The sequence below is a fragment of the Streptomyces sp. NPDC002896 genome, assembly GCF_040295225.1.
Taxonomy (GTDB): Bacteria; Actinomycetota; Actinomycetes; order Streptomycetales; family Streptomycetaceae; genus Streptomyces.
Map to the genome: position 1 here is coordinate 1 of NZ_JBEOVA010000007.1, position 57671 is coordinate 57671.

Sequence of the window (57671 nt, forward strand, 5' to 3'; positions counted from 1 at the left end):
GGGGGGCCCGCTCGGGGGGGGGGGGGGGGGGGTGGGGGGCGGGGCGGGGGGGGGGGGGGGGGGGGGGGGGGGGGGCGGCCGGGGGGGGGGGGGGGCCGCCCCCCCCCCCCCCCCCCCGGCCCCGTTCCGGGGGCTCGGCCCCCGGACCCCCGAAATCGCCCTTCGGGCTCGTCCTCGAACTCTGGGAGGTGCCCCCAGACGGGCTCAAAGGGCCAGCAGGACCACCAGCAAAACCAGCCCCACCACCGCAGGCCCAGCAACCTCGTATGCCCACCGCACCTCCGGCCCGCCCTGCGCCCCCTCGGCCGAGGCCCGCGCCTCGGCGAGCTCGCGCAGCTCGTCCATCGCCTGGTCCCCGGAAGCACGCACCGACCCGGCCGGCACGGGGGACGTGTGCCCCCGCGGATCGTCCGCCGCAGCCCGCGTCTGACGCCGCGCCGCCTTCTTGCGGGCGCGCAGCGAGACCGGGATCGCCCACAGCTGGTACTTGGCGCCGGACTGGTCGAAGACCTCGTTGGAGTAGCCGGAGCGCAGGCCGGAGACCGCCGCCCAGGGCAGCGTGACCGTACGGAACGGGTTGCGGATGCGGAGGCGGTCCTCGTTCGCGTACACCGCGGGCCGCACCGTGAACGCGACGACCAGCGGCACCGCGAGGAGCAGGCCCGCGATGGCCAGCCAGCGCACCCGGGCCTCGCCGTTGACCAGCGCGTCGATGCCCAGCCACGCGCCCAGGGCGAGCAGCATCACACCACCCGCGATCCCGGCGGGCGACCGGTAGACGCGATCCTTGGACTGGGGCTGCGCCGCGGGAGACGGAGGCTCGGGGGTCGTCATGCTGCCGATTCTGCACGACGGGGTGTGCACCGCTGTCCTGCGGTGGCCCTGACGCGGACAGCCGTACGGGGGTGTACAGCCGCTACGCGCGTAGATATGCTCCCCTCGTGACCATGCCCATCACTGCACCAACCTCCGCTGCCGACAGCGCGGGCGGACCCACCGGACCCGCCGGTCCGGCCGCCGGTCCCGCCCACGCGCTCGCTGACGTGACCGCGTCCGACAGCGCCCTGCGCCACTTCCTGCACGGGCTGCCCGGCGTCGACACGGTCGGCCTCGAGGCGCGCGCCGCGTCGCTCGGCACCCGTTCGATCAAGACCACGGCGAAGGCGTACGCCATCGACCTGGCCATCTCCATGATCGACCTGACGACCCTGGAAGGCGCGGACACCCCGGGCAAGGTCCGGGCGCTCGGCGCCAAGGCCGTCCACCCCGATCCGACCGACCGTACGACTCCGCAGGTCGCGGCCGTCTGCGTCTATCCGGACATGGTGGCGACGGCGAAGGAGGCGGTGGCCGGGACCGGGGTCAAGGTCGCCTCGGTCGCCACCGCGTTCCCCGCGGGCCGCGCCCCGCTCGAGGTGAAGCTGGCCGACGTGCGCTCGGCGGTCGCGGCCGGTGCCGACGAGATCGACATGGTCATCGACCGCGGTGCCTTCCTCTCGGGCCGGTACCTGAAGGTGTACGACGAGATCGTCGCCGTGAAGGAGGCCTGCGGGACGGACGCCCGTCTGAAGGTCATCTTCGAGACCGGCGAGCTGGCGACGTACGACAACATCCGGCGCGCGAGCTGGATCGGCATGCTCGCGGGCGCTGACTTCATCAAGACGTCCACCGGCAAGGTCGCGGTCAACGCAACGCCCGCCAACACGCTGCTGATGCTGGAAGCGGTACGCGACTTCCGTGCCGCCACCGGGGTACAGGTCGGAGTGAAGCCCGCGGGCGGCATCCGGACCTCCAAGGACGCGATCAAGTTCCTGGTGCTGGTCAACGAGACGGCCGGCGAGGACTGGCTGGACAACCACTGGTTCCGCTTCGGCGCCTCCTCGCTGCTGAACGATCTGCTGATGCAGCGCCAGAAGCTGGCGACCGGCCGCTACTCCGGCCCTGACTACGTGACGGTGGACTGATCACCATGACCATGGAAAAGCGGTCATCCGCATTCGAGTACGCCCCCGCGCCCGAGTCCCGCTCGGTCGTCGACATCGCCGCGTCGTACGGCCTGTTCATCGACGGCGAGTTCACCGAGGCCGCCGACGGCAAGGTTTTCAAGACGGTCTCGCCGTCCACAGAGGAGGTCCTCTCCGAGGTCGCGCAGGCGGGCGAGGCGGACGTCGACCGTGCCGTGAAGGCCGCCCGCAAGGCCTTCGAGAAGTGGTCGGCGCTGCCCGGCGCCGAGCGCGCCAAGTACCTGTTCCGCATCGCCCGGATCATCCAGGAGCGCTCGCGCGAGCTGGCCGTCCTGGAGACCCTGGACAACGGCAAGCCGATCAAGGAGACGCGCGACGCGGACCTCCCGCTGGTCGCCGCGCACTTCTTCTACTACGCGGGCTGGGCGGACAAGCTCGACCACGCCGGCTACGGCGCCGACCCGCGGCCGCTGGGTGTCGCAGGCCAGGTCATCCCCTGGAACTTCCCGCTCCTGATGCTCGCGTGGAAGATCGCCCCGGCACTGGCGACCGGCAACACGGTCGTGCTCAAGCCCGCGGAGACGACCCCGCTTTCCGCGCTCTTCTTCGCGGACATCTGCCGCCAGGCGGGCCTGCCGAAGGGCGTCGTCAACATCCTTCCGGGATACGGCGACACGGGCGCGGCGCTCGTCGCGCACCCCGACGTCAACAAGGTCGCATTCACCGGCTCCACGGCCGTCGGCAAGGAGATCGCCCGCACGGTCGCCGGCACCCGCAAGAAGCTCACGCTCGAACTCGGCGGCAAAGGCGCCAACATCGTCTTCGACGACGCCCCGATCGACCAGGCCGTCGAGGGAATCGTCACCGGCATCTTCTTCAACCAGGGCCAGGTCTGCTGCGCGGGCAGCCGTCTGCTGGTCCAGGAGTCGATCCAGGACGAGCTGCTCGAATCCCTCAAGCGCCGCCTGTCGACGCTCCGCCTCGGCGACCCGCTCGACAAGAACACCGACATCGGCGCGATCAACTCCGCGGAGCAGCTGGCCCGGATCACCGCGCTCGCCGAGCAGGGCGAGGCGGAGGGCGCCGAGCGCTGGTCCCCGGCCTGCGACCTGCCCTCCTCCGGCTACTGGTTCGCCCCGACGCTGTTCACGGGCGTCTCGCAGGCGCACACCATCGCCCGCGACGAGATCTTCGGCCCGGTCCTTTCGGTACTGACCTTCCGTACGCCCGAAGAGGCCGTGGCCAAGGCCAACAACACCCCGTACGGGCTCTCCGCGGGCATCTGGACCGAGAAGGGCTCCCGCATCCTCGCGGTCGCGGACCGGCTGCGCGCGGGCGTCGTCTGGGCCAACACGTTCAACAAGTTCGACCCGACCTCGCCGTTCGGCGGCTACAAGGAGTCGGGCTTCGGCCGCGAGGGCGGCCGCCATGGTCTGGAGGCGTACCTCGATGTCTGAGAAGTCCGATGAGCAGCGTCTCAGTGTCTTCAAGACCTACAAGCTGTACGTGGGCGGGAAGTTCCCGCGTTCCGAGAGCGGCCGGGTGTACGAGGTGACCGACTCAAAGGGCAACTGGCTCGCCAACGCACCCCTGTCGTCCCGCAAGGACGCGCGGGACGCGGTCGTCGCGGCCCGGAAGGCGTTCGGCGGCTGGGCGGGCAACACGGCGTACCTGCGCGGCCAGATCCTCTACCGGGTCGCGGAGATGCTGGAGGGCCGCCGCGAGCAGTTCGTCCGCGAGGTCGCCGATGCCGAGGGCCTGTCCAAGTCGAAGGCGGCGGCGCAGGTCGACGCGGCGATCGACCGCTGGGTCTGGTACGCGGGCTGGACGGACAAGATCAGCCAGGTCGTGGGCGGCGGAAACCCGGTGGCGGGCCCCTTCTTCAACCTCTCCACGCCCGAACCGACGGGCGTGGTGGCCGTGCTGGCGCCCCAGGATTCGTCCTTCCTCGGCCTCGTGTCCGTGATCGCCCCGGTGATCGCGACCGGCAACACCGCCGTGGTGGTCGCGAGCGAGAAGTCCCCGCTCCCGGCGCTCTCCCTCGGCGAGGTCCTGGCCACGTCCGACCTGCCGGGTGGCGTGGTCAACATCCTCTCCGGCCGCACCGCCGAGATCGCGACCCCGCTCGCCGCGCACCAGGACGTCAATGCGATCGACCTGACGGGCGCCGACGAAGTCCTCGCGAAGGAACTGGAGATCGCGGCCGCGGACAACCTGAAGCGCGTGCTTCGTCCACAGCCTGTGGACAACCCCGTGGACTGGCCGGCCGCCCCGGGCACACACCGCCTGACGGCCTTCCTGGAGACGAAGACGGTCTGGCACCCGACGGGTTCGCTGGGCGCGTCCGGCTCTTCGTACTGAGGCACGTACGCAACTGCACCCGCACCGCCCCGTACGCCTACACTGACGCACCGCGCGCAAACGGGCCCCGCCTCCCCTCCGTCCCCGGGGAGGCGGGGCTCTCCGCTGTGCGGGCCGTCAGCCCGGCAGCAGACCCGCCGCCTTGCCCGCCACCGGGAGGGTCCGCAGAGAACCGCCGTCGGTCAGCGGGCCCGTCACCTGTCTCGTCGACACGGGCTTGAAGTCCGCGATCTGCGTACCGACCGAGTTGCTCAGCGGGTCCACGCCCGTGCCGGCGAGCGGGTCGAGCTTGGCGTTCTTGACCGCGCCCATCGCCTGGTGCAGCGCCACGTTCGTCCCCTGCGCCGCCGCCTGGGGGTCGAGTTTGCCGAGGGCGCTCAGGCCGCCCGGCAGGGGGGCGGCGGCGGCCGTGGCCGCGCCTCCCGCACCGAGTCCGACACCTGCGACAGTCAGCGCGAGCCCGGCGCGCAGCAGACCGCGCTGAGCGGACCTGCGCTGAGGAACTGCGTGTCGTGCCATGAGATAAACCGCCTCCTTTGAGTAATCGATTCGCCACGAAGCGTAGTTGAGACGCGGCGTGGGTACCAAAGACGACCCGCGGGGTCGGCGCGGGCCGCGGGATGCCGCACACTGGTCTCTCGTGAGTTCCCATGCCCCTGCCACGCGCGTCGTGCTGCTCGCCGGCCCCTCCGGCTCCGGAAAGTCGTCGTTCGCCGCCCGCACCGGGCTGCCCGTGCTGAGCCTCGACGACTTCTACAAGGAGGGCGACGACCCGACTCTGCCGCTCGTACCGGGCAGTTCGGACATCGACTGGGACTCGCCCCAGTCCTGGGACACGGAGGCCGCCCTCACCGTGATCGAGGAGCTGTGCCGCACGGGCCGTACACGAGTGCCGCGGTACGACATCTCGACGAGCGCGCGGACAGGCGAGGACACGCTCGACATCGGGCACACCCCGCTGTTCATCGCTGAGGGCATCTTCGCCGCGGACATCGTGGGACGCTGCCGGGAACTCGGCTTGCTCGCCGACGCGTTGTGTCTGCGCGGTCGGCCATCGACGACGTTCCGGCGGCGTCTGCTGCGGGATCTGAAGGAGGGCCGCAAGTCCGTCTCGTTCCTGATCCGCCGCGGCTGGCGCCTCATGCGCGCCGAACGCACCATCGTGGCCCGCCAGACGGCGCTGGGCGCCCACCCGTGCGGCAAGAACGAGGCCGGTCTCCGGCTGGCGGCGGCCGGGCAGACCCTCGAGGCCATCCCGGCCGCCGAGGCCGTCGAGGTACGGGCCGAGGTCTGATCACCTGGCTGTCCTTCGCCCTCGGTAGGGTGCGCGGATGATGTCAGCACAAGGTGGTCAATTCGCGGGCGTGGTGCGGGACTTCGAGGCCGCGGTGCACGCCCGTGACCCGGAGGCGACGGGCCGCGCCTTCATGGGGATGCAGCAGACGTTCGGCGCGGCCGCGCCCCACGAGATCATGGAAGCGGGTCCGCGGCTCGCGGGCGTCCTGGCCCAGGTGCCGCCCGGACCGAGGTCAGTGGTCGCGGTGATCACGGGCGCCTGCGTGGAGCGCGGCGCCGACCCGCTGAACAGCGCACCGGGCCTCTTCGAGGGGCTGCGCGCCTCCCTCGAGGACGCCCTGGAGTTCTGCGCGCTGTGGGCGGAGAGCGGCGGCGGCGACTTCCCCGAACCGGGCGACGACTATCCGCCGGAGGCGGTCGTCGCCCGTACCGACGTCCAGCTCGCCGAGGCCTGGTGGGGCATGCCGCAGTGGGAGATGGCCGCGCTCGCGCACCTCAACCACCGCCCGGTGCGGCAGCGGATCGGCGACACGCGCCGCGAGGCGCTGGCCCTGCTCCGCCGGATATCCGCGGCCTCCGGCGAACCCTTCAAATGCCTCTCGTACGCGCTGCGCGTCCTGGACGACGAACCGCTGGTGGCACTGCACCGCGAGAGCGGCACGGGATATCTGCTGCGCATGTCGGGCATCGGTGACAACTTCCAGCTGCACACGCTCCTCGCCGACGCCCTGGTCGGCCGCGGATACGTGCAGGGGTACGCGCCCACGCCGCACGAGGTGGCCGTGTGCCGGGACGCACCCGGACAGGTGCCGACGACCGGCTCCTTCAACCTCGTCGCTCCCGACGGCAGCTGGATCTGGAACGAGGGAGACCCCTCGGACATCCCCGTGGTCGACGGCGTCCGGCTGCTCGTCCTGGACCCGTCGCCCTACCAGCGTGGCTGGCCGGCCGGCCGGTTCTTCCCCTCGATGCCGGGGGATCTCGTACTGGAGCGGGCGCTCTCTGCAGAGGAAGCCGCCGGGTGGTTCACCCGAGTGTCCCCGATGGCCCTGCGGCCCGTCTGAGTCGACTGGCGGGAAGCCACCAGACGCACAGCAAGCCGCACAGAAGACGGGACCGGAAAGGCCCCCCGGCCCTCCGGTCCCGCTATCCGCTCCCCCGTTGATCCCCCGTGTTCCCCCGTACCCCTGTGCTCCCCCCAGACCTCAGGCGACAAGCTCGCCGAAGGACTCCTCCTCGTCACGGCCGAAGCTCAGGACGTCGTCCTCGCGCAGCCGGCGCAGGGAGCGCCAGATGCTCGACTTCACCGTGCCGACACTGATGTCGAGAATCTCCGCGATCTCCGGGTCCGTACGACCCTCGTAGTAGCGGAGGACCAGCATGGTGCGCTGGAGTTCGGGCAGCCGGGCCAGCGCCTGCCACAGCACGGCGCGCAGCTCGGTGCCGCGCATCGCGTCCGTGTCACCGGCCGTCTCCGGCAGCTCCTCGGTCGGGTACTCGTTCAGCTTGCGGCGGCGCCAGGCGCTGATGTGCAGGTTGGTCATGGTGCGGCGGAGGTAGCCCCCCACCGCGGCCTTGTCGCTGATCCGGTCCCAGGCCCTGTACGTCGAGAAGAGGGCGCTCTGCAGCAGATCCTCCGCCTCGAACCGGTCACCGGTCAGGTGGTATGCGGTCGCGTACAGGGAGGCGCGGCGCTCCTGGACGTAGGCGGTGAACTCCGCCTCCGACCTGGCACGACGCTCCCCCGAGGCCTCCCCGTACGCGGCTCCCCCGTGAGCTCCCCCGTTGTTGCTTCCCCCCGCATGCGCGTCAACCACCGTCATGTACACGGTGTGCTGACGCCCGGTGCCGCGAGCGCACCCCCGCCCGCTCACGGCACCGGACTTCTCGTGCTGACCTGTGCCCCGCACGTCGTGGAGACGCGTGACAACTGCGCTTGTCGTTGTGCTGTGCAGCGTGCTCATCTCGCGCCCCCCGTCGGTGGAGTGGGTCTCGGTCCTTGCTGTGACGAAAACTCTGCCGGGGCGACTTCATGGCGGTGTCCGCCGACTGTCACAGACCTGTCACAGGGGTCCGGCACATGGGCGTGCCGGGGCGCTGTCAAAGATCCTTCACAGGAGTTCGAAGTACGCGCGTGTGGGCCGGAGCGGCACAACTGTCGAAACCCCACCGTGCGATGAGTCAGAATGACGCCGTGCCTTCCCTGTTGCTGATCGAGGACGACGACGCCATCCGTACGGCCCTGGAGCTGTCCCTGACGCGCCAGGGGCACCGTGTGGCCACCGCTGCCACCGGCGAGGACGGTCTCAAGCTGCTGCGCGAACAGCGTCCGGACCTGATCGTGCTGGACGTGATGCTGCCCGGCATCGACGGGTTCGAGGTGTGCCGGCGCATCCGGCGCACCGACCAGCTGCCGATCATCCTGCTGACCGCGCGCAGCGACGACATCGACGTGGTGGTCGGGCTGGAGTCCGGTGCCGACGACTATGTCGTCAAGCCCGTGCAGGGCCGCGTGCTGGACGCGCGGATCCGTGCCGTGCTGCGCCGCGGCGAGCGGGAGGCGAACGACTCGGCGACGTTCGGGAACGTGATCATCGACCGTGCGGCGATGACCGTCACCAAGAACGGCGAGGATCTCCAGCTGACCCCGACCGAGCTGCGTCTGCTGCTGGAGCTGAGCCGCAGGCCCGGCCAGGCGCTGTCGCGCCAGCAGCTGCTGCGCCTCGTCTGGGAGCACGACTATCTCGGCGACTCCCGGCTCGTCGACGCCTGTGTGCAGCGGCTGCGCGCCAAGGTCGAGGACGTGCCGTCCTCGCCGACGCTGATCCGTACGGTGCGGGGCGTGGGCTACCGGCTGGACACGCCCTCGTGAGAGACGGCTGTGACATCCGGCTTCACCACTCCCGGCTCGTGTCCCACCCCAGACTCTTCGGCCGCTCTTGTTTCACTGGCCACCTGTGCCCCACGAACACGGCAACAGGGGGTCTCACCCGCCGTGTTCCGGCAGAGAATGGAAGGGTGACCAGGGAGGCAGGGACGGCGGTACCCAGGCTCCCCCAGTGCCTTAAGGGTCTGGGAGGTGCCCCCAGGCGCGCGGGCGCGGAAGCGAGCGGTCGGGCACGGTGACGAAACCGCACGACAAGCTGCGCGGCTGGGCCGCGGCGCGCAAGGCGATCCTCTCGACGCTGCGCTTCACGAGCCTGCGGCTGCGGCTGGTCCTCGTGTTCGCGCTCGTCGCGCTGACCGCCGCCGTGTCGGCGAGCGGCATAGCGTACTGGCTCAACCGCGAGGCGGTGCTCACCCGCGCGCAGGACGCCGCGCTGAACGACTTCCAGCAGGGGATGCAGAACCGCGCGGGCGCGCTGCCGGCCCGTCCGACACAGGAGGAACTGCAGCACGCCGCCGGTCAGATGGCCGCCAGCGGCCAGCACTTCAGCGTGCTGCTGATCGCCGAGGACGAGGGCGGCGACACCATCGCCGGCAACTCCGACCTGGGCACCTTCACGCTGTCCGACGTACCGAAGTCGCTGCGCGACGCCGTGAACGAGAAGCAGCCGCTCACCGAGGGCAACAAGTACGAGTACCACCTGTACTGGCAGCGGATCGTCGACGACGGCACGCCGTACCTCGTGGGCGGCGCCACGATGATCGGCGGGGGGCCGACCGGATACATGCTCAAGTCCCTGGAGCCTGAGGCCAAGGACCTCAACTCGCTGGCCTGGTCGCTGGGGATCGCCACCGGGCTTGCGCTGATCGGCTCCGCGCTGCTCGCACAGGCCGCGGCGACGACCGTCCTCAAGCCCGTGCACCGGCTCGGGGTCGCTGCTCGCCGGCTCGGCGAGGGCAAGCTGGACACCCGGCTGCGGGTGTCCGGAACGGACGAGCTCGCCGATCTTTCGCGTACGTTCAACCAGACCGCGGAGGCGCTGGAGCAGCGCGTCGCGGAGATGACCGCGCGCGACGATGCGTCGCGGCGGTTCGTCGCCGACATGTCGCACGAGCTGCGTACGCCGCTGACCGCGATCACCGCTGTGACCGAGGTGCTCGAGGAGGAGCTGGACGCCGAGACCGGCAGCGTCGACCCGATGATCGAGCCCGCGGTACGGCTGGTCGTCAGCGAGACGCGGCGGCTGGGCGACCTGGTGGAGAACCTGATGGAGGTCACCCGCTTCGACGCGGGGACGGCCCGGCTGGTCCTCGACAACGTGGACCTCGCCGACCAGATCACCGCCTGCATCGACGCGCGCGCCTGGCTCGACGCCGTCGAACTCGACGCCGAGCGCGGCATCATGGCCCGGCTCGATCCGCGGCGGCTTGACGTGATCCTCGCGAACCTCATCGGGAACGCGCTCAAGCACGGCGGTTCTCCTGTGCGGGTGGCCGTGCGGACCGAGGGCCCCGACGGCCAGGTGGTGGCCATCGAGGTACGCGACCACGGGCCCGGCATCCCCGAGGACGTGCTGCCGCACGTCTTCGACCGCTTCTACAAGGCGAGCGCCTCGCGGCCGCGGTCCGAGGGCAGCGGTCTCGGCCTTTCCATCGCGCTGGAGAACGCCCATATCCACGGGGGCGAGATCACCGCGGCGAACTCGCCCGACGGCGGGGCCGTGTTCACTTTCCGGGTGCCTCGGGACGCTTCGGGGGTGGCGGAGCGGGAGCGGGGCGACGGCTCGTCGGTTGAGAGGCGGCCGGGGGCGACGGGGGCCGACGGATCGGGTGGCTCCCAGGAGTCCGACGGAGGTGAGCGGTGAACGTGCGGCGTATGCGGGGTGCAGTGGCCGTTCCGCTGCTCGGCGTGGTGCTGGCCTCGGTGCTCTCCGGGTGCGGGATCCGGCCGACCGAGGTGCCGACCGACTTCGGGGCCGCGCCGTCGCGGGTGCCCTGCGCCCTGGGCGGGGCCGACATCGGCACGCAGTCGGCGCGCGGCGTCCCCGTGCAGGTCTTCCTGGTGTGCGCGTCGCAGCTGGTGACGGTCGACCGGAACGTGCAGCTCGCCGGGAAGGACGCGGCGACGGACCGCGTGCGGGTGGCGCAGGCGCTGCTCGACAAGCTGGCGGAGGCGCCGTCGGCGCCGGAGAAGCAGGCGGGGTACACGACGGCCGTGCGCGGCGGCATGACGGTGTCCGGGCCGCGGGAGGGCGATCCGGAAGACACGTTGCGGCTCAGCACGCCGCCGGAGGATCTGTCGGCGTATGCGCTGGCGCAGATCGTCTGCACGTACGCGGATTCCGCTGCGGCGGACGAGGACGGGGCGGTGGTGCTGGGGGGTGCCGACGACCAGCCTGCGCGGCGCTACGAGTGCACCCCGGACGTACGCGCCCGCCCGGGCGCGGTACCGCCGCCTTCTGAGCCGGCCTCCGGCTCCTGAGGCCCGTCTTCGGCTGCGCGTGCGTGGGTGGCTGGTGCGCCACCTCCCGGTGGGTGGGTCGGGGCACCCGCCGTCGTGGGTTGTACCCACCCTCCCCCAGCTACCGCTGGGAGGTGCCCCCAGCCCCGCGGAACGCCTGCCCACAGCGGTAGGGCTCTGCCCGCGGACGCTGGGTGGGGGCGCGCATACGTGGGCGAGAGCCCCCCGCCGGAGGCCCCCGTACCGCCGAATGGGGTGAGCTGAGGCATACCCCGGAACCACGGCGCGAGCCCCGGCGTCATTGGGGGCGTGCGTCAAGGATCGGGCGACGGCAACGTCGCGTTCCGCGTTCGTGCGGCAGGAGGCGTCCTCCTCGTCGCACACCTTCTCCTCGTCGGATGGCTCACGCTGCGCCCCCTGAACGTCCCCTGGGTGAGCGCGGCGAATCTGCATCCCTTCGCCGGCATCCGCGCCGACCTGGCACTGGGCCCATTGCAGGCGGCCCGCCGCATCGGCGAGGGCCTGCTGCTGCTCGCCCCGCTGGGCGTACTCCTGCCGCTGGTCGGCGGAAAACTGTCCGTGTCGCCGCTGGGCTCCCTGGCCCGTACGGTCGCGGCCGGCGCCCTCCTGTCGCTGGGCATCGAGCTGCTGCAGACCGGCGTACCGGGCCAGATCGTGGACGTCGACTCGCTGCTGCTGAACACCGTGGGCGTGGCCCTCGCGCATGTCGCCGTCGTGCCCGCCGCCCGGGCCCGGCTCCGCCGTAGGACCGAGCGCGCACCAGCACCCCGGGAGGACGCCTCTCAGGGAGCGACCCCGACGATTACCAGGGTCGGCCTCGCACCGCAGAGCGACGCTCTGCCCGCTTCGCGTCCTTAGCGTGGAAGGCAGATGAGGCAACCGCCTCCACGGTTCGCGAAGGAGCCCACGATGACCCGCCTTGCCCGCCCCACCAACGGACGGATGATCGGCGGAGTGTGCGCAGCGCTGGCACGGCGCTTCGGCACCTCCGCGACCACGATGCGAGTGATCTTCGTACTCTCGTGCCTGCTGCCCGGCCCCCAGTTCCTGCTCTACATCGCGCTGTGGATCCTGTTCCCCAGCGAGAAGAGCGTCCGCCAGGCCTGGTAGCGGAGACAGCACGACGGGGTGCGCCGACCATGTCGGTGCACCCCGTCGTCGTTTACGGTCAGCCGAGGCCCAGGGAGTTGTGCAGCGGCAGCTCCTGCGTGTGGAAGCCCTGCGTCGGCAGGCCGCCCAGGAGTCCGCTCACCCGGGTGTCGTCGAGCGGGGCCGGCAGGGGGGACGCCGCCACCTGGCCGGTGGCGGTCCTGACCGTGTACTGCGCCTCGTCGAGGGAGTCGGTGCTGACCTTGGCGGGCAGCGTCCGCGCGGCCTCGCCGAGGTCCGAGGCGACTCCGGGGGCGGCGTTGGCCGCACCGGCGCCCGCGGCAGCGAAGGCGGCACCGAGCGCGGCGACGCCGAGGGTCTTGGCGGCAGACTGCTTCATCTTCACGTCCTCGTGACGGGGGCTTTGGATCTCAGAAACGTAACGACCGATTCGTGCCACCCGCAAACACCGAGTTTGCTCGGGAATTCGTCACGCCCAGGACGTCGGCGGGTTCGCGATCACGGCCTCCTTTTCACAGAAGTGCTGGTCGACGCCGTCTGCTTGAACAGCCATTCGGACTTCAGCTCGGCGTATCCCGGCTTGATCACGTCATTGATCATCGCCAGTCGTTCGTCGAAAGGAATGAATGCTGATTTCATCGCATTGACGGTGAACCACTGGATGTCGTCGAGCGTGTATCCGAAAGCCTCGGTCAGCAGCTCGAATTCACGGCTCATGCTGGTGCCGCTCATGAGGCGGTTGTCGGTGTTGACGGTGGCCCGGAAGTGCAGCCGGCGCAGCAGGCCGATGGGGTGCTCGGTGTACGAGGACGCGGCGCCCGTCTGGAGGTTGGAGGTGGGGCACATCTCCAGCGGGATGCGCTTGTCCCGTACGTACGCGGCCAGTCGGCCGAGTTGCACGGAGCCGTCCTCGGCGACCTTGATGTCGTCGATGATGCGCACGCCGTGGCCGAGCCGGTCGGCGCCGCACCACTGCAGGGCCTGCCAGATCGAGGGCAGGCCGAAGGCCTCTCCGGCGTGGATCGTGAAGTGGTTGTTCTCGCGCTTGAGGTACTCGAAGGCGTCGAGGTGCCGGGTGGGCGGGTAGCCGGCCTCGGCGCCCGCGATGTCGAAGCCGACGACGCCCTGGTCCCGGTAGTGGTTGGCGAGTTCGGCGATCTCCAGGGCGCGGGCGGCGTGCCGCATCGCGGTGAGGAGGGCGCCGACGCGGATGCGGTGGCCGTTCTCGCGGGCAATGCGCTCGCCCTCGCGGAAGCCCTCGTTGACCGCCTCGACGACCTCTTCGAGGGTGAGGCCCTTCTCGAGGTGCTGCTCCGGGGCGTACCGGACCTCGGCGTAGACGACGCCGTCCTCGGCCAGGTCCTCGGCGCACTCGGCGGCGACGCGCTTCAGCGCCTCCTTGGTCTGCATGACGGCGCAGGTGTGCGCGAAGGTCTCCAGATAGCGCTCCAGCGAACCGGAGTCGGCCGCCTCCCGGAACCAGATGCCGAGCTTGTCGGGGTCGGTCTCGGGGAGGTGGTCGTAGCCCTGGGCGCGGGCGAGTTCGACGATGGTGCCGGGGCGCAGGCCACCGTCGAGGTGGTCGTGGAGCAGCGCCTTCGGGGCGCGGCGGATCTGGTCCGGAGTCGGCGTTTCGCGGATCTGGCTCGTCATTTCCGCACTCTAACTCCTACGCGCGTAGAACTCTCGCTCTCGGCATTCGTCGATACGTAACGGTGACCCTGAGGACAGGTGGAATACACCAGTGCTTCTGACACTGTTCTGTCATGGCACAGCAAGCGACGTCGACTCAGACGCCCAGGCTGGGAAAGGCGATCGGCCCGGAGCCGGCCGCCGTGGGCGGTGTGGTGCTGCTGCTGCCCGGGGGTGACGAGGTCTCCGTGCGCCGTCCGTCCCCGCTCGCCGCGTCGTCGGTACGCGCCCTCGGGCGGCGTCTCGCGCGCGACGGGCGTGAGCAGGGACTTGCGGCGCATGTGGTCCACTACCGGTGCCGCGGCTGGAACGGCAGCGAGGCGCATCTCGCGCGCGACGCCTCATGGGCTGCGGACGAGGCCGTACGGCGCTACGGCGACGTGCCGGTCTGCCTCGTCGGCGTGGACATGGGCGGCCGCGCCGCCCTGCACGCGGGCGGCCATCCGGCGGTCGACTCCGTGCTGGCGGTCGCGCCCTGGCTGCCCGAGGACGACATGGCCGCGGCTCCCGAGCCGGTGAAGCAGCTGGCGGGGCGGCGCGTAATGATCGTGCACGGCACCAACGACGAGCGTACGGACCCTGAGTTGTCATTCCGGCTGGCGGCCCGGGTGAAGAAGACCAATCCCGGTATCTGCCGGTTCGAGGTGCACTCCGACGGGCACGGGCTGCATCAGTACTGGGCCGAAGTCCTCGCTCTCGCCTCGGACTTCGTGCTCGGTACGTTGTTCGGGCGCGACTTCGCGCGCCCGGTCGCGGACGCGCTGGCGGCTCCGCCGCCGCTGGGGTTGCGGATGCCGTTGGCGGCGGGGTTCGGGGGGACGGGGCGGCGCCGCTAGCGCCACCTGCCGGTGGCGGGTTCGCCAGGTGCGCGTCCGCGGGTCCGCTCCGGTTCGCCACCTGCCGGTGGCTGGGTCCGGGCCGCGCCGGGATGTACGTCCTCGGTCTGGCGCCGAGCCGTACATCGTCGGGCGAGCCCGGAATTCGCGCCAGCCGCTGCGGGCGCACATCCCGCCGCGTCCCCTTCGGCCGGATGGCGCCTGCGGACCGGCGGGGGTCACCGTTGTGGGCAGGCGTTCCGCAGGGCGATGGGGGGTACCTCCCATGCCCTTAAGGCAATGGGGGAGGGTGGGCACAACCCACGACGTACGGTGCGTCGAAACCGTGGTCCCGCCGGGCTACGGGACGGCTCAGTCCGGCAGAAGGTGCCCCCGGCGCAACAGCAAAAAGCGTTTGAAGGCTGCTACCGGCGGCGTGTCGGGGATGCCCGCGCGCCAGGCCACCCCGATCTCGCGGGCCGCCCGCGGCGCGGTGACCGTAAGCTCCGCGACTCCCGGCCGCGCCACGGCCGGCGGCGGCAGCAGCGCCACGCCGAGCCCGGCGGCGACGAGCCCGCGCAGGGTTTCGGCCTCCTCGCCCTCGAAGGCGACACGGGGACGGAAGCCCGCCTGCCGGCACAGGTCGTCGGTGATACGCCGCAGCCCGTAGCCGGGTTCGAGGGTCACGAAAGTCTCGTCTGCCGCCTCGGCGAGACGGACGCGCTTGCGGGACGCGAGGCGGTGGTCGTCGGGCACGACCAGCCGCAACCGCTGCTCGTCGAGGCGGCGCGCGACCAGGTCGGGCGCGTCGGGGACCGGTGAGGTCAGACAGAGGTCCAACTCTCCCGACCGCAGGCGTTCGAGCATCGCCTCGCCGTAGTTCTGGACGAGGCTGAACCGCACGCGCGGATGGTCGACACGGAAGGCGCGGATGAGCTCGGGCACGGTTTCGGAGCCCAGCGTGTGCAGGAAGCCGAAGGCGACCTTGCCGGACGCGGGGTCGACGTCCGCCCGTACCTCCTCGGCGGCGCGCTCGACCTCGGCGAGTGCCCGCTCGACCGAGGTGAGGAAGGTGCGGCCGGCGGGCGTCAGCGACACCGTGCGGCCGTGACGGGCGAACAGGTCGACGCCCAGGTCCTGTTCGAGCCGTACGAGGGCCCGGGACAGGGTCGACTGCGGCACCTGCATCTCCTGCGCGGCCCGCGTGACGTGCTCGGTGCGGGCGACGCCTGCGAAGTAGGCGAGGCGCGGCGCGAGTATCGCCGCAATGTCTTCCGTGTCACTGGACGGTGACAGTCGCGGCTGTGACCTCTGCTCATGCTGCATGGGATCGATTATGGCGATTCCATGCATTGGACGCATGAATGCAGGTCGCCGTACGTTCGGGGCATGCCTCCTGCCAGTACCAAGGCGTCCACCACCGTGGACGCCCGCCCTGCCGCTTCTGCTTCCGACTCCCGTATGGCCCCCGGCGGTCCCGGTTACCGCCGGATGAGCCTCGCCCTGTTCCTGGCGGGCGTCGCGACGTTCGCCCTGCTGTACTCCACGCAGGCCCTGCTCCCGCTGATCTCCGACGATTTCGGTGCGAGCGCGTCCACGGCGAGCTGGACGGTGTCGGCGGCGACGGGCGGGCTGGCGCTGTGCGTACTGCCGATGTCCGCGCTGTCGGAGCGGTTCGGGCGGCGGACCATGATGACGGCGTCGCTCATGGTCGCGGTGGTGGTCGCTCTGCTGGTGCCCTTCGCACCGTCGGTCGGCGCGCTGATCGCGCTGCGCGCGGTGCAGGGAGCGGCGCTCGCCGGGCTTCCGGCGTCCGCGACGGCGTATCTCGCCGAGGAGGTGCGCCCCAAGGCGCTGGTCACCGCGATCGGACTGTTCGTCGCGGGCAACAGCGTCGGCGGCATGAGCGGCCGGGTCATCACCGGCTGGGTCGCGCAGGAGTGGGGCTGGCGCGTGGCGGTCGGCGCGATCGGCCTGATCGCGGTGGTGTGCGCGGCGCTGTTCCGCGTACTGCTGCCGGCGCCGCGCCACTTCACGCCCGGCACGCTCAACCCGAAGGCGCTGGGCCGCACGGTCCGCGGTCACCTGTCCGATCCGCTGCTGCGCCGCCTGTACGCGATCGGCGGGCTGTTCATGACGGTGTTCGGCGGCGTCTACACGGTGATCGGCTACCGGCTGACGGATGCGCCGTTCTCGCTTCCGCAGGGCATCATCGGCTCGATCTTCCTGGTGTATCTCGTCGGTACGCTGTCGGCGTCGGCGGCCGGAGAGCTGGTGGCGAGGCTGGGGCGGCGCGGGGCGCTGTACCTGGCGGGCGGTACGACGACCGCGGGCCTGCTGCTGTCGCTCGCCGACGCGCTGCCCCTGGTCCTGCTGGGCCTGGTCCTGATCACCGCCGGTTTCTTCGCGGGCCACGCGGTCGCGTCCTCTGCGGTCAGCCACACCGCGACCCGGGGCCGGGCGCAGGCCTCGGCGCTCTACCAGTCCTCGTACTACGTGGGCTCCAGCGCGGGCAGCACGCTGGGCGCGGTCGCCTTCCACGCGGGCGGCTGGTCCGGGACCGTGGCGCTCGGACTGCTCGCCGTGGCCGGCGTCGTGACGATCACGGTCGCGGGTACGCGGGCGGCGATGGCGCAGGCCCAGCTGGTCGCGGCCCCGGCGGGGCACTGAGGTCGCCGGTCACCACTACTGCATGTCGCACCCCGCGTACCGCCGACTGGCGGTGCGCGGGGTGCGGCATGAGGATCGGGGCATGAGCCGCACAAGTATCCGGGCCCGGCCTGCTTCCGTGGCCGGAATCGGCAGGTCGGGGACGATTGTCAGTGGGGTCCTGTAGCTTCCGGACTGCTGGCGCCGCACAGGGCGACGGAGAAGCCACAGGGGTGGGTTCGATGACTGACAGCACAGCGACGACGACGGATCTGGACGCCCGGCTGGAGAAGCACCGGGTCGAGCTGACGGGGTACTGCTACCGGATGCTCGGTTCCTCCTTCGAGGCCGAGGACGCCGTGCAGGACACGATGGTGCGCGCCTGGCGGAGCTACGACCGGTTCGAGGGCCGCTCGTCGCTGCGCTCGTGGCTGTACCGCATCGCGACGAACGTGTGCCTGGACATGCTGAACGCGGGCAACCGCCGGGCCCGCCCCATGGATCTCACCGAGTCCACGCCGCTGGCCCACGCGGCGCTCAATCCCCGCCCGGACCACACGTGGCTGGAGCCGATGCCGGACGCTCGCGTGCTGCCCGAGGTCAGCGACCCGGCGGAGGCCGCGGTGGCCAAGGAGTCGGTGCGTCTCGCGTTCATGGCGGCCCTGCAGCAACTGCCGCCGAAGCAGCGGGCCGTGCTGATCCTGCGGGAGGTGCTCGCGTGGAAGGCGAGTGAGGTCGCCGAGCTGCTCGGCACGTCGGTCGCCTCGGTCAACAGCGCGCTCCAGCGGGCGCGGGCGACGCTGGCAGAGAACGGCGGATCCCTGGACACGGCGACGGCCGACCCGCTCGACGATGCGCAGCGCAAGCTCCTGGACCGCTATGTCGCGGCCTTCGAGGGGTACGACATGGCGGCGCTGACGGCCCTGCTGCATGAGGACGCGGTGATGACGATGCCGCCGTTCGACCTGTGGCTGCGCGGGCCCGAGGACATCACCGGCTTCATGACGACGCTGGGCTCGGCCTGCGAGGGCTCCCGTCTGATTCCGGTCGTCGCCAATGGCACCCCGGCCTTCGCGCAGTACAAGCCGGATCCGGACGGGAAGGGCTTTGTGCCCTGGTCGGTGCAGGTCATAGAGGTGTCAGAGGGCCGGATCACCGGGTTCCACTGCTTCCTGGACACGGCTAGGTGGTTCCCGCTGTTCGGGGTGCCGCTCCACCTCGAGCCCTAGCCCGACGAGTTGGAGCAGCTCCCGCAGCCCCGGGGGCGGGTTGCGTACGCGGATCCGGCCGCCCGCGCGGCGTGCAGCGAGCTCCAGCCGGGCCAGCAGGTCGACGGCGGCGAGCCCGGGAGCGGCCAGCGCCGCGGCGTCGCACACGACGACGTCAGCGCCGGTGGCCAGCAGCTGTGCTCGTACGTCCGCGCACAGCCGGTCCGCCTCGGCGCGGCCGACGGCGCCGGGCAGGACCAGGGGTGCGGGTGTCGGAGCGTCCACGATCGGTAGACCGTGGGTGAGCGGAGAACTCATCGCGCGCGGCGACAGCGACGCGGTGGGGGTGCTCTCCGCTCCGGCTCAGGCGATGCGTTCCAGCACGATCGGCGACGGGGTGAAGCCTGTGTCGGCCGACGCGATGTCGTATGCCCCCTCCAGGGACTGGAGCGCGTACTCGAAGCGTTCCGGGGTGTCCGTGTGGAGGGTGAGGAGGGGCCGGCCCTCGGTGACGGTGTCGCCCGGCTTGGCGTGGAGTTCGACGCCTGCCCCGGACTGGACCGGGTCCTCCTTGCGGGCGCGGCCCGCGCCGAGGCGCCAGGCGGCCACGCCGACGTCGTACGCGTCGAGGCGGGTCAGTACGCCGGAGGAGGGTGCCTTCACGACGTGCTGATCGCGGGATGTGGGCAGCGGGGCGTCCGGGTCGCCGCCCTGTGCCGCGATCATGCGGCGCCACACGTCCATGGCGGAGCCGTCCGCCAGGGCCTTCGCCGGGTCGGCGTCCTTCAGTCCGGACGCGTCCAGCATCTCGCGGGCCAGAGCGAGGGTGAGTTCGACGACGTCCGCCGGGCCGCCGCCCGCGAGGACCTCCACGGACTCGCGGACCTCGAGGGCGTTGCCCGCGGTCAGGCCGAGCGGGGTGGCCATGTCGGTGAGCAGTGCGACCGTCTTCACGCCGTGGTCGGTGCCCAGTCCGACCATGGTGGAGGCGAGTTCGCGGGCGTCCTCGATCGTCTTCATGAAGGCGCCCGTGCCGACCTTGACGTCGAGGACCAGCGAGCCGGTGCCCTCCGCGATCTTCTTCGACATGATCGACGAGGCGATCAGCGGGATCGCCTCGACCGTGCCGGTCACGTCCCGGAGGGCGTACAGCTTCTTGTCGGCGGGGGCCAGGCCGTCGCCCGCCGCGCAGATCACCGCGCCCGTCGTGTCGAGGACGTTCAGCATCTCCTCGTTGGAGAGCAGGGCGCGCCAGCCCGGGATGGACTCCAGCTTGTCGAGCGTGCCGCCGGTGTGGCCAAGGCCGCGGCCGGACAGCTGCGGGACGGCTGCGCCGCAGGCGGCGACCAGGGGGGCCAGCGGAAGCGTGATCTTGTCGCCTACGCCGCCTGTGGAGTGCTTGTCCGCCGTGGGGCGGGTGAGGGCCGAGAAGTCCATGCGCTCGCCCGAGGCGATCATGGCGGCGGTCCAGCGGGCGATTTCGCGACGGTTCATGCCGTTGAGGAGGATGGCCATCGCCAGGGCCGACATCTGCTCGTCGGCGATGTCGCCGCGGGTGTAGGCGTCGATGACCCAGTCGATCTGGGGGTCTGTGAGTTCGCCGTGGTCGCGCTTGGTGCGGATGACGGAGATGGCGTCCATGGGGGTTCCTTCCGGTTTGTTCCGGTGGTGCGGGTGGCGGGTGGCGGTTTGGTTTCCCCCACCCCGCCCCTTCCCGTAACCAGGGGCGCTGCCCCTGGACCCCTTATCGCCCTGACGGGCTCGTCCTCAAGCGCCGGACGGGCTGAAATTCAGCCCGTCCGGCGCTTGAGGACCGGGGGTCCAAAGGGCTGGCGGGGTGGGGAGAAAAACGCCCTATGTAAGCCGCTCCGGCCCAAACGCCTGCGGCAGCACCGCCGACAGGGGCAGTACGCCCTGCGGGGTCTCAAGGAGCAGCTCCGGTCCGCCGAACTCGAACAGCAGCTGGCGGCAGCGCCCGCACGGCATCAGGATGTCGCCCTTGCCGTCGACGCAGGTGAAGTGCGTCAGCCGGCCGCCGCCGGTCAGCTGCAGCTGCGAGACGAGCCCGCATTCGGCGCACAGCCCGAGCCCGTACGAGGCGTTCTCGACATTGCAGCCGGTCACGGTCCGGCCGTCGTCGGCCAGGGCCGCGGCGCCGACGGGGAAGCCCGAGTAGGGGGCGTAGGCGCGGGACATGGCGTCCCGTGCGGCCTCCCGCAGGGCCTCCCAGTCGACGTCGGCGTCCCGGGCGGCGCCGCCTACGGAGCTCACTTGCCCTGACCCTTCCGGTACGGCAGGCCGTCCGCCTTCGGCATCCGCAGGCGCTGCGCCGACAGGGCGAGCACGAGCAGCGTGATGACGTACGGCGTGGCGGAGACGACCTGGTTGGGCACCTCGTTGGTGACGGAGTACCAAGTGAACACCAGGGCGCCGATGACCAGGGTGATCACGGCCGGGACGTACTTCTTCCGGATCAGCAGCCAGACCGCGCCGACCACCAGCAGGACGGCGCCGAGCAGCAGCAGCGCGTGGACGTTCTCGGAGCCGCCGCGCAGGTTGAGGCTGTCGGTGTAGCCGAAGAGACCGGCGCCGAGGGCGAGTCCGCCGGGCATCCAGTTGCCGAAGATCATCGCGGCGAGGCCGATGTAGCCGCGGCCGCTGGTCTGGCCCTCCAGATAGAAGGGGTTGGCGACGATGGAGAGGAAGACGCCGCCGAGTCCGGCCAGGCCGCCGGAGATGATCACGGCCAGGTACTTGTACTTGTAGACGTTGACGCCGAGCGACTCGGCCGCGACCGGGTTCTCGCCGCAGGACCGCAGGCGCAGACCGAAGGCGGTGCGCCACAGGATCCACCAGGAGGCGGGGATCAGCGCGACGGCGAGCAGGGTCAGCCAGGAGACGTCGGTGACCAGGCCGCCGAGGAGCCCGGCTATGTCCGAGATGAAGAACCAGCCCTTGGCGTTGAGTTCTTGAAGCGCGTCGGAGAGTCCGGGGACCGTGAAGTCGCCCAGGGAGTTCACCGGCGGGGACTGCTTGGCCGAGCCGCCCTGGACACCCTCGAAGGCGAGCGGGGCGAGGTAGCGGGTGGCGCCGAGGGCCAGGATGTTGATGGCCACACCGGAGACGATGTGGTTGACGTTGAAGGTGACGGTGACGAACGCGTGGAGCAGGCCGCCGAGCGCGCCGCCGAGGATGCCGACGAGGACGCCGGTCCACGGGCCCCACTGGTAGCCGGCCCAGGCGCCGAACCAGGTGCCGAGGATCATCATGCCTTCGAGGCCGATGTTGACGACGCCCGCGCGCTCGGCCCACAGGCCGCCGAGGCCGGCCAGTCCGATCGGTACGGCCAGCTGGAGCGCGGTGGACATCTGGCTGACGTTGGTGATGCCGTCGGCGCCGGTGATGATGCGGACGATCGAGGTCAGCGCCAGGGCGCCTGCGATGACCAGCAGGAGGACCGGGAGCGGCAGTCTCCGGCCGACCGGTGCGGCGGGCTGCAGCGAGGGCTGGTTGACAGCGGTTGCCGTGGTCATCGGCCAGCCACCTCCTTCTCGGTGTTGTTGTCGGCGGTGGCGCCGAGGACGTGGCCCGCGGCGAGCTCCGCGCCGACGCGGCGCTGCTGGCGGCGCAGGCCCCAGGTGCGTACGGCCTCGTACGAGACGACGACCGCGAGCACGATCAGGCCCTGCATGATGACCGCGATCTCCTTGTCGTAGGGCACCGCCGCGAACTCGAGTTCCGGCGATGCCTTGTCGAGCCAGGCGATCAGGAGGGCGGCGAAGGCGATGCCGACCGGGTTGTTGCGGCCGAGCAGGGCGATGGTGATGCCCGTGAAGCCGAGGGTGGTCGGGAAGGTCGCGCTGTAGGTGTGCGAGGCGCCGAGCAGGATGGGCAGGCCCGCGAGGCCTGCCATGCCGCCGGAGACCAGCATCGCGGTCAGCACCATGCGCTTGGGGTCGACACCGCTGGCCGCCGCGGCGGTCTCCGATGCGCCCGAGGCGCGCAGGTCGAAGCCGAAGCGGGTGCGGTTGAGGACGACCCAGTAGCCGATGCCGAGGAGGACGGCGACGATCGTGAAGCCGTAGATCTCACCGGCGGGACCCATGTCGATTCCGGGCACCCAGCCGGACTTGGACATCTCGCCCGTGGTGTTGTTGTTGCCGACCTTGACGCCGAAGACGCTGGGCAGCCACAGGTAGGCGATGACAGAGCTCGCGATCGCGTTGAGCATGATCGTCGCTACGACCTCGCTGACGCCGCGGGTGACCTTCAGGACACCCGCGATGCCCGACCAGAACGCGCCGGTGAGGACCGCGGTCAGCACGAGCAGCGGAATCTGCAGGACCGCCGGGAGCCCGACGTGGGTGCCGACGATCGCGGCGGCCATGGCGGCGAGCTGGTACTGGCCGTCCACGCCGATGTTGAACAGGTTCATCCGGAAGCCGATGGCCACCGCGAGCGCCGCCAGGTAGTACATCCCGGCCTGGTTGATGATCAGGACCTGGATGTCCGAGTACGTGGCCTGCTCGAACATCAGCAGGTACGGCTCGACCGGGTTCTTGCCCGAGGCGATCAGCACGATCGAGGTCAGGGCCACGGCCACGACGAGCGCGATGACCGGTCCGGCCACCGCGAGGAGCACCCGCTCCTTGTCGAACTTCTTCATCAGCGGGCCTCGCCTTCCGGGGCGTCTGCCGGGGTCTTCGCCAGAGCGTCTGCCGGGGCTTCTTCGTGTTCGAGATGACCGGAGGCGGCGCCGGTCATGGCCGAGCCGAGCTCCTCCGGGGTGATGGTGGCCGGGTCGGCGTCGGCGACGAGCCTGCCGTTGTAGATCACCCGGAGGGTGTCGGAGAGGCCGATCAGCTCGTCCAGGTCCGCGGAGATCAGCAGCACGGCGAGGCCTTCGCGGCGGGCCTGACGTATCTGGTCCCAGATCTGGGCCTGCGCGCCGACGTCCACACCGCGGGTGGGGTGGGCGGCGATGAGGAAGCGCGGCTTGTGGCTCATCTCGCGGCCGACGATCAGCTTCTGCTGGTTGCCGCCGGACAGCGAGGCGGCGGTGACGTCGATGCCGGGGGTGCGGACGTCGTACTCCTCGACGATCCGGCGGGTGTCGGCCTGGGCGCCCTTCGGGTCCAGCCAGATGCCGCGCGCGTTCGGCTTCTCGGTGACGTGGCCGAGGATCCGGTTCTCCCAGAGGGGCGCCTCCAGGAGCAGGCCGTGGCGGTGGCGGTCCTCGGGGATGTAGCCGACGCCCTGCTCACGGCGCTTGCGGGTGGGCCAGGCGGTGATCTCGTCCTCGGCCAGCGTGATGGTGCCGGAGTCGGCGTGCGCGAGGCCGATGAGCGCGTCGACCAGCTCGGTCTGGCCGTTGCCCTCGACACCGGCCAGGCCCAGGACCTCGCCGGCGTGGATGGTGAAGCAGATGTCGTCGAGCAGCGCCTTGCCGCCGTCGGCGACCAGGCGCAGGTCCTTGACGGTCAGTACGGGGCGGTCGGTGACCGTCGACTCGCTGGTCTCGGGCGTGGGCAGCTCGCTGCCGACCATGAGTTCGGCGAGCTGGCGCGGGGTGGTCTCGGAGGGGACGGCGGTGCCGACGGTCGTACCGCGGCGGATGACCGTGATCTCGTCGGCGACCGACAGCACCTCGCCCAGCTTGTGGGAGATGAAGATGACCGACAGGCCCTCGGACTTCAGCTCGCGCAGGTTGGCGAAGAGGGCGTCGACCTCCTGCGGCACGAGCACCGCGGTGGGCTCGTCGAGGATCAGGATGCGGGCGCCGCGGTAGAGGACCTTGAGGATCTCCACGCGCTGGCGGGCGGCGACGCCGAGGCTCTCGACGAGGACGTCGGGGCGTACGCCGAGGCCGTACCGCTCGGATATCTCGAGTATCTTCCGGCGGGCCCTGGAGCCGATGCCGTACAGCTTCTCGCTGCCCAGGACCACGTTCTCCAGGACGGTGAGGTTGTCGGCGAGCATGAAGTGCTGGTGGACCATGCCGATGCCGCGGGCGATGGCGTCGGCGGGCGACGAGAAGGCGACCTGCTCGCCGTCGATCGCGATGGTGCCCTCGTCCGGCTTCTGCATGCCGTAGAGGATCTTCATCAGCGTCGACTTGCCGGCGCCGTTCTCGCCGACGAGGGCGTGGACGGTGCCCTTACGGACGGTGAGGTGGATGTCATGGTTGGCCACGACGCCGGGGAATCGCTTTGTGATCCCGGCGAGTTCGACGGCGGTCACCTGACCGCCCGCCGCGCCGGCCGGAGGGCTGCTGGACGCGTTGATGACGCACTCTCCTGGGGAAGGGGGCCGTCTACGTGTAGCGCCCCTACGGCATCGGAAGGGGCGATGCTCCGCGACAACGGGGTACGGGAAGCCTCGCTTCCCGCACCCCGCCGAGCGGACGTAACCCCGCGGTTACTGGCTGCTCGTGATCTTGCTCTGCCGGCTGGTCTGGGTTCCCAGTCGGTCCTGGCTGTGTCAGCTGGTCTTGACCTTGATCTCGCCGCTGATGATCTTCTCCTTGGCCGTCTTGACGGCCTCCTGGAGCCCGGTGTCGCCCTTGAACTCCGGGTTGGAGTCCGCGAGGCCGACCTCACCGGACTTCAGATCGCCCCTGACGATACCGGCCTCGGGCTTGCCGTCCTCGACCGACTTCGCAAGGTTGTACACCGCCTTCGCGACGTCCTTCGTCGCGGAGGTGAGGATGTGGTTCTTGTACTTGGCGAGGGCTTCCTGCTTGTACTGGTCGGAGTCGACGCCGATCGCCCACACCTTCTTCGCGGCGGCGGCCTCGATCACACCCTGGCCGGACAGACCGGCCGCCTGGTAGACGACGTCGGCGTTCTTCTCGATCTGACCCTCGGCGGCCGTCTTGCCCTTGTCGGGGCTGGAGAAGCCGCCCTCCTCCGCGGTCTGCGTCAGGTACTGCGACAGGACCTTGACCTTGGAGTTCGTGTCCTTCACACCCTGCTCGAAGCCGGCCTCGAACTTGTGGATGAGCGGGACGTCCACACCGCCCACGAAGCCGACGACGTTCGTCTTGGTCGCCTTCGCAGCCGCGACACCGGCGAGGTACGAGGCTTCCTGCTCGGAGAAGACCAGGTCGGCGACGTTGTCCGCCTCGATCGTGGAGTCGTCCACGATGCCGAAGGTGGTGTCGGGGTACTTCGCCGCGGCCTCCTTGACGGCGGTCGCGTAGGCGTAGCCGATGCCGATCACCGGGTTGTAGCCCTGCTTGGCCAGCGAGACCAGGCGCTGGGTCTTGTCGGCGTCCGTCTCGCCCTCGGTGGGCTCCACGTCCTTGGTCTCGTAGCCGAACTCCTGCTTCGCCTTCTCCAGGCCGGAGTACGCGGCGTCGTTGAAGGACTGGTCGCCCTTGCCGCCGACGTCGTAGGCGATGGCAAGGCCCTTGTCGCCCTTCGCGTCCGACGAGCCGGCGGAGGTAGAGGTGCTGCCACAGGCGGACAGCGCGAGGGCGAGAGAGGCGGTCGCAGCGCCCACGACCGCGATGCGGGAAACCCGGCGCATGTGTTGTGCTCCTGTCGTACAAGCGCCTGGCGGTACAGCTATGGCGCTAACTTCCGCCGCAGAGTAACGCGCGTAGACCGACGAGAAAACCCCTTCTGTCCACCTTGTTATGAGGCCGTGCCCGAGCCGAGCGAACGAAGGCCCGAGCCGAGCGGCCGAAGGGGCCGGCTGAGCGAACGAAGGGGCCGGCTGAGCGAACGAAGGGGCGGGCGGCGTCGAGGACGCCCGCCCGCCCGTTCGTTCGTTCACTGACGTTCGTTCACTGCCGGAGATCAGGTCACTCGGTCTTGACCTTGATGGAGCCGTCGATGATGCCCGCCTTGGCCTTGGCCACGGCGTCGGCGAGACCGTCGATCTCCTTGAACTTCGGGTTGCTCTCGGCGAGTCCGACGCCGTTCACCTTCAGGTCGAAGGTCTGCGTGCCGGTCAGCGGCTTGTCGTCCTTGACGGACTTCGCGAGCGCGTACACGGCGCCGCCGACGTCCTTGAGCGCGGACGTCAGGATGTAGTCCTTGTACTTGGCGAGGGCTTCCTGCTTGTACTGGTCGGAGTCGACGCCGATCGCCCACACCTTGGCGGCGGCAGCGGCCTCGATCACGCCCTGACCGGACAGACCGGCGGCCTGGTAGACGACGTCGGCCTTCTTTTCGATCTGGCCCTCGGCGGCGGCCTTGCCCTTGTCGGGGCTGGAGAAGCCGCCCTCCTCCGCGGTCTGCGTCAGGTACTGCGACAGGACCTTGACCTTGGAGTTGGTGTCCTCGACGCCCTGCTTGAAGCCCGCCTCGAACTTGTGGATGAGCGGGATGTCCACACCGCCCACGAAGCCGACGGTGTTCGTCTTGGTCGCCTTCGCGGCCGCGACACCGGCGAGGTACGACGCCTCCTGCTCCGCGAAGACCAGGGACGCCACGTTGTCGCCCTCGACCACCGAGTCCACGATGCCGAAGCTGGTCTTCGGGTACTTCTTGGCGACCTTCTCCATCGCGGGACCGTAGGCGAAGCCGATGCCGATGACCGGGTTGTAGCCCTGCTTCGCGAGCGAGGCGAGGCGCTGCTCCTTGTCGGCGTCCGTCTCGCCCTCGGTGGGCTCGATGTCCTGGGTCTGGTAGCCGAACTCCTTCTTCGCCTTCTCCAGGCCCGCGTAGGCGGCGTCGTTGAACGACTGGTCGCCCTTGCCGCCGATGTCGTAAGCGATGGCGAGACCCTTGTTGCTGCTCTTGCTCTCGGTCTTGTCCGCCTGGTCACTGGTGCCGCCGCAGGCCGTGGCGGCGAGCGCGAGCGACGCGACCCCCACCGCGGCTCGGGTCAGTTTGGATATCCGACGCATCTGAAGTTCCCCATTCTCCACAGCCCCGCGTGGGTGCTTAGCTCGGCGCACATTAACGCGCGTAGACACTCCAGGGAACGGGGTTTCTCGCGGCCGTTATCCATTCGTGCCGATGGCCGGTTACGCCCTTGTGAACCATGGGATCGAAAGGTGCGCTTAGGACATGGCCCTCACGCTGCGCGTTCGGGCCCTCGCGTCTGCGTGAGGGCCCGAACGCGGGTCTTTGCCCGCACGCAGGCTGGACGAACGTTCGACGGCGCCCGCCGTCGAAGGTTGTGTCCACCCGTTCCGCCCCAGCGGAACGCCTGCCCACAACAGCCCCCCGGCGGCCCGCCAGGCGCCATGCGGCCGAGGGGACGTGGCGGGATGTGCGCCCGCAGTGGCTGGCGCGAATTCCGGGCTCGCCCGAGGACGTACATCCCGCCAGGTGGCCAACCGCTGCGGAGCCCGAAGCGGCCTTGGATCAGATCCCGGCGTCCAGCAGGGCGGCCGCGGTGAACAGTTCGACCCCGACGGTGATCGCGAACTCGTCGACGTCGAAGTCGCCCTGGTGCAGATCGCGGACGCCGCGCTCGCCGGGCGTACGCACGCCGAGCCGGGCCATGGCGCCCGGCACCTTCTCCAGGTACCAGGAGAAGTCCTCGCCGCCGAGGCTCTGCTCGGTGTCCTCGATCGACAACGCCCCGCGGCGGGCGCTCATGGCGTCCCGCAGCAGCTCGGTGACCTCGGGGTCGTTGACGACGGGCGGCACTCCGCGGATGTAGTCGATCACCGACTTGGCCCGGTGGAGCCCGGCGATCTCGTCGATCGCGGCATGCACCAGGTCGGGCGCCTGCCGCCAGGCCTCCAGGTCGAGGCAGCGGACGGTGCCGGACAGCTCGGCGTGCTGCGGGATGACGTTGCACGTGTGGCCGGACTCGATACGGCCCCAGGTCACGGCGAGGCCCGAGCGCGCGTCGACCCGGCGGGCGATCAGCCCGGGCACCTCGGTGACGACCTTGGCGGTCGCGGTGACGAGGTCGGTCGTCAGGTGCGGGCGGGCCGTGTGACCGCCCGGTCCGTCGAGGGAGATCTCCAGCCGGTCGCAGGCCGAGGTGATCGGGCCGTGCCGCAGCCCGATGCGTCCCGCGTCGACCTTCGGGTCGCAGTGCACCGCGACGATCTTCCCGACGCCGTCCAGGACACCGGACTCGATCGCGTCGGCCGCGCCGCCGGGCAGTACCTCCTCGGCGGGCTGGAAGATCAGCCGTACGGGATGCGGGAGCCGGCCCTGGCGGTCCAGCTCGGCGAGTACGAGGCCCGCCCCGAGCACCACGGTGGTGTGCACGTCGTGGCCGCAGGCGTGGGCGCGGTCGGGCACGGTGGAGCGGTAGGCGCAGCTGCTCTTGGTGTCCGGGATGGGCAGCGCGTCGATGTCGGCGCGGAGCGCCAGCATGGGCCGTACGGTGTCCCGCTCCGGGAGGTCGCCGCCGCCGATGTCGCATACGAGCCCCGTCCCCGTGTCGAGGACGCGCGGCCGCAGCCCTGCCTTCTCGAGGCGGGCCTTGATCGCCGCGGTGGTACGGAACTCCTGGTTGCCGAGCTCGGGATGCATGTGCAGGTCACGGCGGAAGGCGATCAGCTCGGTGCGCAGCTCTTCCGGCAGCGCACCGGGGAGGGCTTCCGCCGCGGACTCGGCTCCGGGGACGTCGGACTCGCGGGACATCAGTTGCTTCACCCTTTGAAGGGTAGGGCGAATCGGGGGCGGACCAACATGCGATCAACAAAACTTCAGTCTGTTTGGGGTAAGAAATCCGGCCGGGGTGTGCATGGGCTCCACCCCAGGAGGGTAGTTAGTTTGTTTCGCTCCGGCCCATGCAGGCGCCCCGTCCCGGTACCTATGCCCGATGCGGACCGGCGAGGCGTTCGGCCAGGAACTCGCGCTCGGCGTCGTTCCCCGTCAACTCCAGCGCTTGGCGGTAGGCGATCGAGGCCTCCTCCGAGCGGCCCAGCCGATGCAACAGATCCGCCTTGATCGCCGGTAGGTACTGGTATCTCGCGAGTCGGCCGTCCTTCTCCAGCTCCTCAACCTCTGCCAGCGCCTGCGACGGACCGTCGGCCATCGAAACCGCCACCGTGCGGTTCAGCGCCACCACCGGTGAGGGCCACACCGACAGCAGCTCGTCGTACAGGGTCACGATCTGCGGCCAGTCGGTCCGGTCATAGGACGGCGCCTCGGCGTAGAGCGAGGCGATCGCCGCCTGCAGGACATAGCGGCCCGGTCGCCCGCCGCGCAGCCCGTCCACGATCAGGTCGTGCGCCTCGGCCATCGCCGAGCGGTCCCAGAGCGATCGGTCCTGGTCCTCCAGTCGCAGCAGGCGACCGTCGGCGTCTACCCGGGTGGCGCGCCGGGCGTCGGTGACCAGCAGCAGGGCGAGCAGCCCCCGCACCTCCCGCTCGTCGGGCATCAGCTCCCGCAGCATCCGGGCCAGCCGCAGCGACTGGTCCACCAGGTCCGTACGCACCAACGATGCGCCGGACGGCGCGGTGTGCCCGGCGGTGAACAGCAGATGGATCACGCCGAGCACTGCACGCAGTCGATCCGGCAGCTCAGCCGCTCCCGGCAGACGGAAGGGGATCCGCGCCGCCGAGATCTTCTTCTTCGCCCGGGTCATCCGGGCGGCCATCGTCGGCTCCGATATCAGAAGCGCCCGGGCGATATCGGCGGTCGTCACCCCGCACACCAGCCGCAGCGTGAGTGCCAGCTGCGCCTCCTGCGCCAACGCCGGGTGGCAGCACATGAAGATCAGTCGCAACCGCTCGTCCGGTACCACGTCCTCCGGCTCGACGGCTGCCGGTTCGTCGATGGCCACCTCGTCCACCGTCTCCTCGGGCTCCACCAGCAGTGGGAGTTTCGAGCGGAACGTCTGCTCGCGACGCACCGCGTCCATCGCTCGGCGCTTGGCCGCTGTGGTGAGCCAGGCCTCCGGGTTGTTCGGGATCCCGTCGCGGGCCCAGCTCGCCAGGGCCGCGGCATACGCCTCCTGCACGCATTCCTCGGCCAGGTCCAGGTCGCGCGCGACGCGCGCCGTCGCGGCGAGCACCAGGGCCCACCCGCGTCGGTGCGCGTCCGCGACCGCCGTTTCGACGTCTGCCGGGGGCGTCACGCCGCGGCGGGCCGATCCGCGATGAAGCCGCCTTCGACGGGCCGCACCTCGACACCGCCGCCCTGCTGGGTGGCGGGATTGGCCCGAGCGATCTGCAGAGCGGCGTCCAGGTCGGGCGCCTCGATGATGGCGAAGCCGGCGATGACCTCCTTGGCGTCGACGAACGGGCCGTCCGTCACCATGTCGCCGCGGATCGAGGTCGCCGTGTCGGCGGCGGGCTGCAGCGCGAATGCCGCGACCAGGGCGCCTGACGTCACCATGTCCTCGAAGTGGCGGTCATGGGCCTCCCGCGCCCCGGGAACGACCTCGGCCTCGTCGACGTGGGCCTGCGCGTAGATGAGGATCGCGTACTGAGCCATGGTGGCTGTCCTTCCAGAGGTGGTTGTTGTTGCCTTACACCCCTACGTCGAACGGCCGGCCCGGATTCGACAGCCCTCCTCGAAGTTTCTTGTTTTCGGCCGCTCGATCATGGCGGTCACCGCGATCCTCGACCGGGTACAGGGCATGTCGCTGCCGCCACGGCCCGGGCAGGTGCGCCCTACGCCGTGCCCGGCGTCACCGAAAGCAGTCGGTGCACGTCACGTGCCGTGCCCGTGACCCCCGACAGGAAGCCCTGTGCCCGGGGCGAGGCGTGTTCCGTCAGCCAGGCCGGGTCGATGTCGCAGACGGCCACCTTCACGTCGGTGCCCGCGAGGGCCAGCGGCAGCGTGTGGACGACCGTCGACGGAAAGCTCAGGATCGTACGGCCGATCGGGCCGCGGCGGGCTATCAGTTCCAGGGGGAGGTCGGGGCGGACGACCTCGAGGCCCGTTTCGACCGCCAGCCGGTGGAGTTTGTCGGAGCTTTCGCGGCGGTGCGCGAAGTACCTGGTGGCGCCGTGGGTGCGGGCGAGGGACGTGACCGCCTCGAGATAGCGGTCGGGGTCCACCACGCCCGTCTCGACGAGGGACGTGCCGACGAGGTCGGCGCCCTTGGTGATCCGGGGCGGGCCGAAGCGGGAGCGGGTCCAGCCGAAGTCGTTCGCGGTGATGCGGACGCCGTCGGGTGCCGCCTCTATCGGCATGGACGAGAACACCTCGACCGTCCGCCTGCGGCTCGGAGTGAGGCGGCGGCGCGCCGATGCGGACACCGGTGCGAAGACGATGTCGCGCGCACCGGGACGCCCGCCGCGCCGGTGCCAGCGCACCAGGCGCTCGCCGCTGGCCAGCTGCGAGATGAACTCCATGGTGGCCGTGCCGTCGTCGACGACGACCAGGTCGCGGGCGCGCGTGATCGTCAGCAGGAGCTGTACGTAGCGGGAGAACGGATCGCCGATGACGATCCGGCGGGCCGTGCGCAGCAGCGGGGTGAGCCCGCCGATGGTCTGGAAGGGCGCAGCCGGCCCGCCCCGGGCCTCCTCCCAGCGCACCTTGTACCCCTCGTTGCGGGCCAGTTCCGCCATGCGCCGCAGCTGGCCGCGGGTCATGGGGTCGGTGGGCGACAGGACGACGAGGGTGAGGGCGTCCGGGGTGAGGGGGGTGGGGGTGTCGGCCCCCGCGGCGCGTTCGTCCGGCTCCCCGGCCGGGCCGGTGGCGGGCTGGTGCCGTGGCCGTACGGAGGACGGCGGCGCGGCACTTTCCGTACGCTCCTGGGCGGTCCTGGGCGTGGCGGTGTGCGCCCACTCCAGGACGTTGAGGAGCTGCACGGGGCTCTCGACGAAGGCGAGGGTGGAGCCGACCGCCGGCCCGGTTCGGGGAGTCATCTGCCTCGTACCGCTCAGACGCCGACCGGCTCGCCCGCGGCGACGGCGATCTCGGCCTCGGCGACGACGCCCGCGACACGGCGGAGCTTCTTCATCGGGCCGAGCTCGGACTCGTAGACCTTCTTGACGCCGTCACCGAGGGAGGCCTCGATGGTGCGGATGTCGCGGACCAGGCGCTGCAGGCCCCCCGGCTCGACGGAGGCAGCCTGGTCGGAGCCCCACATCGCGCGGTCGAGGGTGATGTGGCGCTCGACGAAGGTGGCGCCGAGCGCGACCGCGGCGAGGGTGGTCTGCAGGCCGGTCTCGTGGCCGGAGTAGCCGATCGGCACGTTCGGGTACTCGGCCTGGAGGGTGTTGATGACGCGAAGGTTCAGCTCGTCTGCCTTGGCCGGGTACGTCGACGTGGCGTGGCAGAGCAGGATGTTGTCCGAGCCGAGGACCTCGACCGCGTGGCGGATCTGCTTCGGCGTCGACATGCCGGTGGAGAGGATGACCGTGCGGCCGGTGGAGCGCAGGGCGCGCAGCAGCTCGTCGTCCGTCAGGGACGCGGACGCGACCTTGTGAGCCGGCACGTCGAACTTCTCCAGGAAGGCGACGGCCTCGGTGTCCCACGGGGACGCGAACCAGTCGATGCCCTTGGTCTTGCAGTACTCGTCGATCTGGCGGTACTCGTCCTCGCCGAACTCGACGCGGTGCCGGTAGTCGATGTACGTCATCCGGCCCCAGGGGGTGTCGCGCTCGATGTCCCACTGGTCGCGCGGGGTGCAGATCTCCGGGGTCCGCTTCTGGAACTTGACCGCGTCACAGCCGGCCTCGGCGGCCGCGTCGATCAGCTTGAAGGCGTTGTCCAGGTCACCGTTGTGGTTGATGCCGATCTCACCGGTGATGTAGACGGGCTGGCCCGGGCCGGCGGTGCGGGAACCGAAAGTGCGCAGGCGGGAGTTGGAGCTCATGGCAGAAAATGTCCTTAACTGTTGAGGGAGTCGAGAGAAGGGCCGAGGATCCAGCTGGCGATCTCTCGGATCGCGCCGTCACCGCCGGGGACGGTGGTGACCGCGCGTGCGGCGCCGCGCACGACGTCGTGGGCGCTCGCGACCGCCACGGGCCAGCCGACGAGGGCGAAGCACGGGAGGTCGTTGACGTCGTTGCCGACGTAGAGCACGCGCTCAGGCGCGATGCCCTGCTCCTCGCACCACTGCTTGAGTGCGAGGTCCTTCCGGTCGATGCCGTGCAGGACCGGAATCTTGAGCTTCCGGGCCCGGGCGGCGACGACCGGGTTCTGCTCCGTGGACAGGATCAGCATCGTCAGGCCGCTCTTGCGGAGGGCTGCGATGCCGAGGCCGTCTCCGCGGTGCACGGAGACGAACTCGCGTCCTTCGGAGTCGATCAGCACCCTGTCATCGGTCTGGGTGCCGTCGAAGTCGAGTACGACCGCGTCGATGTCGGAGGCGGTCGGGAGCGCGCCGGGGCGGTCCGCGTCGAACAGCGGCGCGAGCGCACGGGCGCGGGCGAGGTCGTGCGGGTCGTCGACCTCGAGGACTCGGGCGGGGTCGGTGCGTACGAGCTCGGTGTGCCCGAAGAAGCGGTGGCCCTGCTCGCGGAAACCGGCCGCGTCCATCGCGTAGGCGGCGCCGGTCTCCAGGAGGTCCTGGGGGCGGTCCTGGCGGCGGGGGCGGAAGGACTTGTCGTGGTTGACGCCGTAGCCGCCGCGAGTGGCGGGGTCGGCGACCAGGGTGTCGGTACCGCCCTCGACGGCGGCGCGCCCGGCGCCGATCGCGGCAGGCTCGTCGTCCGCGTCCCGCCAGATGAAGCCGTGGAACGGTGCCACGGTCACCGCCGTGTCCGCCCCGTTCTCGGCCACCGCGGCCGCCACCCCGTCGATGTCCTCGCGGATCAGGAACGGGCTCGTGCACTGCACCAGCAGGACCACGTCCACGGGCGCCCCGTGCGCGGCCTCGTGGGCGTCCATCGCGTGCAGGACCGCCGCCTCGCTGGTGGCCGTGTCGCCGGCTATCGCGGCGGGGCGCAGCACCACTTCGGCGCCCGCCTCCCGGGCGCAGGCCGCTATCGCGGCGTCGTCCGTGGAGACCACGACGTCCGTGACGAGCCGGGTGGCGCGGCACTCGCGGACGGCGCGGGCCACCAGGGGCACACCGCCGACCGGGGCGAGGTTCTTGGCGGGCACGCCCTTGGAGCCGCCGCGTGCGGGGATCACGGCGAGCACCCGGCGTACTGGCGCCGCGGTGCCCGCTTCTGGGTGCGTCATGGGAGAGGTCTCCTCGGTTCCTTGGGGTGCGTGGAGTGCGTCTGAGGGGCCGGTCAGCCCTGGTGCCGGGTCACAGCTCGCCCATGCGCCGGATCACGGGCGCCACGCGCTGCACTCCGTGGCGGTAGGCGCCGCGGGCGGCGCGGCGCACGATCTGCCGTACCGGCCCCGGCTCCTTGTCGGACACGGGCGCTCCGGGCAGCGGGGCGCCGTCGGGGCCGAGATGGTGGCGGGCGAGGACGCGCGGCAGATATCCGGGGGCGGTGGTCGGCGTGTAGTACGGGGCGAGGGGCGGGAGTCCGGCCGACTCCAGCAGCGTCGCGATGCGTTCGCGCGCCGCGTCGAAGGCCGTCTCGTAGGCTCCGTCGGCGGCGACGCCCTGCCGGGCGACCCACTTCTCGTCCGGCACCGGCTGGTGGCCGGCGTCGAGCTGGTCCCAGGAGGCGAGGCACCCGGAACCGGTGAAGTGGTGGTTGCCGAGCGCCTCGCGCACGCCCAGGTCGGTGAGGACGACCGTGGGTATGCGGCGGTGCAGAGCCTCCAGCGCTGCCGTGGAGCTGACCGTGACCAGCAGGTCGGTGCGGTCGAGGACCTCGCCCATGTGCCCGTACACGAGGCGGCAGTTGGCGGGCAGTCCGCCGGGGATCCGCTGCGCGAGCTTCTGGTACGGGAGTTCCTCGATGTGCGTGGTGTGCTCGCCGGGCTTGGACCGCAGCTTGAGCAGCACCTCTCGGTCCGGGTGCAGGCGTGCGTGCTCGGCGAGGCGGCGCAGCAGGTAGGTGCGGTCGGCGGGGGTGTCGGGCACGGAGGGCTGGGCGGCGAAGACGACCGTGTACGGGTTGTCCTTGTCGTCCTGGCCCTTCTTCTCGTACGGCTTGCCGCCGAGGAACGGCAGTGCGGTCTCGACGACGGACGAGGCGTCGGCGCCCACTCCCTCGTACACGGCGCGGAACCGCTCCGCGTCATGGCGGGAGTTGGCGAGGACGAGGTCCGCGCCGTGCCGAAGCAGCAGGCCGTCGGCGAGCTTCTCGTAGACGACGCCGACGTAGCCGGTGACGACGACGGGGCGCTTCGCGCGGCCCTGCCAGACGCGGGCGAGCCCGTGCAGCATCGCCTGGACGGCCCCGCCGACGAGAGCGAGGACCACGACGTCGTACGCGTCGTCCTCCCGCTGCATCTCGCGCAGGAACTCGATGGCCGTGACCTCGCGCAGGTCGTCCGCGCGCACTCCGACCTCCCGCAGTTGGCGGGCCGTCGGGGTGGCACGCCCGCGGAGCAGGAAGCCGCTCAGCCGACTGTCCGGAACGGTGCGGTTCGCGGTGAGCGCGCCCCATTTCCACCGAGTGTCGGAATCGGCGAGTACGGCCACCCGCGGCGAGTTCGTCGTAGTACTTGCTGGCACGTCGACGACGCTAGGAAGGCATTTCGATCCGCGGCCCAACCCGAATGCAACAAACGGTTAACAGCACATCGACGAATGGCGAATCCGGCCGGGAACAGGCCCGAAACGTGCCTGGTTCACGGTACCGCCACGCGTCGTTCACCTTGCATCAAGCCGGGAGTCAAGACGAATGCCGGACCGGCACCTAACGTCATGCAGGTGGTCAAGCTCTCCGTCATCGTGCCGTTCTACAACGTGCAGCAATACGCGCCCGACACCTTGAAGAGTCTGCGTGCCAACGCACGCGACGACTTTGAATTCGTTTTCGTCGACGACTGCTCGAGGGATGAGACTCCGGACATCCTCGAACGCGCCGCGAAGGAACTGCCGGGCGCCGGCGGCGTCGGCCGTGTGGTGCACGTCAGACACGAACAGAACGGAGGCCTCGCGACCGCCCGCAACACGGGTATCGACGCGGCAACCGGCGAATACCTCACCTTCCTGGACGGCGACGACTGGCTCGCGCCGGGTTACTACGCACAACTCGTCGCCGCCATCGAGGACCTGGGCTGCGACTTCGTGCGTACCGACCATGTGCAGTGTACGGCGAGGGCCCGCACCGTCCACCGGGTTCCGCACGGCCGGCGCGGAGTGGTGATGAAGCCGCGCGACGCGATACTCCCCGCCGACCGGTCCACCTCCGTCGACTACGCGTACGCCTGGGCGGGTGTCTACCACCGCCGCCTCGTCGACAAGGGGCTGCTGCACTTCACCGACGGGCTGCGCACCGCCGAGGACCGGCCGTGGATCTGGCGGCTGCACCGCGAGGCGGAATCCTTTGCGGCCGTGAGCCTGCTCGGCGTCTTCTACCGGCGCGGGGTCGCGTCGTCGCTGACGCAGATCGGCGATGTGCGCCAGCTCGATTTCATCCGCGCATTCGACCAGGTGATACGGGAAACAGCCCAGGATCCGGACGCCGAGAAACTGCTGCCGAAAGCCGTGCGCACATATTGCGCCATCATTTCCCACCACCTCGGAACCATTGAAAGGTTCGAACCATCCGTGGCGCGCAAACTGAAAGCCATGAGCGCGGCGGCGCTGAAGAGAATGCCGCAGCACGTTCTGGACGACGCACTCGATTCGATGGACGTCGAGCGCGCGACGCGGCTTCGCCGGCTGCGCAGGCGGCCGGTGTCCGCCGGGGAGGTGGCCGCGTGAGCTCCGCCGGGTTCCCCAGCTCCGGGCAGGGCGCGGCCGGTCGGCGCCGTACCACCCAGATCTTCTTCGCCTCCACGCTCTACGGTGCCGCCACGCTCGCCGCCGCCCTCGATGCGGACTGCTTCGGCCCCGCCGACCGGCGCATCCTGCTGGTCTCCAACAACGCGGCGACGCCCGAGACGACACCGCCCGTGAACGAGATGCCCGGGTTTGCCTGCCTGCGCGACCGCTTCGACGACGTGCTGTTGTGGAACGAGGCCATCTCCCCCTTCCATCCGGGTGGTTGGGCGCCGCGCCCCGACGACCTGCTGCTCTGGGAGCGGTATCTGCGGCTGCTGTGGGAGCTGGGTGACGACGACGTCGAGCTCGCCGTGGAGTCGATCCAGGTCAACCCGGCCCTGGCGCTGTGCCAGATCTTCACGGGCGCGCCCGTCGACGTCTACGCGGACGGGCTGATGAGTTACGGTCCCACCCGCAACAAGATCGATCCGCTGGTCGGCACGCGCATCCGGCGGCTGCTGCACCTGGATCTGGTGCCGGGCCTGAAGCCGCTGCTGCTCACCGAGTTCGACGTGCGTCCTGAGATCGTGCCGAGCGACGTGTTCGTGAAGGTGCTGGCCGCACTGGGCGACGACGCCGAGGAGTCGGCGGCTTCCCTGCCCGACGTGCAGGAACCCGCGCTGCTGCTCGGCCAGTACCTCTCGGCGCTCGACATCCTCACCGCCGAGGAGGAGGAGAACCTGCACGTCCGCATGGTGCGGGGTGCCGTCGAACTGGGCCACCGGCGCATCGTGTTCAAGCCCCATCCCACCGCTCCGGCGCGCTGGTCGCGCACCCTGGAGCAGGAGGCGGAGAAGCTCGGTATCGAGCTGACCGTGCTCGGCTCGCCCGTGCTCGCCGAGGTGCTCTACCAGCGGATGCGGCCCGCGCTCGTCGTCGGCTGCTTCTCCACCGCGCTGCTCACGGCGTCCGCGTTCTACGGCCTGCCGGTCGCGCGCACCGGCACCGGGCTGCTGCTCGAGCGCCTGTCGCCGTACCAGAACAGCAACCGCGTCCCGGTCACCATCGTGGACGCGCTGCTCCCTGAGCTGAGCGACCGCGCGGCCGTGGAGGCCCAGCAGCTCGACGCCGAGGCCGTGGATCTGACCGGCCTCGTCAAGGCGGTCGGCTATGCGATGCAGTCGAAGATCTACCCCGATCTGCGGCCGGCCGCGGAGGCGTACCTCTCGCGCCACCTGAACTCCCGTACCTGGCGGTACTTCAAGCGCCGCCGCCTCACCTCGCTGGCCCTGCCCGGCGCGGTCCCCTCGCAGCTGGCGTTCATTCCGCGCAATGCGACGGTCCGAAGAGTCGCGCGACGCGCTCGGTCGTTCAAGCGGGCCGCGCTCGGATGACGGCCCCGGGCACGGCGCTCCCGAAGCACTCACCGGGAGCGGGCTCGACCCGCCCTTCCCCGGTCCCGGGCTCGTCCCGGGACCGGGGAAGGGACCTTGACCGCGGCCTGAACCGCGGCCAGGCCTCCGTACCGCACCGCGCCCCGAGGCTGCGCGCTCTCGACGGGCTCCGGCTGGTCGCCGCGCTGATGGTCGCGGCGTACCACTACGGCGGCCGGGACGGTGAGATCTCCCAGGCCTGGGGAGCCTCCACCAAGGCCGTGTTCCCCACGGCCCACACGTGGTTCGCCTACGGCTGCCTGGGCGTGCAGATCTTCTTCGTGATCAGCGGCTTCGTGATCTGCATGAGCGGCTGGGGCCGCCCGCTGCGCTCCTTCTTCGCCTCCCGCGCCTCGCGGCTGCTGCCCTCGTACTGGGCGGCCGTCATCCTCGTCACGGCCGTCTTCGCACTGCCGCTGGTCGCCTACGAGGCGGTGTCGCCCAGCGACGCGCTGGTGAACCTGACGATGTTGCAGCAACCGCTGGGTGTGGACCGGGTGCTCGGCGTGTGCTGGACGCTATGGGCGGAGGTCCGCTTCTACGCCCTGTTCGCACTGTGCATCGTACTGCCCGGGGCCACGCGCGGTCGCATCCTGCTGTTCTGCGGGGTGTGGACGATGGCAGCGGCCATCGCGGAGGCCGCGAACGAACCGCTGCTCGACATCGTGCTGATGCCCGAGTACGCGCCGTTCTTCATCGGCGGCATCGGGCTCTACCTGGTGCACCGCGACCGCCGTGACGTCGCCGCCTGGGGCGTCGTGGCCGTCAGTTGGCTGATCGGCCAGCACTACGCGGTGTCCCGGCTGTGGCACGCCCCGGACCCCGACTTCTTCTCCTACCGAAGTCACTCGGCATCATCCTGGTCGTCACGCTCGGCTTCGCGGCGGTGGCCGCGATCGCACTGGGCGCCCTGAGCTGGGCGAACTGGCGCTGGCTGACGATCGCTGGCGCCATGACGTACCCCTTCTACCTGGTGCACGAACACCTGGGCTGGGTGGTGGTGGACGCGCTGCACCGGGGCCTTGGCCTGCCGTCGTACGCGACGCTGGGGCTGACGTTCGCGGGGATGCTACTGCTGGCCTGGCTGTTGAACCGGTATGTCGAGGGGTGGCTGACGCCGCTGCTGCGGTCGCGGCTCGCGACAGGGCTGCGCTGAGCTGACCGGGCGGCGCCCACGGGCGCCGCCCGGTCACGACATGCCGTACCCCGCCTCGATCCCCGCCACCACCAGCCGCAGCCCTTCCTCGAACCGCTCGTCGTATCCCTCGAAGATCTCCGTCCCGGCGGCGGCCGCGAGCGGGAAGTCGGAGAGGCGCTCGGCGCGTTCGTCCACGTCGAAGCCCTCATGGCGTTCCCCGGTACGGGGCGCACGCCCTGCTCCTCGGTGACGAAACCCAGCGTGAACATGTACGCCGTCGAGCTTGCCCGTACGGCCTGCCGGAGGTCGAACCCTGCGTCCACGAGGGAGCGCAGGCTCGCCTCCATCCGGTCGCCGTGGTCGTACCCGTGAAACGGGTCCCTCTACCCGCGGATGCTGGCCTGGGAGGGTGACAAGCCGGGGGCCGAGTGGGACATGATGCAGCGCTCGGAACCGACGGAGCAGATTCCGTACGCGAACACGTGGCTGATCCCCCAGTCGCGCACGCAGGCGCTGCTGCACAGGGCGACCTCCGCGTCATCGATCGCCATACCGATTCTGACCGGCCCGATCCGCACGGGAGGAATCACTTGTAGAAGCACGACGCGGCCAATCTACCCAGTAACCGGAGCGCGGTCGGCAACCGTCATATGTGAGCCGTCACTTGCCGTCGGCGTCCCCGTATGGTGGAGCCGTCAGGTTCCCGCTTCTCGCGACATCCGTGCCGGAGGATTCCGTGACCGTCGCCGCTCGTCTCGTCGCCACCATCGCCGCTCCGCTGGATCCGGCGTCGGCGGACGCTCCGCAGGTGCTGCACTCGCCCGGCCGCAGGCTGCTCGTGCAGCGCGGTGACGCCGAACTCGTCACCCTCGACCTGGACGGGGCCGACGCGGGTCAGGCCACGGAGGTTCGCTTCCCGGCGCCCTGGTCGCGCGACTTCGGGACGGCGACCGTGTCGCCAGAGGGGGATGCGGCTGTGTTCGCCGGTGTGCACGCGGTGCGATCGGTGGAGGCCACCGGGGCGACACGGTGGGAGGTGCGGCACGGCTGCTGGGAGGGCGACTGCCCCCTGATGCACACGTCGTTCGCCGAATACGCCGACGACAAGGACCACTTCTACGCCGACAGCGGCTCGGCCGCCGTCTCCGCGGACGGCAGGCTCGTCTGGGCGCATGTCCGCGGCCCGTTGGGTGACGACGAGGAGGCGGAGGAGGATCAGGAACTGTGGCTCGTCCTGGGCGCCGGCGACGGCAGGGTCCTGGGCCGTGCTGACACCGAGACCGTGGCGTCCGGTTCGTTCCACACCCCGCACCCTGACCCGGCGCAGATGGGGCTGAGCATCGGCGAGGGCGAGGAGGGGTCGCCCGTGTTGTGGGGACGGTGGGACGGACAGCGGCTGACCACCGAGCAGATCGGCATCGAGCGGATCCTGCTGGCGGTGAGCCCGTCGGGCCGGAACCTGCTGTCCGTTCCCCTCGGGCAGTGGTCCCTCGACCTGCACCAGCTGGAGGACGGCGCGGTCCTGCGGAAACTGGATGCGCAGGGCACTGTGCCGACGCACCCCGCGAACACCGGCGGCGACAGGGTGTACTGGGACTACGAGGCGGCCTTCGTGGACGAGGACACCGTCGTCGCCGGCACCTCCGAGTGCGAGGCCCGGTACGGCACAACCGCCCGCCACTGGCTCGTCGACGTGCGCGGGATGGCCCTGCGCGGCGAGATCTCCTATCCCTTCCCCGTCGCCGGGCCTGCCCGCTCGGCGGGGGACGGCACCTGGTACACGGTCTCCGAGGACCGGACGTCCCTGCACCTGTGGCAGCTGGCCGACGAGGGCTGACACGAGGAATGACACGGGGCTGACCCGGGAACAGCCCTGACGCGGAGCGGCCCGCCAGTGAGAGCTGGCGGGCCGCTTTCATGCGTGGGCGTTCAGCCCGTGGTGCGTGCGGCTAGTACCGCGTGGTGAGCCAGAACATCCGGAACCTCGTCTTGTCAGCGGCTCCTCGGAACGTCTTCCCGGCCAGGTTCAGGGTCTGCTGAACCAACGGCGCGCAGATGCCCTTGCACACGTTCCTCGACGTCCCTCCGTAGATGACCTCGTAGTCCGGGTTCTTCTTCACCCAGTTGAAGACGGCCTCCTCCGCGTGCTCGAACGCCTGGTTGCCGTCCTTGGTGAGCCGGCCCGGGACCACCGATCCCTGGATGAAGTCCTCGCCGTTCTTGAGGACGTTCTGGCCGACCGCGCTGATGTCCTTGCCGCCGGCCAGCGAGACCTTGTGGACGATGTCACCCGTCTTCTTGTTGCGCACGCCCACTACGGCGACCGTCGACCAGCCGTGGCCCTTGCCCCACTGCTTCTTCATGTCGTCGGCCCGCTGCTGCGCGGCTATCGCCTCGTTCTCGTAGCCACAGTTGTGGACGAGGACCGCGGTGTTGCGCGCCCCCACGTAGTACGTGTGGACGCCCTCGACCGAGAGGTTGTAGACGCGCGCCGTGCGGTGGGCGGTGTCGACCGCGCTGATCTGGACCCAGGTGCCGGCCGCGGTCTGCAACCACATACCCGGCTTCAGATCGCTGCCCTTGACCCACTTGCCGTAGTCCGGCAGCCAGTACAGGTGCGCGGCGGTCGAGGTCAGCTTGATCGGCTTGGCCTTGCCGTCCTTGCCGTCGGGGTCGACGGTCAGGGTGACGAGGTCCTTGGCCCCCTTGTGGTTGCGGGTGCCGGTGACCGTCCGGGTGCGGGTGTCCCCGGTCTCCGGGTCGGTGGCCACCACCTGGTCGCCGACCTTCAGCTTCTCGATGTCGGCCGTGCTGCCGTCCGCGAGGACGACCTGTGTGCCGGGCAGGAAGCTGTTGGTCTTGCAGGCCTTCGGATCGGGCTGGTCGGGCGACTTCGTCGTCGGGGCGTCCGGCGCGTCCGCCTTGCGGGCGTCGTTCGCCGCGTCGACGGCGTCCTCGGTGCGGTTGGCCGCCTTGCGGGCGTCGTTGGCCGCGTCCGCCGCCTCGATGCCCTTCTTGGCGTACTTGCCCGCCTTGACCGCCGTCGCCCCGTAACCCACCAGCGGGATCGCCGAGGTGAGCGACAGCGCGGCGTCGACGTAGTTGCCCTCGGCGGCGTACCAGATGCCGTTGGCGACGTCCGCGACCTCGCCGACGACCGGGACCATGCCCACCACGTCGAGCGCGGCGTGGCCGATGTCGGACAGCGACATGCCGAACAGGTGCCCGTCGAGTTCGACGAAGCTGATCGGGTTGCCGCCGGCGAACGCGTACCGGTTGCCGGTGAACGGGTCGGTGGCGAGGGACATGTCGGCCAGGGCGCCGCTGTAGGAGTCCCGGGTCAGGAAGCGGTTCAGGCCCGGGTCGTAGTTGCGGAAGCCCATGTCGTACGTGCCCGACGCCCCGTCCCAGCGCGAGGAGTTGAAGCGGAACGCGTTGTACGCGTCCTTGTCCGCCCCGCCCGCGTCCGGCTTGTCGGCGCCGGTCATCTGGGACTCGTCGTCACTGCCGTAGGCCGTGTAGCCGTACGTGGAACGGGTCTTTCCGTCCTCCTTCGTGATCGCCTCGACGTCTCCACGAGGGCTGGTGACGTACTGCGAGTACTCCTCGCCGCCGCCGTCCTTGTGCTTGATCTGCGTGGCCCGCTGGCCGCCGGCGAGGTACTGGTAGTCCTTGTCGGCCTTGCCGTCGACCGTCTCGCGCAGGAGCGTGCTGTCCAGGCCGAGGTAGGTGAACGCCGTGGTCTTGCCCTCGGTGCCGGTGGTGGTCTGGGAGACCGTCCGGTCGAACGGGTCGAAGACGTACGACGTGGTCGTCGCGCCTGTACCGGAGCCGGCGCGCACCTTCACCGTGCGGTCGAAGCCGTCGTAGTAGTACTTCTCGGCGGTCTGACCACCGGTGCTGACCGTGTCGAGACGGCCGAGCGGGTCGTAGTTGTAGGTGGACGTGACGCCCTGGGCCGTCGCCGACAGGAGCCGGTTGCGGTCGTAGCGCTGCGTCGTGGTGACGTCGTCCACCGTCTGCTCGACGATGTTGCTGTTCCGGTCGTAGGTGTACGACTCGGTCGACGGGTCGTCGCCCGCCTTGGTGACCTTGGAGACCCGGTCCTGCGGGTCGTAGTCGAAGGTGTAGGTGTTGTTGATGTAGGCCGAGTTGTCGTCGGCGTTCATCAGCTTCAGTACGTCCTTGGAGCGGTGCCCGTTGGGCGAGTACTCCAGGTCGTGCTGGGCCACCACCGTGCCGCCCGACGTCTTCTCGACGGACTGCTTGACCGACCCGTCGAGGTAGTAGGACATATCGAGCGTGTTGCCGTTGGGCTTCGTCTGCTTCAGCAGCTGCCCGCGGGCGGTGTAACTCATCGCGGTGATCTGCTGGTTGCCCGCCGTCGGCGAGTCGGCGTTGGTCACCTTCTTGACCAGGTCCCGCTCGTCGTACTCGATCTTCGACCAGGTCAGGTCGTGGGTCGAGGTGAGCGGGTTGCCGTTCTCGTCGTAGGTCAGCGCGGTGGTGTTCTTCACCGTGCTGCCCGCGAACTCCTCCACCTTGGTGATCTGGTTGAGACCGTCGTACGCGATCTTGTACGCGTCGATCGCGGCGCCCGGGGAGTTGTCCTTGACCTCCACCATGTTGCCGTTGGCGTTGTACTCGTAGGTGAAGTCCTTCTTCTCGTCGTCCGTGTCACCGGAGTTGGAGCGGACGAGCTTCACCGTGTCGGCGAGAACCGTGCCGTTGGCAGCATCGGTCAGCGTGACCTTCTGCGGACCGTCCTCGACGAACGCGTAGGAACCCAGCGAGATCCACTCGCCCTGGCGCTGGGTCTGGTCGACGGTCTTCGTGACGCTGCCGCCGTCGTGGTCGACCTTGAACTTGGCGTCGCTGGCGGCGCCTGTCACCCGCGGGTGGCGGACGAAGACCTCGTAGGTGCCGTTCTGCGGGATGTTGAGCTGCCAGGAGAACGACGCCGTGCCGTCGCCGGCAGCGTGCGAGTAGGTGTCGTAGCCGTACTGCTGCTCGGCCTGCGTGCGCGACCAGTTGCCCTGCGTCGCGGTGTTGTTGAAGTCCGAGCTGTCGACCAGGACGACCTGCCTGCCGACGGGGACGCCGTCGTCCGAGCGGGCCTTCTGGTTGCCCGACGGGTAGAAGTCCCAGGTCATGGTGCGCTGCTGGGAACCGCCCGCCGAGGTCAGCGTGTTCTTCGTCTGCTGTCCGAGGTCGTTGTACTCATAGGACGTGGTGATGTCCCACGGGTCCTTCGCGGTCTCGGTCCAGCCGTTGTCGAAGTAGGTGTACTCGGTGACGTTGCGGACCGACTGCCCGTCCGACGGCGGTGCGGACACCGAGCTGAGGTTGCCGACCGAGTCGTAGAAGTAGAACGTCGCGTCGGGGGTGGAGTAGCCGGCGGCGTCCTTGTCGAACGGCGAACGCTCCTCCTTGACCCGGTTCAGCTCGTCGTAGACGGTCTCCGAGGTGAAGTCCGTGGCGTCGTCGGTGGTGGCGACGCCGCGCGGGGTGATCGTCTTCGTCCGGTTGCCGACCTGGTCGTACTCGTACTTGGTGGTCCGGTAGGTGATATTGCCGGAGCCGTCCTTGCTCACCGGAACCTTGGACTCCACCAGGGAGCCCCGCTCGTCGTACACGGCGAGCGACTCGTTGCCCTCCGCGTCGGTCTGGCCGACCTGCAGGCCGTCCTTGTCGTAGCGGACCGAGGTGGCCTTCTCGAGCGCGTCGATCGTCCGCTTCACCCGGCGGTTGAGGTCGTACTCGTAGCGGGTGGTGTAGTCGTCCGGACTCGCGGTGGCGTTCTTGCGGGGGTCGACGACCTTGGTGACGTTGCCGACGGAGTCGTACTCCACCGTGGCCTTGTGGCCCTCGGCGTCCACCATTTCGATCGGCTGGTTGACGGCGTCGTACCGCGTCGTGGCGGTGTAGTCGCCGGCCTCGGGCGTCAGGTTGCCCTGCGGACCCGTGACCGTGAGGACGTTGCCGACCTTGTCGTACGTGGTCGTCGTCTTGCGGCCCGGGTCGGTCGCCTCGTCACCGGGGTCGACGCTCTCGACGACCTGGTCGACCTTGTCGTACACCGAGGTCGCCACCGCCCCGTTGGGCGCCGTCACCTTGGTGATGTTGTCGTTGGCGTCGTAGACCGGGGCGGGCGTGACGATGAAGTCGTTCTCCGCCTGCTTGACGGGCTCCTTCTTCTCCAGGGGCCGTCCGAAGACGTCGTAGGTCTGGGTGACCTCGGCGCCCTTGGTGTTGGTGACCTTGGTGACGTTGCCCCGGGCGTCGTACACGAAGTTCGACGGGTTCTGGAGCGCGTCGGTGATGGTCGCCGGGAAGCCGACCGGGTCGTATCCGCTGTACTGGGTCGAGTGCCCGTTGGCGTCGGTCTCCTTGCTGACCAGGCCGTACGCGTCGTACTCCGTCAGCGACGTGTAGTCGCCCGCCGTGGCCGTCGCGACGCCCTTCGGGTCGATGACGGACGTCACGTTGCCCCGGCTGTCATAACCGAACTGCCAGGTGCGGCCCTCCGGGGATTTCTTCTGGAAGAGGTCCGCGATGTAGCCGTTCAGACCAGTGGAGTAGGTGAAGGTCTGCGCCGCGGTGCCGTTCTTGTTGGCCTCGGCGTCCTTCTGCTCCAGCGGATAGCCGGTCTTCGGGTCGTACACCCAGGTGGTGACGGCCCCGTCGGCCTCCTCCAGACGCGTGACGTTGTTGTCGGCGTCCCAGGCGACCTTCGTCGTCTCCGACTTGGCGTTGGCGATCTCGGTCGCGCGGCCGTATCCGTCGAGAACCTGGGTCGTCGTGTGGTTCTCCGCGTCCGTCACCTTGGTCTCGATGAACGAGCCCGCCGTGCCGTCCGGATCCGTGTACACGTACCCCGTGGTGCCGCCCAGCCGGTCAGTGATCGTCTGGGTGTTCCAGTGGAACTTCGGGTCGTCGCCCTCGCTCGGGTAGTAGTAGTCGAGCGAGGTCGAGTTCCCGCGCGGGTCCGTGACCTTGACGAGTTTGACGTTCTTGTTGCCCTGCGTGGCGTCGTAGACGAACTTGAAGACCTTCGGCTGGGACGAGCCCGCGCCGTCCGTCAGCTCACCCAGCAGGCCCTTGTCGCTGTAGACGAACTCGAGCTTGCGGCCCGAGATGTCGGTCATCGACTTGACGTGGTCGATGATCTTCGGGCTGGTCAGGTTGGTGCCGGTGACCTTCGTGCCCGCGTCGTTGATGTACGAGTAGGCGTCACCCTTGGCGAAGTAGTCGACCGTCAGGGACTGCCGGCCGGCCGGGTCGGTGATGTACCGGAGGAACTTGACCGGCTTGTTGTTGGACTTGCGCTCCTCGTACGTGTACGTCTGCGTGTTGCCGTTCTTGTCGACGATCGACGTGAGGTAGCCGTCGCAGTCGAAGAAGAACTGGGTGCGGTCCGGGCGGGTCAGCGACCAGGCCTTCGGGTCGCCGTCCTTGTCCGGGGTGCAGTCCACGCCGGAGCCCTGCTGCAGCAGGTAGTGCACACCGGCCGGGGCCTTCCAGGTCCCGTCGTCCTGCTTGCGGAAGGTGTGCGCGGTGCCGTCGCCGTCGGGCAGCGTCACCTCAGTCGGGTTGGGGTTGGGGTGGAAGTCCAGGGCCGCGCCTAGCCGCACCGGAGAAGACGCCTGCGCCGACCAGCCGCCGCCCAGCACCGTGTCCGAGGTGTCCTGCGAGTTGTACGCGAAGCGGACGAAGGTCGACAGTCCCCGGCCGGGGTTGTTGAAGGCGTTGTACTGCCAGACCGTGTTGCCCGCGTACAGGTTGGTCATCAGGCTCGAGCCGGCACCCGTGTTCTTGCCCGCGTACGAGTAGAACTTCTCCAGACCGAGCTGGTCGGAGGTCGGGTCCTCGGTCCGCACGTTCTGCGCGAGCGGCGCGATGTTCTCGGTGGCCGACAGCCAGGTGCCCGCGGTCTTGTTACGCAGGTCCCACTTGAGGACGTAGTCGAGGCGCTTGTTGCCCGAGTCGCTGTTGATGGGCGTCTTGAGCTGCGCCTTCACCGTGACCGTCTCACCCGGGTAGACGTCCTCCGGCAGCGCCGTCTCGAGCTGGTTGCCGCCGGTGGTGGCGTCCGTGCCGTCCGGCAGCGACCAGGTGTAGGAGAGCACCTGGTCGGCGGCCTTCCACACCGAGGTGGTGGTGTTGGTGAGGGTGACGTCGACCGTGTACTGGTCGCCTGGGATCATCCGCGCCGGGGTGTCCGGCGCGTAGTACGTCGAGTCGGTGCTCTTGTCGATGTACGTCACGACTAGCTGCGGGCGCAGCTGGGGCTCCTCGGCCTCCGAGGAGAGGAAGACGGTGCGCTCCTGCGGGCCGGTCGCCGACTCGTCCCGCAGCCTGATCGCCACGCCCTTGTTGTTCGCCGGGGTGCTGACCCAGGACTGGGCGAGCGAGGTGAGGTACCAGGACTGGCGCGCCGGGTCGTTGGTGACCGTGCCCACCGTGTCGGCGACCGTGGCGTCCATGTCGCCGCCGGCCGTCGACCACGCGGTGCTGCTGGTGGCGTTGTTCCAGGACGCGGTGGTCTCGTCGAAGTCCCTGGTCAGACCGTGCGCTTCGTAGACCGCACCGGCGGTTCCCGTGGTGGTCGTGAAGCCCCACACGTCCAGCTGCGCTTCCAGCACCCGGGAGGAGGCCGGGATCGCGCTCACCCCGGGGAACTTCAGGAGCGCACGCGTCTTGCCGTAGGTGGACGAGTTGTTGCCGACCGACAGCCAGTTCTGGTTCAGGCCCGAGTCGGAGATCGTGTCGTGGCCGGTGGTGGGCTGGGCGGAGGACAGCGTGGTGTCGGTCTGCCCGGACTGGAGCACCAGCGTCGTGCGTCCCGCCTTGGGGAGTTTGACGATCTGTGTCGCGGCGGGGATGACCGTTCCGTCGCGGGTCTTGACCGCGACCATGTAGTAGAAGACGTTCCCGAACGCGTCCGCGGAGTCGGCCGGTGTCGGTGTCGCCGTGGTGTCCGTGAAGCTCGTCCTGTCCTTGGTCACGGGGGCGACCAGGGTCTGCGCGGACGGTGTGAACGTCTGGTAGACGCTGCGGTGCACCTGGTACTCGACGATGTCGTCACCGAGGTCGGCCGACGGATCGTTGTACGCGGACCAGTCGAGCTCGGCGCCGGTGGCGTGGATCACCTCGGGGGCGTCCAGGGCGACGCCCGGGCGGCCGTAGGTGAGCACGAGCCGCGGGTAGTTGGCGACCTCGCCCTTGTACGCGTACTCGGCGGCCTCGTAGCGCGGGCCGCCCTTGGGAGCCGTGCTGCTCTCGTCGGCGGCCTTGACGACGAAGCCGTAGTTCGGGTTCGTGCCGTTGATCCAGGACTGGACGGTCTTGGTGACGCTGAAGGAGTTCCAGGTGTTGCTCTTGTTCGGCTCCTTGACGGCGACTCCGCCCTTGGTCAGGCGGACGGCGTCGGCGAGGACGGCGGTCGAGGCCGAGGCGGGGCCGTCACCGAGGACGACCTTGCCCGCGGTCCCCGCCTTGAACGGATGCGTGCCGAGCGTCTTCCACTGACCGCCGGTACCGCTGCTCTGGTTGACCGTGTACGCCTTGGTGCCGCCGTTGTACGTCACCGTGTACGGCGCGTTGGCGGCCCGGTCGGACGCGGGGACGTAGTGCACGTCGACCCGGTAGTCGCCGTCCTCGGGGAGGTTCGGCTGCCAGGTGTAGGTGTCCCCGGCGACGGCGTCCTTGTTGTACAGGTAGTCCTGGTTGACCGCGTACTGCGTGTACGCGGTGTTGGCCGAGGCCGGCCAGGCGCCCTTGGCGGCGGTGGTGCCCGAGTCGCCGTCGTCGACCTGGACCGAGGTGCCGGACAGCTCGCCCGTGACGCCGCTCGCGCTGTTCCAGGTCGCGGAGGTCTCGTCCCAGGCCTGGGTGGCCCGGTGCGCCTCGAGGAGCACCTCGGTGTCGCCCGCGGTGTGCGTCTGGTCGTAGTAGAGGCGCAGGTCGGCGGAGTCCAGCTTCGTCCCGGCGGGCACGCTGCCGAGGGGGAACTTCAGCAGGGCCCGGGAGCTGCCGGTCGAGGTGTTGCCGACGGAGAGCCGCCACAGACCGTCGTAGTTGTCGGACGGCCCGTCCGACGAGATCATCACGTCCTGCGACTGGCTGACCGTCGGCGAGATCGAGATGGTCGGGTCGATGACGACGGGGTAGCTGCGCTTGTCCGATGCGAGCCACTTCGCGTCGGGGCGGAGGGTGAGCTCGTAGCGCCCGTCGCGGCCGGATCCCTTGAGCGTCTGGCTGACCGCGTCGGTGCCGACGGTGCCGTACGGGGAGTCGGCCTTCTTCTTCGCGTCCGTCATGAACGGCGCGGGAATGACGAGATCCGGCCGGTTCGGGCCGGAGGCGTCGGTGTAGAGGGCGATGGCGCCGCTCTTGAGGCGCTTTGCGTTCAGGCCCTTGGTGTTGAGCGTGAACTCGTAGGAGGGCGTGCCCTTCGGGGGCCCGTCGAGGACGATGCCCTCCTTCACGGTGCCGTTACCGACCGTGTACGTCAGGTCGGCGCCGTCGCCGAGGGCGTCCTCGTACGTGACGGTGTCGCCGTCGGCCTTGGGGCTGAGCTTCTTGGACCCGGCGCCCTTGAGGCCGATGACCACCCAGTGGCCCTTGTCCAGTTCGAACCGGACGAGTTCGCCGGGCTGCGCACCGAAGTAGGTCTTGGCGAGGTTGGTGGTGTTGGCGTACCGGTAGCCGTCGCGTTCCGTGCCGCGGACGGCCGTGTCGATGGCCTTCCAGTCCTTGCCCGCCTCGTAGTGCGTCGGCACGGAGGAGACTTCCGACTGGATTCTGCCGTCGGACAGCTGCCAGTAGCGGGCGCTGGGCGTGCGTCTGTCCTTGAGCTCCTTGACCCGTTTGGGTTTGGCTCTGGCCTTGCCCCGGGGCAGCTGCTCGTTGCTGGGCACCCCCGCGTCGGAGAGCTGCGGCGGTTTCGCCGGCTCCTGCTCGTCGTCGTCGACGCCCAGCCAGTCCTTGATGCCGCCGAGTAACGCCTTGCCGTCGGCGGGCGCCGCGAAGGCTGGTTGCGGCAGACCCGCGGCGAGGACCGACACCATGCCGGTCGTCGCCAGAATGCGCCGTGCGCGTGGTCCGAATCCGTACATCGCTGCTTGCCCCGGATCCTTTCGGGAGCGGACAGGGTTCGGCGGCCGCCCGAGGGCGGTCGCCGGCAGCGAGTTGTACAGAAGATGCGCGTGGGCATGTCAAGTGTGGGGACATCGCGCCTATACAGGGCATTGAGTGCCTAATGAGCACCAAGTCCCTTTTAAACAGGAAGTTTTGAGCCAGCCTTTACGCGCTGGCCAGAGACAGCTTCACCGCGAACCCGAGGAACAGCGCGCCCGCCGCCGACGTCGCCCCCGCCGACAGCCGCTTGCGGCGGCGGAACGCACCGGCGAGCCGCGTCCCGCTGAAGATCAGCACGCTGAGGTAGAGGAAGCTCGCCAGCTGCGCGAAGGCACCCAGCACGACGAAGGAGAGGGCCGGGTAGGCGTAGGCCGGGTCCACGAACTGCACGAAGAAGGCGACGAAGAACAGGATCGCCTTGGGGTTGAGCAGGCTGATCACCACAGCCCTGCGGAACGGCCGCTCGTCGGCGGCGGACGCGGCGGCCCCGGCGGTCAGCTCGTCGGCCACGGTCCGCTCCCGTCGCGTACGCCACAGCCCCCACGCGGCCCGCAGCATCCCGATCGCGAGCCAGCTCAGATAGCCCGCACCCGCGTACTTCACGATCCCGAACAGCACGGCGTTGCCCTGCAACAGCGAGGCGACACCCGCCGCGGAGAGAGTCATCAGCACCGCGTCCCCGAGGAACACACCGGCGGCCGCCGTGTACCCGGCCCGGATACCGCGCCGGGCGGCAACGGACAGCACGTAGAGCGAGTTCGGCCCCGGCAGCAGGACGATGAGGACAAGCCCCGCGAGATAGGTCGGAAGGTTGGTAACGCCAAGCATGAGGCGGAGTGTCGCATGTCGGCGCGACACTCCGCTTCCGTATTTCAGCAGGTGGGACGGGGTATGGCCCGGCCTCAGAACGCGTCGCTGGGGACGTACGTCCCCCAGACCTCCCGCAGCGCGTTGCACACCTCTCCGACCGTCGCGCGGGCGCGCAGGGCGTCCTTCATCGGGTAGAGGACGTTGTCCGTACCCTCGGCGGCCTTCTTCAGTTCGGCGAGGGCCGTGTCCACGGCCGCCTGGTCGCGCTCGGCGCGGAGCTTCGCCAGGCGCTCGGCCTGCTGGGCCTCGATCGCCGGGTCGACGCGGAGCGGCTCGTACGGCTCCTCCTCGTCGAGCTGGAAGCGGTTGACGCCGACCACGACGCGCTCGCCGGAGTCCGTCTCCTGGGCGATGCGGTAGGCGGAGCGCTCGATCTCGTTCTTCTGGAAGCCGTGCTCGATGGCGTTGACCGCGCCGCCCATATCCTCGACCTTGCCCATGAGCTCCAGGGCGGCGGCCTCCACCTCGTCGGTCATCTTCTCTATGACGTAGGAGCCCGCGAAGGGGTCGACGGTCGCGGTCACGTCCGTCTCGTAGGCCAGCACCTGCTGCGTACGAAGAGCGAGGCGCGCGGACTTGTCGGTCGGCAGCGCGATGGCCTCGTCGAAGGAGTTGGTGTGCAGGGACTGGGTGCCGCCGAGGACCGCGGCCAGGCCCTGGACGGCCACGCGGACCAGGTTCACCTCGGGCTGCTGCGCCGTGAGCTGCACACCGGCCGTCTGCGTGTGGAACCGCAGCATCAGCGACTTCGGGTTCTTCGCGCCGAACTCGTCCCGCATCACCTTCGCCCAGATACGGCGCGCGGCACGGAACTTCGCGACCTCCTCGAGGATCGTCGTACGGGCCACGAAGAAGAACGACAGACGCGGCGCGAAATCGTCCACGTCCATGCCGGCCGCGACGGCCGTGCGCACGTACTCGATCCCGTCCGCGAGCGTGAACGCGATCTCCTGCGCGGGCGAGGCACCGGCCTCGGCCATGTGGTAGCCGGAGATCGAGATGGTGTTCCACTTCGGGATCTCGGTCTTGCAGTACTTGAAGATGTCCGCGATCAGCCGCAGCGACGGCTTGGGCGGGAAGATGTACGTCCCGCGCGCGATGTACTCCTTCAGCACGTCGTTCTGGATCGTGCCCGTGAGCTTGTCCGCCGGGACGCCCTGCTCCTCGCCGACCAGCTGGTACATGAGGAGGAGCAGCGCCGCCGGGGCGTTGATCGTCATCGACGTCGACACCTTGTCGAGCGGGATCCCGCCGAACAGCACCCGCATGTCGTCGATCGAGTCGATCGCCACGCCCACCTTGCCGACCTCGCCGTGCGCGATCGGCGCGTCCGAGTCATGGCCCATCTGGGTGGGCAGGTCGAAGGCGACCGACAGACCCATCGTGCCGTTGGCGATCAGCTGCTTGTAGCGGGCGTTGGACTCCACGGCGGTGCCGAAGCCCGCGTACTGGCGCATGGTCCAGGGGCGGCCGGTGTACATGCTGGGGTACACACCGCGCGTGAAGGGATACGAACCCGGCTCGCCCAGCCTCTCCGCCGGATCCCAGCCCTCGAGGGCACCCGGTCCGTACACCGGCTCGATGGGCAGTCCCGACTCCGACTCCCGCGCCATGGTTGTGCCTCCCGCTGAGTTACTCACTGGTTAAGGACCGACCCTCGCGACGGACTGTAGTGGGGGGCGTGCGGCCAGTGGAGAGGCCCACGCTGGGACCTTGCTCACAGACTCTCTGACGGTCTCGTCACACGCCTCCCGACAGCCCCGCCCGGGCCTCTCACACGCTCTCCGACACGACCTCTCACACGCTCTCTCTCCGGCTTTGCCCCACCCATGCCTCCGCGTTCGCAACCGGTCAGGCCCGGGAAGCATCTGAAGGGGCATACCGCAACGTACGTGAACGGTGGAATCCACGGGGGGATCCGATGCGCGCGTCCGTCACACATACACCCGTCATACGCGCGTCGCTGGCCGCGGCCGCCGCGCTCGCCCTGATCGGCGTGACGGCAGGCTGCACCGCGCAGGCCGCCGGTTCGGACGAGAAGGTGCCGCCGGTGCGCATCTCTCCGACGACGTCCGCAGGCCAGGACAAGCCGTCCGAGGAGGCCGGCGACGCCAAGCCGAGCGCTTCTCCCACCGCGTCCGCCACGCCCAAGAAGCCCAAGGTCCTCATGGCCCGGGGTGACACGGGCGGAAAGGTGCGCGAACTCCAGGCCCGGCTGCGCGCGCTGAAGCACTTCGGCCGCGCCCCCACCGGCTACTACGGCTCCGTCACGGCCGCCGCCGTCTCCGCCTTCCAGGGCGCGCACGGCCTGCCGCGCACGGGAAAGACCGACACCGCGACCTGGCGGAAGCTGCGGAGCCTGACCGACACGCCCACCCGCGACGAGCTCTACCCGCCGACGACGCTGCCCGTCGCGAAGCCCGATCCGCGGTGCATGACGGGCCGGGTGCTGTGCATCAGCAAGAAGAGCCGGACGCTGTCGTGGATCGTGAACGGAAAGGTCCTGTCGTCGATGGATGTGCGGTTCGGCTCCCAGTACACGCCGACACGCGAGGGCACCTTCAGCGTCTACTGGAAGTCCCGCCACCACGTCTCGACGATCTACGACACCCCCATGCCGTACGCGATGTTCTTCAGCGGCGGCCAGGCCGTCCACTACTCCGCCGACTTCGCGGCCCGCGGCTACAGCGGCGCCTCGCACGGCTGCGTGAACGTACGGGACGAGGGGAAGATCGCGAACCTGTTCGCGCAGGTGCGGACGGGCGACCGGGTGGTCATCTACTGGTGAGGCCGCCGCACGCGGCTGAGGCCGTCCGGTGAGTGCAGAGGCCGAGAGGGGAAAGGGCGCGGGTGGGGCCGGGGGAACGTGCCCCACCCGCGCCAATAGCGCCGAGCCTTGGGTACGGGGGGAACCCTGGCTCGCGCCTGGCCGATGACCAGTCGGCTCATTTCTTACAGCGCCGGAGCCCCCAGAAATGTCACACCCACTTTTCAAGCAGCCAAAGTGGGCGTGTTTCCGCAGGTCAGGGGCGTCACACCAGCGGGGGCGGGGAGACGGCGGCACCGGCCACGACCGGCACGACGGCCGGAGTGGCGGGAAATCGACCATGACAGACCATGACGGACAGGGCGAACGGATCGTGACCCGGGCAGGCCGGTCGATATCGGGCGAGCCGACCGTTACTGGGCGGGCAGCGCGCTGTACGACGTCGTGGGGGTCGGCTCCGGCGTGCTGTCCGACCCGAGGGTCGTCGGTGTGCTGGTGGGCGGGTCGGTGTCCGCTGTCGCCGAGCCGACGGTGTCCGAGCTGTTGCTCTCGACGGAGTCGGCCGTGCTGCTCACGTCGTCCTCGTCGTCGCCCTTGTGGTCGCCGCTGTTGCCCTTCCCGGAGTTGTCACCGTCGTCGCCACTGTCGTCCGAGCCCTTCGTGCTGCCTTCGGCATCGGCCTTCTTCAGGACCCCTTGGCAGAAGCGGTCGACGCGGCCGGTGCCCGTCTCCTTCGCGGAGTCCTGGAGGTAATTCCACTTCTCCTCGTCCAGCTTCTTGCCGGCGCTGTAGTCGCGGCAGAGGGCGACCGTGCGCTTCCACCGCACGGCGGCTTCCTCGCTGCGCCCGGCGTCGCCGTTGCCGGGTTGCCGGGAGCTGCCCCCGCCCTGCCCGTCGGCCTCCGGCGACGACGCGTCACCGGCGGACCCGCTCGAGCTACCGGGCTCGGGCGTGCCGGAGCCGCCGTCGGCCTCCGGGGCGTCGGGCGTCAGGGACGCCGACGGGTCCTCCGGGGTGGCGGCGGAGACGGACGCAGCCGGACCCGGCTCGCCCTCGCCGCCGAACAGCGACGGCAGCACCCCGGAGCCGGCCGCCACGGCGACACCGCCGATCATGCAGCCGGCCAGCAACGCTGCGAGTGCGAACCGCACGGGCCGGCCCCAGCCGCGGGCGGCGCGGTGCGCACCGGCGCGATCGGCGGCTGCACGGCCGAGGTGTACGGAACCGCCGTCGAGGCGGTCCGCGGCGCGGCCGGGCGCGCGGCCCCGCCCCTTCTCGGGATGCTCCGCATACTCCGGGCGCTCCGCGTATGCCGAGTGTTCCGCGTGCTGCGCGTACGCCGAGTGGTCCGCGCGGCGCTCGGCACGTGCCTGCCGGAAGGCCGCCAACGCCGCCGACTCGCCCGGGAGTTCGGCAGCGGCCGGGGAACGGCCCTCGTCGGTCAGCGCGCGTAGCGCCGCGGTGAGGCGGTGGGCCTGGGACCGCGCCTGCTCGTCGACGGGCTCGCCGCGCAGCAGACGCTCGGCGGCGTCGCCGTCCAGCCAGGCGCCGGACGTGCCGCCGGACGGACTGCCTGCCGGGCGGTCAGGCGTGAAGGAAGGCGTTCGACCGGGAGTGTGACCCGGCGTACGGCCTCCGGGCGTCCGGGGGTTGCCCGCGGCGGAACCGCCGGCGTCCTCGCCCCCCGGAAAATTACTGCGCTCGTCGGCCATCACATGTCCTTCTGCGTCCGCAAACGCGAATGCGTCACACCTGCGGACGTCACCGCGCGCGTGCGCGACTCTATCTGGGGTGGTACGGCGCTCAGCGCGCCTGCGTTCTCCGGGTCGTCGCCGAGCAGCTCCGCGAGCCGCTTCAGACCGCGGTGTGCGGCGGTCCGGACGGCGCCGGGGCGCTTGCCCAGCGTCTCGGCCGCGCTCTTGGCGTCCAGCCCGACGACTACACGCAGTACGACGGCTTCGGCCTGGTCCTGCGGGAGTTGCGCGATCAGCGAGAAGGCGTTGCCGGTGGCGAGGGCCTCCATGGCCTCGCCGGCGGTGTCGGACTCGGCCGCCTTGCCGGCCAGCTCGGTCTCGTCGCCGCCTATCGCCGGGCGGCGCCCCCGCATCCGTATGTGGTCGAGAGCCCGGTTGCGCGCTATTCGCGCCGCCCAGCCCCGGAACCGGTCCGCGTCCCCGCTGAAGCGGTCGAGATCGCGAGCGATCTGCAGCCACGCCTCCGATGTGACGTCCTCGGCATCGGGATCCCCCACCAACGTCCGTACGTATCCCAGGAGCCGTGGATGCACGGCCCGGTACACAGTCCGGAAAGCGCTCTCGTCTCCGTCCTGTGCCGCAAGCACCGCGGCGGTCAGCTCCGCGTCGTCCCCCAGCACTACTCTCCCTTTGCGCCTAAACCGGCGCCGCTCTCGCGGACCTGGTTGCTCGCCATCGGGGTTCTCAATTGATGGTTGCGGTCCTTTTCACAACCCGGCGCGAAGCAGCACGCTACGGCCTGAAACGGGGCCTCGTCCATGTCCGTACAAGATGCAACTATCTTCGGGCCGGAACTGGGTGTGACAGAAAACGTACGCACGGCGCTGAACCAAGTACGGGCCGCCGCGCGGCCCGTGCCGCGCGACGGCCGGGGCCTCTCCTGTGGGGGGTGGCGGCCCCGGCCGTTGCCAAGGCCCACCCGACGGCGGGTCGAACGAGCCGGTTCGCCCGGCGCCCCCACCCAATCGCCGCCACCAGACAGGCCATACGCGCCCTGCGGCGGGCCGCCTGCGGGGCGGGCAGGGCCACCCGGGAACAGACGCAGGCCAACTGGTGACAGGCCGCCCACGAACCGGTCGGAGACACGCGGCGACGGCTCTCGGGGACCCAGACAGCACCCGCCCACGGACAGGCCGGGCGCCCCTGTGGCGGGCGCGCCTGGATGCACGGGGAGCAGGCCCAAGCCAACCGGCAGCAGGCCGCCCACGAACCGGTCGGAGACACCCAGCGACGGCCCTCTGGGACCCGACGGCAGGCCGTCTGTGGACAGACCAGGGGTACCCGGCAGCGAGCCGCCCGTGGAAAGCCCCAGAGGCAGCAAGCCCCTCACGAAGACGTCGGCGGCACCCAGCAGCCAACCGCCCGCTGGAATCGAGCGGCACCGCAGAGAGCCGTCGGCCCCGGCCCGGAATCGAGCGGTGTCGCGGAGAGCCGTCGGCCGCGGCCCGCCCTAGCCTGCCGCGGCGGTCGCCTCCCCGGCTTCCGCCTTGGTGTT

At 70.2% G+C, this 57671-nt stretch carries 44 protein-coding genes and 2 pseudogenes (1 of these 46 running past the window's edge); 18 read left to right on the forward strand and 28 right to left on the reverse strand.

All coding sequences use genetic code 11. The annotated features are described in order from the left end of the window. Positions 1-204 precede the first annotated feature (204 nt). Positions 205-834, reverse strand: a complete 630-nt coding sequence (locus tag ABT009_RS13860; RefSeq protein ID WP_351293023.1) for a PH domain-containing protein — start codon at positions 832-834, stop codon at positions 205-207. Positions 835-947: 113 nt separating this feature from the next. On the opposite strand from ABT009_RS13860, the gene deoC reads away from it, so the two are divergent. The 3 genes from deoC to ABT009_RS13875 are packed head-to-tail and all read left to right on the forward strand — an operon-like array spanning position 948 to position 4325. Beyond that, positions 948-1964 (forward strand): deoxyribose-phosphate aldolase, encoded by a 1017-nt coding sequence (gene deoC, locus ABT009_RS13865; protein ID WP_351293949.1) that lies wholly within the window; start codon positions 948-950, stop codon positions 1962-1964. 11 nt (positions 1965-1975) lie between these two features. Further along, the gene (locus ABT009_RS13870) at positions 1976-3421 is read left to right on the forward strand and encodes an aldehyde dehydrogenase family protein (protein WP_351293952.1); all 1446 of its coding nucleotides are present in this window, start codon (positions 1976-1978) and stop codon (positions 3419-3421) included. Further along, positions 3414-4325 (forward strand): aldehyde dehydrogenase family protein, encoded by a 912-nt coding sequence (locus ABT009_RS13875; protein WP_351293025.1) that lies wholly within the window; start codon positions 3414-3416, stop codon positions 4323-4325. The genes ABT009_RS13870 and ABT009_RS13875 overlap by 8 nt, the downstream gene beginning before the upstream one ends. Before the next feature lie 117 nt (positions 4326-4442). On the opposite strand, the gene ABT009_RS13880 is transcribed toward ABT009_RS13875, so the two are convergent. Next, positions 4443-4844: a hypothetical protein gene (locus tag ABT009_RS13880; RefSeq protein WP_351293027.1), complete on the reverse strand. Its 402-nt coding sequence runs from the start codon at positions 4842-4844 to the stop codon at positions 4443-4445. A 121-nt stretch (positions 4845-4965) separates the two neighbouring features. Between ABT009_RS13880 and ABT009_RS13885 the strand changes: the two genes are divergently transcribed. Next, the gene (locus tag ABT009_RS13885; RefSeq protein ID WP_351293029.1) at positions 4966-5619 is read left to right on the forward strand and encodes a uridine kinase family protein; all 654 of its coding nucleotides are present in this window, start codon (positions 4966-4968) and stop codon (positions 5617-5619) included. Positions 5620-5656: 37 nt separating this feature from the next. Next, positions 5657-6685, forward strand: coding sequence for a hypothetical protein (locus tag ABT009_RS13890; RefSeq protein ID WP_351293031.1), 1029 nt, complete (start codon positions 5657-5659; stop codon positions 6683-6685). A 141-nt stretch (positions 6686-6826) separates the two neighbouring features. On the opposite strand, the gene ABT009_RS13895 is transcribed toward ABT009_RS13890, so the two are convergent. Then, complete coding sequence (locus ABT009_RS13895; RefSeq protein ID WP_351293033.1) at positions 6827-7585, reverse strand: SigE family RNA polymerase sigma factor; 759 nt, start codon at positions 7583-7585, stop codon at positions 6827-6829. A 230-nt stretch (positions 7586-7815) separates the two neighbouring features. On the opposite strand from ABT009_RS13895, the gene afsQ1 reads away from it, so the two are divergent. From afsQ1 to ABT009_RS13920, 5 genes are all read left to right on the forward strand, one after another. Continuing rightward, complete coding sequence (gene afsQ1 / locus ABT009_RS13900; RefSeq protein WP_351293035.1) at positions 7816-8493, forward strand: two-component system response regulator AfsQ1; 678 nt, start codon at positions 7816-7818, stop codon at positions 8491-8493. A 250-nt stretch (positions 8494-8743) separates the two neighbouring features. Continuing rightward, positions 8744-10372: an ATP-binding protein gene (locus tag ABT009_RS13905; RefSeq protein WP_351293037.1), complete on the forward strand. Its 1629-nt coding sequence runs from the start codon at positions 8744-8746 to the stop codon at positions 10370-10372. 11 nt (positions 10373-10383) lie between these two features. Further along, positions 10384-10989 (forward strand): hypothetical protein, encoded by a 606-nt coding sequence (locus tag ABT009_RS13910; protein WP_351293039.1) that lies wholly within the window; start codon positions 10384-10386, stop codon positions 10987-10989. A 288-nt stretch (positions 10990-11277) separates the two neighbouring features. Further along, the gene (locus tag ABT009_RS13915) at positions 11278-11847 is read left to right on the forward strand and encodes a VanZ family protein (RefSeq protein ID WP_351293041.1); all 570 of its coding nucleotides are present in this window, start codon (positions 11278-11280) and stop codon (positions 11845-11847) included. A gap of 51 nt (positions 11848-11898) precedes the next feature. Next, a complete protein-coding gene (locus ABT009_RS13920; protein WP_351293043.1) occupies positions 11899-12099 on the forward strand; it encodes a PspC domain-containing protein in 201 nt (66 codons plus the stop codon). A 58-nt stretch (positions 12100-12157) separates the two neighbouring features. Here the strand turns inward: ABT009_RS13920 and ABT009_RS13925 are convergent, their stop codons facing one another. Both ABT009_RS13925 and ABT009_RS13930 read right to left on the reverse strand, forming a co-directional pair. Next, complete coding sequence (locus tag ABT009_RS13925; protein ID WP_351293045.1) at positions 12158-12478, reverse strand: ATP-binding protein; 321 nt, start codon at positions 12476-12478, stop codon at positions 12158-12160. 119 nt (positions 12479-12597) lie between these two features. Next, on the reverse strand, positions 12598-13752 hold the full coding sequence (locus tag ABT009_RS13930; protein ID WP_351293046.1) for an adenosine deaminase: 1155 nt from the start codon (positions 13750-13752) through the stop codon (positions 12598-12600). Positions 13753-13865: 113 nt separating this feature from the next. On the opposite strand from ABT009_RS13930, the gene ABT009_RS13935 reads away from it, so the two are divergent. Continuing rightward, positions 13866-14627 carry an alpha/beta fold hydrolase gene (locus ABT009_RS13935; protein ID WP_351293048.1) on the forward strand — a complete coding sequence of 254 codons (762 nt, stop codon included), beginning with the start codon at positions 13866-13868 and terminating at the stop codon, positions 14625-14627. Between the two features lie 351 nt (positions 14628-14978). Here the strand turns inward: ABT009_RS13935 and ABT009_RS13940 are convergent, their stop codons facing one another. After that, positions 14979-15932: a LysR family transcriptional regulator gene (locus tag ABT009_RS13940; protein WP_351293050.1), complete on the reverse strand. Its 954-nt coding sequence runs from the start codon at positions 15930-15932 to the stop codon at positions 14979-14981. Between the two features lie 63 nt (positions 15933-15995). Between ABT009_RS13940 and ABT009_RS13945 the strand changes: the two genes are divergently transcribed. Continuing rightward, entirely contained in the window at positions 15996-17276 is a 1281-nt protein-coding gene (locus ABT009_RS13945; RefSeq protein ID WP_351293051.1) for an MFS transporter, read from the forward strand. A 221-nt stretch (positions 17277-17497) separates the two neighbouring features. Beyond that, the gene (locus ABT009_RS13950) at positions 17498-18484 is read left to right on the forward strand and encodes a sigma-70 family RNA polymerase sigma factor (RefSeq protein ID WP_351293052.1); all 987 of its coding nucleotides are present in this window, start codon (positions 17498-17500) and stop codon (positions 18482-18484) included. Here the strand turns inward: ABT009_RS13950 and ABT009_RS13955 are convergent. The 15 genes from ABT009_RS13955 to ABT009_RS14025 form a co-directional block, all read right to left on the reverse strand. Next, positions 18395-18781 carry an STAS domain-containing protein gene (locus ABT009_RS13955; RefSeq protein ID WP_351293054.1) on the reverse strand — a complete coding sequence of 129 codons (387 nt, stop codon included), beginning with the start codon at positions 18779-18781 and terminating at the stop codon, positions 18395-18397. The two genes, ABT009_RS13950 and ABT009_RS13955, sit on opposite strands and share 90 nt — an antisense overlap. 45 nt (positions 18782-18826) lie before the next feature. Beyond that, positions 18827-20104, reverse strand: coding sequence for a thymidine phosphorylase (locus ABT009_RS13960; protein WP_351293056.1), 1278 nt, complete (start codon positions 20102-20104; stop codon positions 18827-18829). A 213-nt stretch (positions 20105-20317) separates the two neighbouring features. Next, a complete protein-coding gene (locus ABT009_RS13965; protein WP_181659933.1) occupies positions 20318-20734 on the reverse strand; it encodes a cytidine deaminase in 417 nt (138 codons plus the stop codon). Then, positions 20731-21996, reverse strand: a complete 1266-nt coding sequence (locus ABT009_RS13970) for an ABC transporter permease (protein ID WP_351293059.1) — start codon at positions 21994-21996, stop codon at positions 20731-20733. The genes ABT009_RS13965 and ABT009_RS13970 overlap by 4 nt, the downstream gene beginning before the upstream one ends. Next, entirely contained in the window at positions 21993-23129 is a 1137-nt protein-coding gene (locus ABT009_RS13975; protein WP_351293061.1) for an ABC transporter permease, read from the reverse strand. The genes ABT009_RS13970 and ABT009_RS13975 overlap by 4 nt, the downstream gene beginning before the upstream one ends. Further along, complete coding sequence (locus ABT009_RS13980) at positions 23129-24703, reverse strand: ABC transporter ATP-binding protein (protein WP_351293063.1); 1575 nt, start codon at positions 24701-24703, stop codon at positions 23129-23131. Before ABT009_RS13980 ends, ABT009_RS13975 begins: the two co-directional genes overlap by 1 nt. Positions 24704-24943: 240 nt before the next feature. After that, positions 24944-25993 carry a BMP family lipoprotein gene (locus ABT009_RS13985; RefSeq protein ID WP_351293065.1) on the reverse strand — a complete coding sequence of 350 codons (1050 nt, stop codon included), beginning with the start codon at positions 25991-25993 and terminating at the stop codon, positions 24944-24946. A 277-nt stretch (positions 25994-26270) separates the two neighbouring features. Beyond that, complete coding sequence (locus tag ABT009_RS13990) at positions 26271-27320, reverse strand: BMP family lipoprotein (RefSeq protein ID WP_351293067.1); 1050 nt, start codon at positions 27318-27320, stop codon at positions 26271-26273. 463 nt (positions 27321-27783) lie between these two features. Next, entirely contained in the window at positions 27784-29025 is a 1242-nt protein-coding gene (locus ABT009_RS13995; RefSeq protein WP_351293955.1) for an amidohydrolase, read from the reverse strand. 172 nt (positions 29026-29197) lie between these two features. Next, positions 29198-30466, reverse strand: a complete 1269-nt coding sequence (locus ABT009_RS14000) for an RNA polymerase sigma factor (protein WP_351293069.1) — start codon at positions 30464-30466, stop codon at positions 29198-29200. Beyond that, entirely contained in the window at positions 30463-30825 is a 363-nt protein-coding gene (locus ABT009_RS14005; RefSeq protein ID WP_351293071.1) for a YciI family protein, read from the reverse strand. The genes ABT009_RS14000 and ABT009_RS14005 overlap by 4 nt, the downstream gene beginning before the upstream one ends. 179 nt (positions 30826-31004) lie before the next feature. After that, on the reverse strand, positions 31005-32207 hold the full coding sequence (locus ABT009_RS14010; RefSeq protein ID WP_351293073.1) for a hypothetical protein: 1203 nt from the start codon (positions 32205-32207) through the stop codon (positions 31005-31007). A 14-nt stretch (positions 32208-32221) separates the two neighbouring features. Then, a complete protein-coding gene (locus ABT009_RS14015; protein ID WP_351293075.1) occupies positions 32222-33160 on the reverse strand; it encodes an N-acetylneuraminate synthase family protein in 939 nt (312 codons plus the stop codon). A gap of 14 nt (positions 33161-33174) precedes the next feature. After that, on the reverse strand, positions 33175-34473 hold the full coding sequence (locus tag ABT009_RS14020) for a cytidylyltransferase domain-containing protein (RefSeq protein ID WP_351293077.1): 1299 nt from the start codon (positions 34471-34473) through the stop codon (positions 33175-33177). A gap of 70 nt (positions 34474-34543) precedes the next feature. After that, on the reverse strand, positions 34544-35875 hold the full coding sequence (locus ABT009_RS14025; RefSeq protein WP_351293079.1) for a DUF6716 putative glycosyltransferase: 1332 nt from the start codon (positions 35873-35875) through the stop codon (positions 34544-34546). A gap of 198 nt (positions 35876-36073) precedes the next feature. Between ABT009_RS14025 and ABT009_RS14030 the strand changes: the two genes are divergently transcribed. The 3 genes and pseudogenes from ABT009_RS14030 (at position 36074) to ABT009_RS14040 (ending at position 39661) form a co-directional block, all read left to right on the forward strand. Continuing rightward, a complete protein-coding gene (locus ABT009_RS14030) occupies positions 36074-37072 on the forward strand; it encodes a glycosyltransferase family 2 protein (protein ID WP_351293081.1) in 999 nt (332 codons plus the stop codon). Further along, complete coding sequence (locus ABT009_RS14035) at positions 37069-38466, forward strand: polysialyltransferase family glycosyltransferase (protein WP_351293083.1); 1398 nt, start codon at positions 37069-37071, stop codon at positions 38464-38466. Before ABT009_RS14030 ends, ABT009_RS14035 begins: the two co-directional genes overlap by 4 nt. After that, positions 38463-39661: pseudogene (locus ABT009_RS14040) on the forward strand (acyltransferase family protein). The gene ABT009_RS14035 and the pseudogene ABT009_RS14040 overlap by 4 nt, the downstream one beginning before the upstream one ends. A 33-nt stretch (positions 39662-39694) precedes the next feature. Here ABT009_RS14040 and ABT009_RS14045 read toward each other — a convergent pair. After that, positions 39695-39990, reverse strand: a pseudogene (locus ABT009_RS14045) (TetR/AcrR family transcriptional regulator C-terminal domain-containing protein). Positions 39991-40379: 389 nt separating this feature from the next. Between ABT009_RS14045 and ABT009_RS14050 the strand changes: the two are divergent. Continuing rightward, entirely contained in the window at positions 40380-41480 is a 1101-nt protein-coding gene (locus ABT009_RS14050; RefSeq protein WP_351293085.1) for a hypothetical protein, read from the forward strand. Positions 41481-41592: 112 nt separating this feature from the next. On the opposite strand, the gene ABT009_RS14055 is transcribed toward ABT009_RS14050, so the two are convergent. From ABT009_RS14055 to ABT009_RS14065, 3 genes are all read right to left on the reverse strand, one after another. Then, on the reverse strand, positions 41593-50763 hold the full coding sequence (locus ABT009_RS14055; RefSeq protein ID WP_351293087.1) for a golvesin C-terminal-like domain-containing protein: 9171 nt from the start codon (positions 50761-50763) through the stop codon (positions 41593-41595). Positions 50764-50950: 187 nt separating this feature from the next. Beyond that, positions 50951-51613 (reverse strand): leucine efflux protein LeuE, encoded by a 663-nt coding sequence (gene leuE, locus ABT009_RS14060; RefSeq protein ID WP_351293089.1) that lies wholly within the window; start codon positions 51611-51613, stop codon positions 50951-50953. A gap of 74 nt (positions 51614-51687) precedes the next feature. Then, positions 51688-53268 carry an acyl-CoA mutase large subunit family protein gene (locus ABT009_RS14065; protein ID WP_351293091.1) on the reverse strand — a complete coding sequence of 527 codons (1581 nt, stop codon included), beginning with the start codon at positions 53266-53268 and terminating at the stop codon, positions 51688-51690. Between the two features lie 308 nt (positions 53269-53576). On the opposite strand from ABT009_RS14065, the gene ABT009_RS14070 reads away from it, so the two are divergent. Further along, on the forward strand, positions 53577-54443 hold the full coding sequence (locus ABT009_RS14070) for a L,D-transpeptidase family protein (protein WP_351293092.1): 867 nt from the start codon (positions 53577-53579) through the stop codon (positions 54441-54443). Positions 54444-54835: 392 nt separating this feature from the next. On the opposite strand, the gene ABT009_RS14075 is transcribed toward ABT009_RS14070, so the two are convergent. The 3 genes from ABT009_RS14075 to ABT009_RS14085 form a co-directional block, all read right to left on the reverse strand. Then, the gene (locus ABT009_RS14075; protein WP_351293094.1) at positions 54836-56134 is read right to left on the reverse strand and encodes a hypothetical protein; all 1299 of its coding nucleotides are present in this window, start codon (positions 56132-56134) and stop codon (positions 54836-54838) included. Next, entirely contained in the window at positions 56134-56796 is a 663-nt protein-coding gene (locus ABT009_RS14080; RefSeq protein ID WP_351293096.1) for an RNA polymerase sigma factor, read from the reverse strand. The genes ABT009_RS14075 and ABT009_RS14080 overlap by 1 nt, the downstream gene beginning before the upstream one ends. 830 nt (positions 56797-57626) lie before the next feature. Further along, positions 57627-57671, reverse strand: the final stretch of a protein-coding gene (locus ABT009_RS14085; RefSeq protein ID WP_351293098.1) for a hypothetical protein. 750 nt of this gene lie beyond the right edge of the window; the window shows 45 of its 795 coding nt (coding positions 751-795); its start codon lies off the right edge, out of view; it ends in the stop codon at positions 57627-57629.

Bases quoted from the DNA above. Each gene is read 5' to 3' on its own strand.
- ABT009_RS13860 (WP_351293023.1), bottom strand. From the start codon at position 834: ATGACGACCCCCGAGCCTCCGTCTCCCGCGGCGCAGCCCCAGTCCAAG.
- deoC (WP_351293949.1), top strand. From the start codon at position 948: ATGCCCATCACTGCACCAACCTCCGCTGCCGACAGCGCGGGCGGACCC.
- ABT009_RS13870 (WP_351293952.1), top strand. From the start codon at position 1,976: ATGGAAAAGCGGTCATCCGCATTCGAGTACGCCCCCGCGCCCGAGTCC.
- ABT009_RS13875 (WP_351293025.1), top strand. From the start codon at position 3,414: ATGTCTGAGAAGTCCGATGAGCAGCGTCTCAGTGTCTTCAAGACCTAC.
- ABT009_RS13880 (WP_351293027.1), bottom strand. From the start codon at position 4,844: ATGGCACGACACGCAGTTCCTCAGCGCAGGTCCGCTCAGCGCGGTCTG.
- ABT009_RS13890 (WP_351293031.1), top strand. From the start codon at position 5,657: ATGATGTCAGCACAAGGTGGTCAATTCGCGGGCGTGGTGCGGGACTTC.
- ABT009_RS13895 (WP_351293033.1), bottom strand. From the start codon at position 7,585: ATGAGCACGCTGCACAGCACAACGACAAGCGCAGTTGTCACGCGTCTC.
- ABT009_RS13910 (WP_351293039.1), top strand. From the start codon at position 10,384: ATGCGGGGTGCAGTGGCCGTTCCGCTGCTCGGCGTGGTGCTGGCCTCG.
- ABT009_RS13920 (WP_351293043.1), top strand. From the start codon at position 11,899: ATGACCCGCCTTGCCCGCCCCACCAACGGACGGATGATCGGCGGAGTG.
- ABT009_RS13925 (WP_351293045.1), bottom strand. From the start codon at position 12,478: ATGAAGCAGTCTGCCGCCAAGACCCTCGGCGTCGCCGCGCTCGGTGCC.
- ABT009_RS13930 (WP_351293046.1), bottom strand. From the start codon at position 13,752: ATGACGAGCCAGATCCGCGAAACGCCGACTCCGGACCAGATCCGCCGC.
- ABT009_RS13935 (WP_351293048.1), top strand. From the start codon at position 13,866: ATGGCACAGCAAGCGACGTCGACTCAGACGCCCAGGCTGGGAAAGGCG.
- ABT009_RS13940 (WP_351293050.1), bottom strand. From the start codon at position 15,932: ATGCAGCATGAGCAGAGGTCACAGCCGCGACTGTCACCGTCCAGTGAC.
- ABT009_RS13945 (WP_351293051.1), top strand. From the start codon at position 15,996: ATGCCTCCTGCCAGTACCAAGGCGTCCACCACCGTGGACGCCCGCCCT.
- ABT009_RS13950 (WP_351293052.1), top strand. From the start codon at position 17,498: ATGACTGACAGCACAGCGACGACGACGGATCTGGACGCCCGGCTGGAG.
- ABT009_RS13955 (WP_351293054.1), bottom strand. From the start codon at position 18,781: ATGAGTTCTCCGCTCACCCACGGTCTACCGATCGTGGACGCTCCGACA.
- ABT009_RS13960 (WP_351293056.1), bottom strand. From the start codon at position 20,104: ATGGACGCCATCTCCGTCATCCGCACCAAGCGCGACCACGGCGAACTC.
- ABT009_RS13970 (WP_351293059.1), bottom strand. From the start codon at position 21,996: ATGACCACGGCAACCGCTGTCAACCAGCCCTCGCTGCAGCCCGCCGCA.
- ABT009_RS13975 (WP_351293061.1), bottom strand. From the start codon at position 23,129: ATGAAGAAGTTCGACAAGGAGCGGGTGCTCCTCGCGGTGGCCGGACCG.
- ABT009_RS13985 (WP_351293065.1), bottom strand. From the start codon at position 25,993: ATGCGCCGGGTTTCCCGCATCGCGGTCGTGGGCGCTGCGACCGCCTCT.
- ABT009_RS13990 (WP_351293067.1), bottom strand. From the start codon at position 27,320: ATGCGTCGGATATCCAAACTGACCCGAGCCGCGGTGGGGGTCGCGTCG.
- ABT009_RS13995 (WP_351293955.1), bottom strand. From the start codon at position 29,025: ATGTCCCGCGAGTCCGACGTCCCCGGAGCCGAGTCCGCGGCGGAAGCC.
- ABT009_RS14005 (WP_351293071.1), bottom strand. From the start codon at position 30,825: ATGGCTCAGTACGCGATCCTCATCTACGCGCAGGCCCACGTCGACGAG.
- ABT009_RS14010 (WP_351293073.1), bottom strand. From the start codon at position 32,207: ATGACTCCCCGAACCGGGCCGGCGGTCGGCTCCACCCTCGCCTTCGTC.
- ABT009_RS14015 (WP_351293075.1), bottom strand. From the start codon at position 33,160: ATGAGCTCCAACTCCCGCCTGCGCACTTTCGGTTCCCGCACCGCCGGC.
- ABT009_RS14020 (WP_351293077.1), bottom strand. From the start codon at position 34,473: ATGACGCACCCAGAAGCGGGCACCGCGGCGCCAGTACGCCGGGTGCTC.
- ABT009_RS14055 (WP_351293087.1), bottom strand. From the start codon at position 50,763: ATGTACGGATTCGGACCACGCGCACGGCGCATTCTGGCGACGACCGGC.
- leuE (WP_351293089.1), bottom strand. From the start codon at position 51,613: ATGCTTGGCGTTACCAACCTTCCGACCTATCTCGCGGGGCTTGTCCTC.
- ABT009_RS14065 (WP_351293091.1), bottom strand. From the start codon at position 53,268: ATGGCGCGGGAGTCGGAGTCGGGACTGCCCATCGAGCCGGTGTACGGA.
- ABT009_RS14070 (WP_351293092.1), top strand. From the start codon at position 53,577: ATGCGCGCGTCCGTCACACATACACCCGTCATACGCGCGTCGCTGGCC.
- ABT009_RS14075 (WP_351293094.1), bottom strand. From the start codon at position 56,134: ATGGCCGACGAGCGCAGTAATTTTCCGGGGGGCGAGGACGCCGGCGGT.